Source organism: Halomonas sp. 7T (assembly GCF_025643255.1).
In the GTDB taxonomy this organism is placed as follows: Bacteria; Pseudomonadota; Gammaproteobacteria; order Pseudomonadales; family Halomonadaceae; genus Vreelandella.
On record NZ_CP087112.1, the window covers coordinates 1,894,253 to 1,951,923 of the forward strand.

General features: G+C 54.2%; 53 protein-coding genes and 3 tRNA genes (2 of these 56 running past the window's edge). 19 read left to right on the forward strand and 37 right to left on the reverse strand.

The features are described from left to right. From uvrC to nadB, 6 genes are all read left to right on the forward strand, one after another. Nucleotides 1-1,446 carry the 3' portion of an excinuclease ABC subunit UvrC gene (uvrC, locus tag LOS15_RS08805; protein ID WP_263065315.1) on the forward strand. Its footprint begins 369 nt before the window's first position, so the window shows 1,446 of its 1,815 coding nt (coding positions 370-1,815); its start codon lies off the left edge, out of view; the stop codon is at nt 1,444-1,446. Between the two features lie 100 nt (nt 1,447-1,546). Beyond that, nucleotides 1,547-2,095 carry a CDP-diacylglycerol--glycerol-3-phosphate 3-phosphatidyltransferase gene (gene pgsA, locus LOS15_RS08810; RefSeq protein WP_263065317.1) on the forward strand — a complete coding sequence of 183 codons (549 nt, stop codon included), beginning with the start codon at nt 1,547-1,549 and terminating at the stop codon, nt 2,093-2,095. An 85-nt stretch (nt 2,096-2,180) separates the two neighbouring features. After that, nucleotides 2,181-2,255: transfer RNA gene (locus LOS15_RS08815), tRNA-Gly, on the forward strand. Nucleotides 2,256-2,341: 86 nt separating this feature from the next. Next, nucleotides 2,342-2,415: transfer RNA gene (locus LOS15_RS08820), tRNA-Cys, on the forward strand. Nucleotides 2,416-2,452: 37 nt separating this feature from the next. Further along, a tRNA-Leu gene (locus tag LOS15_RS08825) sits at nt 2,453-2,539 on the forward strand. 185 nt (nt 2,540-2,724) lie between these two features. After that, complete coding sequence (nadB, locus tag LOS15_RS08830; RefSeq protein ID WP_263065319.1) at nt 2,725-4,344, forward strand: L-aspartate oxidase; 1,620 nt, start codon at nt 2,725-2,727, stop codon at nt 4,342-4,344. On the opposite strand, the gene LOS15_RS08835 is transcribed toward nadB, so the two are convergent. After that, entirely contained in the window at nt 4,321-4,632 is a 312-nt protein-coding gene (locus LOS15_RS08835) for a hypothetical protein (protein ID WP_263065321.1), read from the reverse strand. The two genes, nadB and LOS15_RS08835, sit on opposite strands and share 24 nt — an antisense overlap. A gap of 46 nt (nt 4,633-4,678) precedes the next feature. Further along, entirely contained in the window at nt 4,679-4,972 is a 294-nt protein-coding gene (locus LOS15_RS08840) for a succinate dehydrogenase assembly factor 2 (protein WP_263065322.1), read from the reverse strand. Nucleotides 4,973-5,198: 226 nt separating this feature from the next. Between LOS15_RS08840 and LOS15_RS08845 the strand changes: the two genes are divergently transcribed. From LOS15_RS08845 to lapB, 3 genes are all read left to right on the forward strand, one after another. Then, complete coding sequence (locus tag LOS15_RS08845; RefSeq protein ID WP_263065324.1) at nt 5,199-5,495, forward strand: integration host factor subunit beta; 297 nt, start codon at nt 5,199-5,201, stop codon at nt 5,493-5,495. Between the two features lie 109 nt (nt 5,496-5,604). Continuing rightward, nucleotides 5,605-5,910, forward strand: coding sequence for a LapA family protein (locus tag LOS15_RS08850; RefSeq protein ID WP_263065326.1), 306 nt, complete (start codon nt 5,605-5,607; stop codon nt 5,908-5,910). Then, complete coding sequence (lapB, locus tag LOS15_RS08855; RefSeq protein ID WP_263065328.1) at nt 5,911-7,110, forward strand: lipopolysaccharide assembly protein LapB; 1,200 nt, start codon at nt 5,911-5,913, stop codon at nt 7,108-7,110. It begins immediately after the preceding gene. 4 nt (nt 7,111-7,114) lie between these two features. Here lapB and pyrF read toward each other — a convergent pair whose 3' ends face one another. Further along, nucleotides 7,115-7,816: an orotidine-5'-phosphate decarboxylase gene (pyrF, locus tag LOS15_RS08860; protein WP_263065329.1), complete on the reverse strand. Its 702-nt coding sequence runs from the start codon at nt 7,814-7,816 to the stop codon at nt 7,115-7,117. A gap of 274 nt (nt 7,817-8,090) precedes the next feature. Here pyrF and LOS15_RS08865 point away from each other — a divergent pair, with 274 nt between their 5' ends. Next, complete coding sequence (locus LOS15_RS08865) at nt 8,091-8,378, forward strand: ComEA family DNA-binding protein (RefSeq protein WP_263065331.1); 288 nt, start codon at nt 8,091-8,093, stop codon at nt 8,376-8,378. A 79-nt stretch (nt 8,379-8,457) separates the two neighbouring features. Here LOS15_RS08865 and LOS15_RS08870 read toward each other — a convergent pair whose 3' ends face one another. The 6 genes from LOS15_RS08870 to LOS15_RS08895 form a co-directional block, all read right to left on the reverse strand. After that, nucleotides 8,458-9,942 (reverse strand): bifunctional 2-methylcitrate dehydratase/aconitate hydratase, encoded by a 1,485-nt coding sequence (locus LOS15_RS08870; protein ID WP_263065333.1) that lies wholly within the window; start codon nt 9,940-9,942, stop codon nt 8,458-8,460. Between the two features lie 91 nt (nt 9,943-10,033). Then, entirely contained in the window at nt 10,034-11,224 is a 1,191-nt protein-coding gene (gene prpF / locus LOS15_RS08875; RefSeq protein ID WP_263065334.1) for a 2-methylaconitate cis-trans isomerase PrpF, read from the reverse strand. Nucleotides 11,225-11,350: 126 nt separating this feature from the next. Next, on the reverse strand, nt 11,351-13,990 hold the full coding sequence (acnD, locus tag LOS15_RS08880; protein WP_263065336.1) for a Fe/S-dependent 2-methylisocitrate dehydratase AcnD: 2,640 nt from the start codon (nt 13,988-13,990) through the stop codon (nt 11,351-11,353). A gap of 33 nt (nt 13,991-14,023) precedes the next feature. Continuing rightward, the gene (gene prpC / locus LOS15_RS08885) at nt 14,024-15,151 is read right to left on the reverse strand and encodes a 2-methylcitrate synthase (protein WP_263065338.1); all 1,128 of its coding nucleotides are present in this window, start codon (nt 15,149-15,151) and stop codon (nt 14,024-14,026) included. A gap of 58 nt (nt 15,152-15,209) precedes the next feature. Next, nucleotides 15,210-16,106 (reverse strand): methylisocitrate lyase, encoded by an 897-nt coding sequence (prpB, locus tag LOS15_RS08890; protein ID WP_263065340.1) that lies wholly within the window; start codon nt 16,104-16,106, stop codon nt 15,210-15,212. A 42-nt stretch (nt 16,107-16,148) separates the two neighbouring features. Then, nucleotides 16,149-16,892 carry a GntR family transcriptional regulator gene (locus LOS15_RS08895; protein ID WP_263065341.1) on the reverse strand — a complete coding sequence of 248 codons (744 nt, stop codon included), beginning with the start codon at nt 16,890-16,892 and terminating at the stop codon, nt 16,149-16,151. 254 nt (nt 16,893-17,146) lie between these two features. Between LOS15_RS08895 and pabB the strand changes: the two genes are divergently transcribed. Both pabB and LOS15_RS08905 read left to right on the forward strand, forming a co-directional pair. Beyond that, complete coding sequence (gene pabB, locus LOS15_RS08900; RefSeq protein ID WP_263065343.1) at nt 17,147-18,526, forward strand: aminodeoxychorismate synthase component I; 1,380 nt, start codon at nt 17,147-17,149, stop codon at nt 18,524-18,526. A 141-nt stretch (nt 18,527-18,667) separates the two neighbouring features. Further along, nucleotides 18,668-19,288: a phosphoadenosine phosphosulfate reductase family protein gene (locus LOS15_RS08905; RefSeq protein WP_263065345.1), complete on the forward strand. Its 621-nt coding sequence runs from the start codon at nt 18,668-18,670 to the stop codon at nt 19,286-19,288. Between the two features lie 102 nt (nt 19,289-19,390). On the opposite strand, the gene cysB is transcribed toward LOS15_RS08905, so the two are convergent. Further along, nucleotides 19,391-20,365, reverse strand: coding sequence for an HTH-type transcriptional regulator CysB (gene cysB / locus LOS15_RS08910; RefSeq protein WP_263065347.1), 975 nt, complete (start codon nt 20,363-20,365; stop codon nt 19,391-19,393). A gap of 342 nt (nt 20,366-20,707) precedes the next feature. Between cysB and trxA the strand changes: the two genes are divergently transcribed. Continuing rightward, nucleotides 20,708-21,031 carry a thioredoxin gene (gene trxA / locus LOS15_RS08915; RefSeq protein ID WP_009098657.1) on the forward strand — a complete coding sequence of 108 codons (324 nt, stop codon included), beginning with the start codon at nt 20,708-20,710 and terminating at the stop codon, nt 21,029-21,031. 72 nt (nt 21,032-21,103) lie between these two features. Here trxA and LOS15_RS08920 read toward each other — a convergent pair whose 3' ends face one another. Next, a complete protein-coding gene (locus LOS15_RS08920; protein WP_263065349.1) occupies nt 21,104-22,201 on the reverse strand; it encodes an AI-2E family transporter in 1,098 nt (365 codons plus the stop codon). 207 nt (nt 22,202-22,408) lie between these two features. Between LOS15_RS08920 and LOS15_RS08925 the strand changes: the two genes are divergently transcribed. Then, nucleotides 22,409-23,239, forward strand: coding sequence for an SIMPL domain-containing protein (locus LOS15_RS08925; protein ID WP_263065350.1), 831 nt, complete (start codon nt 22,409-22,411; stop codon nt 23,237-23,239). Here LOS15_RS08925 and serS read toward each other — a convergent pair. Next, entirely contained in the window at nt 23,181-24,458 is a 1,278-nt protein-coding gene (gene serS / locus LOS15_RS08930) for a serine--tRNA ligase (RefSeq protein ID WP_263065352.1), read from the reverse strand. The two genes, LOS15_RS08925 and serS, sit on opposite strands and share 59 nt — an antisense overlap. Nucleotides 24,459-24,673: 215 nt before the next feature. On the opposite strand from serS, the gene LOS15_RS08935 reads away from it, so the two are divergent. Further along, nucleotides 24,674-27,778 (forward strand): FAD-binding and (Fe-S)-binding domain-containing protein, encoded by a 3,105-nt coding sequence (locus LOS15_RS08935; RefSeq protein ID WP_263065354.1) that lies wholly within the window; start codon nt 24,674-24,676, stop codon nt 27,776-27,778. A 43-nt stretch (nt 27,779-27,821) separates the two neighbouring features. Here the strand turns inward: LOS15_RS08935 and trpC are convergent, their stop codons facing one another. The 12 genes from trpC to yrfG form a co-directional block, all read right to left on the reverse strand. Beyond that, nucleotides 27,822-28,625, reverse strand: a complete 804-nt coding sequence (gene trpC, locus LOS15_RS08940) for an indole-3-glycerol phosphate synthase TrpC (RefSeq protein ID WP_263065355.1) — start codon at nt 28,623-28,625, stop codon at nt 27,822-27,824. An 8-nt stretch (nt 28,626-28,633) separates the two neighbouring features. Beyond that, nucleotides 28,634-29,653, reverse strand: a complete 1,020-nt coding sequence (trpD, locus tag LOS15_RS08945) for an anthranilate phosphoribosyltransferase (protein ID WP_263065356.1) — start codon at nt 29,651-29,653, stop codon at nt 28,634-28,636. A gap of 35 nt (nt 29,654-29,688) precedes the next feature. Beyond that, on the reverse strand, nt 29,689-30,261 hold the full coding sequence (locus LOS15_RS08950; RefSeq protein WP_263065358.1) for an anthranilate synthase component II: 573 nt from the start codon (nt 30,259-30,261) through the stop codon (nt 29,689-29,691). 270 nt (nt 30,262-30,531) lie between these two features. After that, nucleotides 30,532-31,020, reverse strand: a complete 489-nt coding sequence (rsd, locus tag LOS15_RS08955; protein WP_263065360.1) for a sigma D regulator — start codon at nt 31,018-31,020, stop codon at nt 30,532-30,534. A gap of 135 nt (nt 31,021-31,155) precedes the next feature. Continuing rightward, on the reverse strand, nt 31,156-31,656 hold the full coding sequence (locus LOS15_RS08960; RefSeq protein WP_263065362.1) for a disulfide bond formation protein B: 501 nt from the start codon (nt 31,654-31,656) through the stop codon (nt 31,156-31,158). Continuing rightward, the gene (gshA, locus tag LOS15_RS08965; RefSeq protein WP_263065363.1) at nt 31,653-33,293 is read right to left on the reverse strand and encodes a glutamate--cysteine ligase; all 1,641 of its coding nucleotides are present in this window, start codon (nt 33,291-33,293) and stop codon (nt 31,653-31,655) included. The genes LOS15_RS08960 and gshA overlap by 4 nt, the downstream gene beginning before the upstream one ends. Before the next feature lie 142 nt (nt 33,294-33,435). After that, nucleotides 33,436-35,790, reverse strand: coding sequence for a Tex family protein (locus LOS15_RS08970; protein WP_263065364.1), 2,355 nt, complete (start codon nt 35,788-35,790; stop codon nt 33,436-33,438). A 113-nt stretch (nt 35,791-35,903) separates the two neighbouring features. Beyond that, nucleotides 35,904-36,401 (reverse strand): peptide-methionine (R)-S-oxide reductase MsrB, encoded by a 498-nt coding sequence (gene msrB, locus LOS15_RS08975; protein ID WP_263065365.1) that lies wholly within the window; start codon nt 36,399-36,401, stop codon nt 35,904-35,906. 123 nt (nt 36,402-36,524) lie between these two features. Then, complete coding sequence (locus LOS15_RS08980; protein WP_263065366.1) at nt 36,525-38,081, reverse strand: phosphoenolpyruvate carboxykinase; 1,557 nt, start codon at nt 38,079-38,081, stop codon at nt 36,525-36,527. Between the two features lie 312 nt (nt 38,082-38,393). Next, on the reverse strand, nt 38,394-39,269 hold the full coding sequence (gene hslO / locus LOS15_RS08985) for an Hsp33 family molecular chaperone HslO (RefSeq protein WP_263065367.1): 876 nt from the start codon (nt 39,267-39,269) through the stop codon (nt 38,394-38,396). Between the two features lie 81 nt (nt 39,270-39,350). Next, the gene (locus LOS15_RS08990) at nt 39,351-39,740 is read right to left on the reverse strand and encodes an RNA-binding S4 domain-containing protein (protein ID WP_263065368.1); all 390 of its coding nucleotides are present in this window, start codon (nt 39,738-39,740) and stop codon (nt 39,351-39,353) included. 11 nt (nt 39,741-39,751) lie between these two features. After that, nucleotides 39,752-40,429: a GMP/IMP nucleotidase gene (gene yrfG / locus LOS15_RS08995; protein WP_263065369.1), complete on the reverse strand. Its 678-nt coding sequence runs from the start codon at nt 40,427-40,429 to the stop codon at nt 39,752-39,754. 70 nt (nt 40,430-40,499) lie between these two features. Between yrfG and nudE the strand changes: the two genes are divergently transcribed. After that, nucleotides 40,500-41,114: an ADP compounds hydrolase NudE gene (gene nudE / locus LOS15_RS09000; RefSeq protein ID WP_263065370.1), complete on the forward strand. Its 615-nt coding sequence runs from the start codon at nt 40,500-40,502 to the stop codon at nt 41,112-41,114. A gap of 26 nt (nt 41,115-41,140) precedes the next feature. On the opposite strand, the gene cysQ is transcribed toward nudE, so the two are convergent. The 10 genes from cysQ to LOS15_RS09050 form a co-directional block, all read right to left on the reverse strand. Further along, complete coding sequence (gene cysQ, locus LOS15_RS09005; protein WP_263065372.1) at nt 41,141-41,899, reverse strand: 3'(2'),5'-bisphosphate nucleotidase CysQ; 759 nt, start codon at nt 41,897-41,899, stop codon at nt 41,141-41,143. Nucleotides 41,900-41,984: 85 nt separating this feature from the next. Further along, nucleotides 41,985-42,839 carry a UTP--glucose-1-phosphate uridylyltransferase gene (locus tag LOS15_RS09010; RefSeq protein ID WP_263069668.1) on the reverse strand — a complete coding sequence of 285 codons (855 nt, stop codon included), beginning with the start codon at nt 42,837-42,839 and terminating at the stop codon, nt 41,985-41,987. A 167-nt stretch (nt 42,840-43,006) separates the two neighbouring features. Beyond that, nucleotides 43,007-44,605: a phosphoglucomutase (alpha-D-glucose-1,6-bisphosphate-dependent) gene (gene pgm, locus LOS15_RS09015; RefSeq protein ID WP_263065374.1), complete on the reverse strand. Its 1,599-nt coding sequence runs from the start codon at nt 44,603-44,605 to the stop codon at nt 43,007-43,009. Nucleotides 44,606-44,805: 200 nt separating this feature from the next. Continuing rightward, complete coding sequence (locus LOS15_RS09020; protein ID WP_263065375.1) at nt 44,806-45,939, reverse strand: porin; 1,134 nt, start codon at nt 45,937-45,939, stop codon at nt 44,806-44,808. A 262-nt stretch (nt 45,940-46,201) separates the two neighbouring features. Next, nucleotides 46,202-47,020 (reverse strand): ProQ/FinO family protein, encoded by an 819-nt coding sequence (locus LOS15_RS09025; RefSeq protein WP_263065376.1) that lies wholly within the window; start codon nt 47,018-47,020, stop codon nt 46,202-46,204. A gap of 20 nt (nt 47,021-47,040) precedes the next feature. Further along, nucleotides 47,041-47,580 (reverse strand): dihydrofolate reductase, encoded by a 540-nt coding sequence (locus LOS15_RS09030; RefSeq protein ID WP_263065378.1) that lies wholly within the window; start codon nt 47,578-47,580, stop codon nt 47,041-47,043. Then, nucleotides 47,577-48,407, reverse strand: coding sequence for a thymidylate synthase (locus tag LOS15_RS09035; RefSeq protein ID WP_317629605.1), 831 nt, complete (start codon nt 48,405-48,407; stop codon nt 47,577-47,579). The genes LOS15_RS09030 and LOS15_RS09035 overlap by 4 nt, the downstream gene beginning before the upstream one ends. Before the next feature lie 95 nt (nt 48,408-48,502). Further along, the gene (lgt, locus tag LOS15_RS09040) at nt 48,503-49,294 is read right to left on the reverse strand and encodes a prolipoprotein diacylglyceryl transferase (protein ID WP_263065380.1); all 792 of its coding nucleotides are present in this window, start codon (nt 49,292-49,294) and stop codon (nt 48,503-48,505) included. Nucleotides 49,295-49,349: 55 nt separating this feature from the next. Beyond that, a complete protein-coding gene (locus LOS15_RS09045) occupies nt 49,350-50,147 on the reverse strand; it encodes a sulfite exporter TauE/SafE family protein (protein WP_263065382.1) in 798 nt (265 codons plus the stop codon). Beyond that, entirely contained in the window at nt 50,147-51,319 is a 1,173-nt protein-coding gene (locus LOS15_RS09050) for a response regulator (protein WP_263065384.1), read from the reverse strand. Before LOS15_RS09050 ends, LOS15_RS09045 begins: the two co-directional genes overlap by 1 nt. Before the next feature lie 146 nt (nt 51,320-51,465). Between LOS15_RS09050 and LOS15_RS09055 the strand changes: the two genes are divergently transcribed. Beyond that, nucleotides 51,466-52,239: an NRDE family protein gene (locus tag LOS15_RS09055; protein WP_263065386.1), complete on the forward strand. Its 774-nt coding sequence runs from the start codon at nt 51,466-51,468 to the stop codon at nt 52,237-52,239. Here the strand turns inward: LOS15_RS09055 and ptsP are convergent. Beyond that, nucleotides 52,222-54,483, reverse strand: a complete 2,262-nt coding sequence (ptsP, locus tag LOS15_RS09060; protein ID WP_263069672.1) for a phosphoenolpyruvate--protein phosphotransferase — start codon at nt 54,481-54,483, stop codon at nt 52,222-52,224. The two genes, LOS15_RS09055 and ptsP, sit on opposite strands and share 18 nt — an antisense overlap. Before the next feature lie 82 nt (nt 54,484-54,565). Further along, nucleotides 54,566-55,060: an RNA pyrophosphohydrolase gene (locus tag LOS15_RS09065; RefSeq protein ID WP_253501893.1), complete on the reverse strand. Its 495-nt coding sequence runs from the start codon at nt 55,058-55,060 to the stop codon at nt 54,566-54,568. Nucleotides 55,061-55,234: 174 nt separating this feature from the next. On the opposite strand from LOS15_RS09065, the gene LOS15_RS09070 reads away from it, so the two are divergent. Continuing rightward, nucleotides 55,235-55,891: an HAD family hydrolase gene (locus tag LOS15_RS09070; RefSeq protein ID WP_263065390.1), complete on the forward strand. Its 657-nt coding sequence runs from the start codon at nt 55,235-55,237 to the stop codon at nt 55,889-55,891. A 103-nt stretch (nt 55,892-55,994) separates the two neighbouring features. Here LOS15_RS09070 and LOS15_RS09075 read toward each other — a convergent pair whose 3' ends face one another. After that, a complete protein-coding gene (locus LOS15_RS09075) occupies nt 55,995-56,969 on the reverse strand; it encodes a malate dehydrogenase (RefSeq protein ID WP_009096474.1) in 975 nt (324 codons plus the stop codon). A 261-nt stretch (nt 56,970-57,230) separates the two neighbouring features. Between LOS15_RS09075 and LOS15_RS09080 the strand changes: the two genes are divergently transcribed. Next, nucleotides 57,231-57,671: the beginning of an efflux RND transporter periplasmic adaptor subunit gene (locus tag LOS15_RS09080; RefSeq protein ID WP_263065391.1), read on the forward strand. 657 nt of this gene lie beyond the right edge of the window; only the first 441 of its 1,098 coding nucleotides appear in the window; its start codon is at nt 57,231-57,233; its stop codon lies off the right edge, out of view.

Here is a 57,671-nt window from a genome sequence, read left to right on the forward strand (position 1 = left end):
GATGGCCGCTACTTAGGCCCCTACCCCAGCAGCGGCGCGGTAAGAGAAAGCCTTGCACTTATGCAGAAAATTTTTCGCATTCGTAACTGCGAAGATAGCGTTTTTGCTCACCGTTCGCGCCCCTGCCTTCAGTTCCAAATCCAGCGCTGCAGCGCCCCCTGCGTAGACTACATCTCGCAGGAAGAGTACCGCCGCGACGTAGAGCATGCGGTTATGTGTCTTGAGGGCAAAAGCGAGCACGTCACGCAGGCACTGACTACTGATATGGAGGCCGCTAGCAACGCCTTAAATTTTGAAGAAGCTGCCCGCTTACGTGATCAAATACAGCAGCTTAGGCAACTGCAGCAGCGCCAGTTTGTCGATAATGAAAGCGGCGATGCCGATATTTTTGCGCTGGCCCAGCGACCGGGCGCACTCGGGGTATCAGTACTTAGCGTACGAGACGGGCGCTTGCTTGGCGCACGCCACCACATGCCTAAAAATGACTTAGACCTACCGCCGGAAATACTGCTTACCGAGGTTGTTAGCCAATACTATTTTGGCCAACCCCACAATGTGCCCAGCGAAGTGATCACTAGCCACCCGCTTGAAGACAGTGACCTACTCGCAAGCGCATTATCGCTACAAGCAGGTAAACGCGTCCGAGTCGCCAGCCAAGTACGTGGCCATCGGGCTCAGTGGCAACATTTAGCGATGACCAACGCCGAACAGCAGCTCGCCTCGCAACTGGCTAATAAAACGCAGCTCACCCAGCGCTTTGAAGCACTGCAAAAAGCGCTAGCACTCGACAAAATCCCCGAGCGCCTCGAATGCTTCGATATTAGCCACAGCCAGGGCGAAGCGACGGTCGCTTCCTGCGTCGTCTTTGATCACCAAGGCCCCCGCAAAAGCGATTACCGCCACTTCCGTATCGAAGGGGTTGCCGCAGGCGATGATTATGCCGCCATGCAACAAGCGCTTACCCGGCGACTGAAACGTGTAAAAAGCGGCGAAGCCACTGCACCCGATGTGCTGATTGTCGATGGCGGCAAGGGGCAGCTCAATATGGCGCGGGGCGTGCTAACCGACCTTGACGTAACGAATATTATTTTGCTGGGCGTTGCCAAGGGTACGACGCGTAAAGCAGGGCTGGAAACGCTGTTCCTAGAAACTACCGATAATCCGCTGCCTCTCGACCCCGCCTCGCCTGCTCTGCATTTGATCCAGCACATTCGAGACGAGTCTCATCGCTTTGCCATCGCCGGGCACCGCGCCCAACGAGATAAAGCACGACGCACCTCAACGCTACAAGACATTCCAGGTATTGGCCCTAAGCGCCGGCGTGAGCTGCTGAAATTTTTTGGCGGCTTACAGGGCGTCCAAAAGGCGAGCCGCGATGAACTGTTACGGGTGCCAGGCATTAACGCCGCCCTTGCAGAAACAATTTACACTGCGCTTAATGGATAAACCGACGCTTAACATGGATGCTGATCGCCAAGGGGGATAGAATACTCCCTCAGCAAGCACTCCATCTTTCATGACTCTCCGGCAAGGATCGCGCCCTGCGATGAATATACCCAACATACTGACTCTGGCAAGAATCGTCTTTATCCCGCTACTGGTAGTACTGTTTTATCTGCCGTTTAGCTGGAGCATGCCCCTTGCAGCGGGGCTGTTTGCCCTGGCAGCAGTGACCGACTGGCTAGATGGCTATCTGGCCCGGCGCTGGAACCAGTCAACACCGTTTGGCGCTTTTCTAGACCCTGTTGCCGATAAGCTCATGGTGGCAGTCGCGTTGGCACTGTTAATAGAACGCTTCGACACCTTGGTCTTAACCCTACCTGCGCTGGTTATTATTGGCCGCGAGATCGTCATATCAGCACTACGCGAATGGATGGCGGAAATGGGCAAACGCGGCATGGTGGCCGTTTCCTGGATCGGCAAGCTGAAAACCACGTTACAAATGGTGGCTATCCTTATTTTATTAGCCTTTCCACCTGGGCATGAGATTGCCTTATTTGGCGTTGTCGTGCTTTATGCGGCGGCTATCCTGACCCTATGGTCGATGATTCAGTACCTAAAATCTGCATGGCCACACCTCAGTCGCTCAATGTAAAAAAAGAGAGTATCTGATTGTGCTTGCTGATAAATTCATTGATTGACAAGCTCGCCCTGATGCGTATAATTCGCCCTCGAGTCGAGCGGGAATAGCTCAGTGGTAGAGCATCGCCTTGCCAAGGCGAGGGTCGGGAGTTCGAATCTCCTTTCCCGCTCCAACTTGGATAGCGTGGTAAAGCAAGTGAGGGTCGTGAGCTGGAACGCCAGTCCGATCGATCTCCTTTCCCGCTCCAATGACTTGTTAGGCTGGATGGCAGAGTGGTTATGCAGCGGACTGCAACTCCGTGTACGCCGGTTCGATTCCGACTCCAGCCTCCATTTTCAGTGTAACGGCAGACTTCGTCTACGATACACTGCCCGGATGGCGAAATTGGTAGACGCAAGAGACTTAAAATCTCTCGGAGGTAACTCCGTGCCGGTTCAAGTCCGGCTCCGGGCACCATTTATTAGTTAAATATTTAAGCTGCGAGATCACCTGATCTACGCAGCTTTTTTGTTTGCCTAATACTTCTATTGAGGCTAGCGAGCGATTTTTTCCCCGCACGCATCGCCAAGCGATTACGGTCACGCTATGATGCCTGCCTTATACCGCACAGCGCTTGATCGTGAGAAAAAGGAGCGGGGCCAATGAGCACGCCAACATCCGACGTACTTATTATCGGCGGCGGCGTCGCCGGTTTAACCCTTGCGCTTGAGGTTGCCGATCACCTCTCAGTGACGCTAGTCCGCCCAGCGATGGATGACCAAGGCGCCAGCCGGTGGGCTCAGGGAGGCATTGCTGCCGTTCTGTCCCCCGACGATGATCTTGAAGCCCATGTGCGCGATACGCTAATTGCGGGTGACGGACTGTGCGATGAAGCCGCGGTAAGATACACGGTGACCCATGGGCCAGCCGCTATTCAGTGGCTCATTGATAACGGCGTACCATTCACTCCTGACCCCGACCCCGCCGCTCGCTACCCTTTCCACCTCACCAGAGAAGGCGGACACAACGCCCGGCGTATTATTCATGCAGATGACGCCACCGGGCGCGCTGTTGTCGATACGCTGCTCAATAAAGTCAGCGCGCATCCGAACATTATCCAACGCAACGACCTAACGATTTTAAACCTCCTCAGCAATGACGCTGGCCAGTGCATTGGCGCCACGGGGGCAGACGCACAACAGCACTATCAAACCTTATTAGCACGTCACACTGTGTTAGCCACTGGCGGTTCCAGCGGGCTTTACCGCCACACAACCACGCCCTCTCCCAGCAGCGGTGAAGGCATGATAATGGCAGCCGAGCTCGGCGCCGTACTCATGAACCTTGAGTTCCAACAGTTTCACCCTACCTGTTTATTCGACCCAGAAGGCCCCGCTTTTTTAATTAGCGAAGCCGTGCGCGGTGAGGGCGGCTATCTGCTCAATGAAGCGGGTCATCGGTTTATGCCCGACATTGACCCACGCGCAGAGCTTGCCCCCCGCGATGTGGTCGCGCGAGCGATCGATGCGCAAATTCAGCAAGGTCGACATGGGCATGTTTGGCTGGATATTCGCCATCTTGGTAAAGAGGCTATTGCCCATCACTTTCCGACGATTTTGGCTCACTGCGCCACGCGTGGCCTAGACATTACCCAACAGCCGATCCCCGTGGTGCCTGCGGCGCACTACAGCTGCGGCGGCGTCGCAACCGATCACAAGGGTGCCACCCACGTCGCCAACCTGTATGCCATAGGCGAAACCGCCTGCACCGGCCTCCACGGCGCAAACCGCATGGCAAGCAATTCCCTACTGGAGTGTTTGGTATACGCACGGAGCTGTGCAAAGCACTTACTTGCCCAGCCAGCTGTTGGCCAACCCTGCGCTAGCGACATCGTTGTGCCACCTAACCATGCGGCGGGTAGTGTTGATATCAACACGCTTGATGCAATGCGTAATGAGATACGCGAAGTAATGAGTCACTACGTCTCCATTGTGCGCAGCACTCAAAGTCTGAATACCGCAGGCAAGAAACTTAACGACATTGATGTAAAACTAAAGACACTTCTTCATGCTACCAACGATAAACGTGTCGAGCAGCCCACCCAACCAGAGAGCCATCGCCTCAAACAGTGCCTGAAACTTGCTCAATTGACGGTATTAGCGGCACAAAATCGACATGAATCCCGAGGGCTGCACTACTCCACGGACTGGCCTAAGCAGCTGAGCAATGCCACAGCATCCAGGCTTACGCTTCAGCAGCTAACGACCAGCCCGGTGGCATAGCCGCCGCAGCGCCCGGTGGCTATGGGCTGGCAAACTATCAGGCCATAGCCAAACCCTTTGCGACCCCACGTAAAGACCAAGCAGCCACGGGCCGATATAGTCGCAGCGCACTGGCCGTTCATCGCTCAGCTCTCCGTTTGCCAGCAACCAACGTCCTAATAGCTGCGCGCCCGTTTTTACTAACTGCAGCTCACCACTGGGCTGCGCCTGATACTGGCGCCACACCACATAGGCAATGCAAAGCGCTAAAATAACCACCCACCACACCGGCACTAATCCACTCGACACAACACAAAGCCCTAACGCCAACGCTGCATGGCATGCGCTTTGACACTTAGAGCGTGCGATAGGCAGAGTTATCGGTGGTTTCGGCATGTTCAACGATCATCTGCACCAATCGACGTAATACAGGATCCTCCGGCCATTCACGATGCATCAGCCACACAAACAGATCTTGATCCTCTTCTTCGATTAACCGCTCATAGGCTAATTGATCGTCCTCACTGAGCGTATCAAAGCGTTGCTCAAGGAAAGGTATAAGCAACAAATCCAGCTCCCACATACCGCGGCGAGAGTGCCAGTAAAGTCGCTTGCGTAGTATTGCTGCTGGGGAAGTGTCGTCGCTCAACGTCAGCCTCTCGGGATAGATGAAATGAAATGCCAGTATACCTAAGCCACAGGGTCGCGCCAGCAGCAACCTTCGCCTATGCTGTAATTCAGTTTTGCACTAATTAACCTAGTACCTTGTTTTATCTGAATTGTTTTATATCGGCATGCGCAGTATGCTGGATTCGATGTTATCGAGGTCGCAAGCACCTATCTATGCGCCTTATCAGTTCGCAGGGAGCCAACCGATGACCAAATCTGAATTGATCGAACAAATCGCAATGCGGCAACCGGAGCTATCCGTCAAAGAAGTGGAAACGGCGGTGCGTATTATCCTGGATGATATGACCGACGCCTTAGCGAGCGGCGGCCGCGTGGAAATACGCGGTTTTGGCAGTTTTTCACTGCACTACCGAGAGCCACGCATAGGGCGTAACCCTAAAACCGGCGACCCTGTTGATTTAGAGGGAAAATATGTTCCCCACTTCAAGCCGGGTAAAGAGCTACGCGAACAGGTAGATGCTAGCCGTGCACTTGGCTACTAGCCAAACATCACGCGCTTTTCGATGGATATCAGACCTTCTGCGGGATGACGTCGCTTACAGACTCAGACACAATAGCACCACCGTGAACGTCACTGACTAGGAAACTCTCATGCGTTGGATAAAAGGGCTGATTCTAGCCATCATTTTGCTGGTTGTTCTACTGGTTGGCATTCTGTTTGCCGTCAACAATCAGCAAACCGTCGCCTTAAACCTCATTTGGTTAGAGCTGCCGCCCGTCTCTCTTTCTGTATGGCTGCTGGCCACGTTAGCCTGTGGTGTCATCCTAGGCATGCTCGCTATGCTGGGTGTTTACGTACGACTGAAGGCGCGGTTGGCGCGCAGCGAAAGGCACAGCAAGCAGCAGCGCAAAGAGCTAGACCGTTTACGCACTCAGGAGCTTAAGGAAGTGGCGTAAATGCATGATCTCGCGCTGCTGGGTGTACTATTGGCAGCCATCGCCATTGGTTTTGGCCTGGGATATCGACGCGCCTCTCTCCGCCACCGGCGACAAGAAGCTAGGGGCGCCCCAGAGCCATCCCGCGAGTATTTCGTCGGGCTGAATTATCTTCTCAATGAGCAGCCTGACGAAGCGATCAACACCTTTATCCATGCACTGGATGTCAACAGCGATACTATTGGCACTCACATCGCACTAGGTAAGCTTTTTCGGGCACGCGGTGAAGCGGACAAAGCCGTCAGCATTCACCAAAACTTACTTGCTCGCCCAGCACTCTCTACGTCTACCAACCAGCATATTCAGCTTGAGCTAGCGCGTGACTTTATGGCCTTAGGCGTCCACGACCGCGCACAACGTTTGCTGCACGAACTTTTAGCACATGCTGTTAACTCTCCGTACCACTCAGACGCCAAACGTTTATTAATCGATATCTTAGAGCGTGAAAAAGAGTGGCAGTCTGCTCTGGACATTGCCCAACCACTTATCAAACAGCAGCCGGGGATGCGCCGACCCGCCGCACACTGGCTATGCGAACTCGCCTTAGAAGAAATTCAACAGTCTAGCCGTGCGCTGGCTCGTAAACACTTAAAAAAGGCGCTACAGCTCGACGAGCACTGCGTTCGTGCGACTCTGCTTCTAGCCGAGCTAGATATGGAAAATGGACACTATCGCCGCGCTATTGACGGGCTTGAACGCATACCTCGCCAAGATATTGCCCATACCCCTACGATGCTGCCAGCTCTTCAGCGCGCCTATGAGCGTAACAACGATATACAGGGCTTTGAGACCCAGCTCTATCAACTGCTTGGCCAAGCACCTTACACCAGCGTGATTATTACGTTAGGGGAGCTAGTGCATCACCGCGACGGCGTTGATAATGCTATCGAGCGCACCGGTGAATGGCTTCGTGAGGCCCCGAGCTTGGGCGGGCTTGATTACCTAGTAGACCTCTATATGGAGAGCCAGCGTCTTAGCGGGAAAACCCCGCCTGACTCACGGCTACTGCTCTTGAAACACCATACAGGAGCACTTATGAAAGGCCGGCCTCGCCATCAATGCCGACGCTGTGGGTTTACCAGCGACAGTCTCGTATGGCAGTGCCCCAGCTGTCGTCGCTGGGGCACCATTAAGCCTATTACCGGCATTGAAGGCGAATAAATAACTAAACCACCGCAAGCTCGGCTTCAATGGCTGCCAATGCTGCCATGGGGTCTTCTGCCTGAGTCACCGGACGTCCCACTACCAAGTGAGTGCTTCCCGCACGCATCGCCTCAGAAGGCGTCATAATCCGCTGCTGATCATTAGCAGCCGCAAAGCTTGGTCGAATACCTGGGGTAACTTTCAAAAACTCAGCGCCGCACAAGGCTTTAATTTGCGCCGACTCTTGGGCAGAACACACTACCCCACTCAAACCGCTTTGCTGAGTTAGCGACGCTAAACGCATCACCTGCTCCTGCGGCGTGGCCGCTACTCCCGTCTCATTCAAATCCTCGGTCTGCATACTGGTTAGCACCGTCACGGCTATAAGGTGCGTTGATAGGTGGTGGTCCTGAAGACGCTTGGCTGCCGCCTCCATCATGCGACGCCCCCCAGAAGCGTGCACATTAACCATCCAAACACCTTGCTCAGCTGCCGCTTGAACAGCGCTTGCGACCGTATTAGGGATATCGTGGAATTTCAGGTCAAGAAACACTTCAAACCCACGTCCATGCAAAGCCTCCAACACAGCCGGGCCACTGCGCGTAAATAACTCTTTACCCACTTTTACACGACAGCGCGATGGCTCTAACTGGTCAGCCATGCACAAAGCAGCATCCAGGGAGGGGTAATCAAGGGCGATAATCAAAGGCGAATCGGTAGCCATGGGCGTACTCCACATGCATTTTTAGCGCATTGTAACAGCCCAGCCCGGCTTGCTGTGTAAGCGATTTGCTCATAACCCGTAGCAAAAGGCTTACAAAAACAGTCGCACATGGCTTACAGCATTTTCATGATGAAGCGCTTAAGTTTATTAAAGCGAGGGATTATTAAAACTTCGCTAATTTATACACCTGGCCAAACAGCGATTGCTCGACACATGAATGCGGTAGCAGAGCGTCGTTAGGCGGCCCAAACAACCACTCAAGGGATGTTAAACAATGCAAACAACATTAAAAAAATTGCTCATTGCACTGCTACTTAGCTTAGGTTTAGGCCTATCTAGTGTTGTCTTAGCGCAGGCGGTAGCCCCTATTAATGTCAATACCGCAGACGAAGAGCTACTCGCAGAGCTTCCCGGTATAGGGCCAAGCCGAGCGGCTGCCATTATTGAAGAGCGCGAAACTAACGGTGCTTTTGAGCAGGCAGATGATTTAACCCGCATTAGCGGTATCGGGCCAGCCACCGTTGACCGCATGCGCGATCAAGTCGTCTTCAGCGACGAATAAATAGGACACCTTAGCGCCCCGATGCTCACCTTAGCCTGGGGCGTTAAGGTACCAGAACAACCGTATTTTACGTGCACCGCTATATTACCCATGCCGCCATAAACCGATCTACGGGCAGCGCCTCAAATCCGGCCTGATCCGAACATAACTGTTCAATGTACTGACATTGACGAGGCGGAAAACGCGTTGATAAGTGACGCTTAAATTTTTCTATTAGTAGTGGAATACCATCATCACGACGTCGGCGGTGGCCAACTGGGTATTCAACGGCCACGTTATCAGTGCAGGTACCATCTTTAAAAAATACCTGAACGGCATTGGCAATAGAGCGCTTATCAGGGTCGTGATAGTCCTGAGAGTAGCGACGATCTTCAACCACCGTCATCTTCTCACGTAACCGATCAATCTCAGGATGCGCTCGATGAAAACTATCTTCGTAATGCTCAGCATTCAGAGCACCAAAAATTAAAGGTACTGCCGTCATATACTGTAAGCAGTGGTCACGATCCGCCGGATTGGCGAGATCTCCCGTCTTAGAAATAATGCGGATAGCAGAATCATGAGTCGTCAGCACTATTTTATCTATCTCATCCCATCGGTTTTTCACGTCAGGATATAGCGCCACGGCTGCCTCACAGGCCGTTTGCGCATGAAATTCAGCCGGAAAAGAAATCTTAAATAAGATATTTTCCATCACGTAACTGCCAAACGAACGCTGGAAACGCAGGCGGCGCTCGGCTTCAGGTTTAAGACGTAGGTCTTTATTTGAGTGGCTAAAGAGCACATCGTAGAACCCCCACTGCCGAGCGGACAACGCACTGGGTATGCCCATTTCACCACGCAGGGCAATATTTGCTAAGCAAACCCCTCGCGAGGTTGCATCCCCCGCTGCCCAGCTTTTGCGTGAACCGGCGTTAGGCGCGTGACGATAGGTGCGTAAACTTTGCCCATCGACCCAGGCGTGGGAAAGGGCCGACAGCAGCTGCTCACGGTCTGCCCCCCAAAGCTTTGCCGCTACCGCCGTAGAGGCCACCTTAACCAATACGACGTGATCAAGCCCAACGCGGTTGAAACTGTTGTCTAACGCGAGCACGCCTTGAATTTCATGCGCCATGACCATGGCTTCAAGCACATCAAGCATTAACAGTGGCGTATCACCCTGGGCAACGCGCTTTTGTGACAGATGGTCGGCCACTGCCAAAATAGCCCCAAGGTTGTCGGATGGATGCCCCCACTCGGCCGCCAGCCACGTATCGTTATAGTCTAACCACCGTATCACGCAGCCAATATCCCAAGCCGCCTTCACGGGATCAAGGCGTAGCGACGTACCTGGCACACGGGCGCCGCAGGGTACCGTCGTGCCCTCTACCCAAGGCCCAAGTAGCTTTGTGCATTCGGGGAAGCGCAGTGCCAACAGCCCACACCCAAGACTATCCATCAGGCAGTAACGGGCAGTCTCCAGCGCTTCTTTCGACTCAACGCGATAATTCAGCACGTAATCGGCTATACGCTGGAGCTCGAGATCATAATCAGGCCGCTGGTTCACTTCCGACGTGGCTGACATAGCGAGCTCCTTAATGCATATTCATGGTATGGGATCTCGGATGATCGAGTGGTAGCACTCTCACCCCGAGGAACACCTTTCAGTATGGACGCTACGCATTTGACAGCAAGGTGTCCCCAGGGATACGCACATTGCCCTCCATTAATACCCGCGCACTGCGGCTCATGACAGCTTGATCGATCTGCCAGCGCCCGCTTACTAGGCTGGCTTTTGCACCTACGCGCAGTGATCCCGATGGATGCCCAAAGGTAACCGCATCACGCTCTTCACCGCCTGCGGCTAAATTCACCAACGTCCCTTGAATAGCGGCGGCTGCACCAATCGCCACGGCTGCCGTGCCCATCATGGCGTGATGCAGCTTGCCCATTGAGAGCGCCCTTACCACTAAATCGATGTTTTCCGCACTCACCGGTTTGCCGCTGGAGGCTGTATAGCTGGCCGGCGGAGCCACAAACGCCACCTTCGGCGTATGCTGTCGGCTTGCTGCTTCATCTACATGCTGAATCAATCCCATCTTCACCGCACCATGGGCACGAATCGTTTCGAACATTGCCAACGCTTTGACATCGCTGTTGATCGCTTCCTGTAGTTCGCAGCCGGTGTAACCAATATCTTGGGCATTCACAAATACCGTGGGAATACCCGCATTAATCAGGGTCGCTTTTAGTACACCGACTCCCGGTACGTCTAAATCGTCGACTAAATTACCCGTTGGAAAAATGGCACCCTCACCATCTGCAGGGTCCATAAAGGCGACGGGGATCTCAGCGGCGGGAAAGGTCACACCATCAAGCTCGAAATCGCCGGTTTCCTGCACGTGGCCATTGACCATCGGCACGTGAGCCACGATGGTTTTGCTGATGTTAACCTGCCAAATCCGCACTTCTGCCATACCGTTTTCCGGCACGTTAGCAGGGTCGACTAAGCCGTTGGCAATCGCATAAGGGCCCACCGCCGCGGATAAGTTGCCACAGTTGCCGCTCCAATCCACAAAAGGCTTATCAATAGAGACTTGGCCAAATAGGTAATCCACATCGTGATCCGGTGACTCACTTTTAGAGAGAATCACGGTTTTACTGGTGCTGGATGTCGCCCCGCCCATCCCATCAATCTGTTTTTCATAAGGGTCAGGGCTGCCGATTACCCGCATGAGCAGCTTATCTCGGGCTTCGCCGGGAACCTGGGCGGCTTCAGGCAAATCGCGCAGTGTGAAAAAAACCCCTTTACTGGTACCGCCGCGCATGTACGTAGCAGGAATACTCATCTGTGCAACATGAGACATAACAACGCTCCCTAACCATATTCAAAACCACATGTTCAAAAACCACAGGCTCAAAAAAGAGCCCGACGCTTAGCGGCGGGCTCTTTCAGTTATCGCCTGAACGCTATACGTTCAACGCCTGCCTAACTATGCCGTGGTGGATTCAAGAAAATCCTGGGCGAAACGCTGCAACACCCCACCGGCTGAGTAAATGGTGACCTCTTCAGCGGTGTCAATCCGGCAGATCACCGGCACACGTTCAGTAGTACCACTCTGACGATGAATCACTAACGTCAGCTTGGCGCGAGGCTGAGGAGAACCTTCTACATCGAAGATTTCCGTACCGTCCAAGGCTAGCGTTTTGCGTGTAGTGCCTTCTTCAAACTGCAGCGGCATCACCCCCATCCCAATTAGATTGGTACGGTGAATACGCTCAAACCCCTCGGCCACAATGGCTTCAACACCGGCTAGTGCAACGCCTTTCGCCGCCCAGTCACGGGAAGAGCCCTGACCGTAGTCCGCACCGGCGATAATAATCAGCGGCTGCTTGCGCGCCATGTAGGTTTCAATGGCTTCCCACATCCGCGTTACCGTGCCTTCCGGCTCAACACGCGCCAACGACCCCTGCAGAACGTTGCCCTGCTCGTCATGCACCATTTCATTAAACAGTTTGGGATTGGCAAGTGTCGCGCGCTGAGCGGTTAAGTGGTCACCACGGTGGGTCGCGTAGGAGTTAAAGTCCTCCTCAGGCAGGCCCATTTTGTGCAAGTACTCACCTGCCGCACTGTCCATCATAATCGCGTTAGAAGGCGACAAGTGATCCGTGGTGATGTTGTCCGGCAAAATCGCCAAGGGGCGCATGCCTTTCAAACCACGCTCGGCAGCCATATTGCCTTCCCAGTACGGCGGGCGGCGAATATACGTGCTCTGGGGGCGCCATTCGTAGAGGGGGCTTACCTGGGTGCGCGCGCTCTTATCGAGGTCAAACATGGGGATATAGGTTTGACGGAACTGCTCCGGCTTCACCGAGGCCTTCACAATGGCATCGATTTCGCTATCGTCAGGCCAGATATCTTTCAGCGTAACGGGGTTGCCGTTTTGGTCGGTACCCAGCACGTCTTTTTCGATATCAAAACGAATCGTGCCCGCAATCGCGTAGGCCACCACTAAGGGCGGTGAAGCCAAAAACGCCTGCTTGGCGTAGGGGTGAATGCGCCCGTCAAAGTTCCGGTTACCCGAAAGCACCGCCGTGGCGTAAAGATCCCGGTCGATGATCTCTTCCTGAATCGTCGGGTCTAAAGCGCCCGACATGCCGTTACACGTCGTGCAGGCGTAAGCCACAACGCCAAAGCCAAGGTTTTCCAACTCATCCATTAGCTTGGCTTCTTCCAGATACATCTTGACGGTTTTCGAACCCGGCGCCAGCGACGACTTTACCCACGGTTTACGCGTTAAACCTAAGCGGTTGGCGTTGCGAGCAATTAGGCCTGCCGCCACCATGTTGCGAGGGTTAGAGGTATTCGTACAGCTGGTAATCGCCGCAATGATGACCGCGCCGTCCGGCATTTTGCCTGCTTGCTCATCGGCCCGTGCTTTGTCCAGATCAACGGCAATACCGCGCTGAGCAAGTTCTGAGGTGGGCAAGTGCGCGTGAGGGTTTGAAGGCCCAGCCAAGGTACGGGTAACGCTTGAAAGATCAAAGCGCAGTATCCGCCCGTACTCCGCCGTTTTGAGGCTATCTGCCCACAGCCCGGTGTGCTTGGCATAGGCTTCAACAAGCGCTACCTGCTCATCCTCACGCCCCGTAAGCTTGAGGTAATCAATGGTTTGATTGTCGATGTAGAACATCGCCGCCGTGGCGCCATACTCTGGCGTCATGTTGGAAATGGTCGCGCGATCGCCTACGGTTAGCGCATCGGCGCCCTCACCGTAAAACTCCAGGTACGCACCCACGACGCGCTCTTTTCGCAGGAATTCAGTAATCGCCAGCACCATATCGGTACCGGTGATACCTGGCTGCAGCTTGCCGGCCAGTTCGACACCGACGATGTCCGGCAGGCGCATCATCGAGGCACGGCCCAGCATGACACTTTCGGCTTCAAGGCCACCCACACCCACCGAAATAACGCCCAACGCATCCACCATGGGTGTATGGCTATCGGTGCCTACGCAGGTATCTGGATAAGCAACTTTCTGTCCATTTTCATCAGCGCGACACTGCACTACTGGCGACATTTTCTCCAGATTGATCTGGTGCATAATGCCGTTGCCAGGAGGGATTACATCAACGTTCTCGAAGGCCACTTTGGTCCAGTTGATAAAATGGAAGCGGTCATCGTTGCGGCGATCTTCCACCTGCCGGTTTTTCTCAAACGCGTCTTTCTCGAACCCTGCGTGCTCAACGGCCAATGAGTGATCGACAATCAGCTGCGTGGGTACCACAGGGTTTACTTTCGCCGGGTCGCCACCCTTCTCAGCAATGGCATCACGAAGGCCAGCTAGGTCGACTAAAGCGGTTTGCCCCAGAATGTCATGACACACAACGCGCGCTGGATACCAAGGAAAATCCAAATCTTGCTTGCGTTCGATAAGCTGCTTCAGCGCATCGGTTAACAGCGCTGGATCACAGCGCCGCACCAGCTGCTCGGCCAACACCCGAGAGGTGTAGGGCAGCGTCGCGTAGGCGCCGGGCTGGATATCTTCAACGGCTTGGTGCGCATCGAAGAAATCGACCGGGGCACCGTCTGCCGTTACGCCTGGCAGCGGCTTGCGATAATTCGTGTTCATAATGCCTCTCACTTAATCACGGCCCGTAATGGGTTAGTCACGCGCTTCGATGGGCACCCATTCGCTCTTCTCAGGGCCAGTGTAGTCGGCGCTGGGGCGAATAATGCGGTTATTGGCACGCTGCTCAAACACGTGGGCTGCCCATCCCGTTAAGCGGGACATGACGAAGATCGGCGTGAACAGTTTGGTCGGAATATCCATGAAGTGATAGGCGCTCGCGTGGAAGAAATCGGCGTTACAGAAAAGCTTCTTCTCGCGCCACATGACTTCTTCGCAACGTACCGACACAGGGTAAAGCACGCTGTCACCGACGTCTTCAGACAGCTTCTTCGACCACTCTTTGATGATTTCATTACGCGGGTCAGACTCGCGATAAATCGCATGGCCAAAGCCCATGATCTTCTCTTTACGCTCCAACATACCCAGCATTTCACGCTCGGCTTCTTCCGGCGATGCCCAGTTCTCAATCATCGCCATGGCCGCTTCGTTAGCGCCGCCGTGCAGCGGGCCACGCAGCGAACCAATCGCGCCGGTAACGCAGGAGTGCATATCGGAAAGCGTCGAGGCACACACGCGTGCGGTGAAGGTAGACGCATTGAACTCATGCTCAGCGTAAAGGATCAGCGAAACATTCATAACGCGAGCGTGTAGCTCAGAAGCAGGCTCGCCACGCAGCATATGCAGGAAGTGGCCGCCTACCGAGGCATCGTCGGTTTCAGTATCAATACGAACGCCGTCGTGGCTGAAACGGTACCAGTAGCAGATAATCGAGGGCAGCACTGCTAGCAGACGATCGGAAACATCTTGCTGCTGGTCAAAGCTCTCTTCCATTTCCAGGTTACCCAACATAGAGGTACCGGTGCGCATCACATCCATCGGATGCGCATCTTTAGGAATTTGCTCCAGCACGGTCTTCAAAGCATCGGGTAGACCGCGTAGCCCTTTCAGCTTGGTAATATAGCTATCGAGTTCGGCTTGATTAGGCAACTTGCCTTTCAACAGTAAATAAGCGACTTCTTCAAATTTAGCTTTCTCAGCTAACTCTTTAATATCAAAACCACGGTAAGTTAACCCGGAGCCTGTCTTACCCACCGTACACAGCGCGGTACTACCGGCACTTTGACCACGGAGTCCTGCACTGTTTTGCGGTTTATCAGCCATGTCGTGTCTCCTGTTCGTACTTTTATATTTTAATTTTAAATCGTTCTTTTAACGGCTATTACGCGTCTTTCTGCTCAGCGAACAGCGCGTCGAGCTTTTGCTCGAAATCGTGATAGTTCAAAAAGTCATACAGCTCATCGCGGGTCTGCATAATATCGACCACCTCTTTTTGATGGCCGTTATCCAGGATGCTCTGGTAAACCTGCAGAGCGGCGGCGTTCATAGCGCGGAAAGCGGAAAGCGGATAGAGCACCATACGACAGCCCACTTCCCCCAGCTCCTGCTGAGAGAACAGCGGTGTTGCGCCAAATTCGGTGATGTTGGCCAGAATCGGAGCGTTCACGCGCGAACAGAATGCACGGTAGTCATCCAGCGTGTGCACCGCTTCGGCAAAGATCGCGTCGGCTCCCGCTTCCACGCAGGCGTTAGCACGCTCGATGGCGGCGTCTAGGCCCTCTTTCTGGAAGGCATCAGTACGCGCAATGAGGTAAAAATCGGGGTCTAACTTGGCATCCGCCGCGGCTTTAATACGGTCGACCATTTCCTGCTGAGACACGATGGCCTTATTGGGGCGATGGCCGCAGCGCTTTTGGGCTACTTGGTCTTCCAGGTGAACGGCGGCAACGCCTGCACGCTGCATCTCTTTAACCGTGCGCGAAATATTAAAAGCACCGCCCCAACCCGTATCAATATCCACCAACAGCGGCAGGTCAGTCGCGCCACAAATACGATGCGCATCTTCCACTACGTCGTTCATGCTGGTCATACCCAAATCCGGCAAGCCAAAAGACGCATTCGCCACACCACCACCCGACAGATAAATCGCTTGGTGCCCCACTCGTTCAGCCATCATCGCGGTATACGCGTTAATCGTGCCGAGGATGGGCAGTGGACGGTTCGCTTCTAGCGCGGCCCGAAAGCGAGCACCTGGCGTAAGAGTAGATGAAGTAGTCATGGGCGTTGCTCCTTTAAAAGGCTTGACGGATAGGCGTATCGACTAATCCGCTGATGAGGTTGATTGTTGTTCAAGAATCGCGGCGTAACGGTCGGCGACGTTTGCCCTAGAAGCACTGACATGGCGCCGCATCAGCAGCTCAGCCAGCTCAGCATCTCCGGCTTCAATGGCATCTACAATGCGGTGATGCTCCACAAAGGCGAGCTGGGGCCGCTTACCGCTGGCGCTGAACTGGGTGCGATACAGACGCACTAAGTAATACAGGTCATCGCAAAGCAGGTTCATCAACATTTTATTGTGGCTGCCTTGAACGATGCAGTAATGAAAATCAAGGTCACCTTCGCGCTGGTAGTAAGCTTCGCCTCGCTTTAGGTCTGCCTGGCCTTCATGCAGGGCCAGCACTTCGCGTAGACCCTTAATTTCCTCAGCAGACATATGCTCAGCGGCCAAGCGTGCCGCCATGCTTTCTAAGGCTTCCCGCACATCAAACAGCTCTAGAAGCTCTTTCATAGAAAGCTTAACCACCCGCGCACCTACATGGGGCACACGCTCAATCAACCGGTGCGCTTCTAAACGACGCATGGCTTCACGTAGCGGCCCGCGTGAAATACCGTAGGTTTTAGACAATCCCGGCTCGGTGATTTTACTACCCGGCGCCAGCTCGCCACGCACAATAGCGTCTTGTAACTGATGGAAAACCCGCTCAGCCAATGTGCGCACTTCAGGCGACATGTGTTCAGAGGGTTTATCAGCACGCTGATGTGAAGGAGAAACGAATAGGGTCATGTTTAATTGTCGACAATCGATGGATGAAAGAACTTTAGCTTGTCATTTTTGTGCCGTCAACTAGGCAAAATGCCCGACGTTATTCGTCTTTCGTTGTAAACGACGAGCAAAACACACTCAAGCTGTCAACAATCATACAGCAAACCCGGCACCTTGAAATAACAGCGTGTGTAAGGCGTCAAAGCATTTCACTGGTGTGTATGGGTAACGACCTCTAAGATATGTCGCCCTTGTACCGGCCTGGCGTTTGCACCATGACAACGGCGTTAACCATTACAGCCCTGCCTTATTCCTCTGACCCACTCGCGCTATTTGCGCGTCTGCGAAAGCGCCCCGGCGCAGTGCTGCTCGATAGCGGGCGCCCGGTAGCCTCCGGACGCTATGACATACTGAGCAGTGACCCGCTGGCAACGCTTGAAATCACACCAACCGGGCACCCGGTGTTTAGCTCCGCTCAGCTCCAGCTGCCTGCCAAATTTAGTGACATAGATGGCAATACGGCAGCCAACAGTTTCGCCCTACAAGAGTGGCTGTTAGCGCAACTACCCAGCACCCAAGTAGACAGCGAGCTGCCTTTTTTAGGCGGGCTTATTGGCTACTGGAGCTACGATTTAGGCCGCAATAACTTAGCGGTTTCTAGCCAGCACCCCAGCGCCACAGCGCTACCTTTGGCGCGGCTTGGGCTATACGACTGGTGTATTACTATTGACCATGAGCAGCGCCAAGCGTGGCTAGTCGCCTCCCCTTTGCGGCAACAGCAGGTCACCGAGTGGCTCGCGCAACCCCTCGACGAGGGCAATGCCCCCTTCTCTTTAACCAGCGCCTTTCAAGCCGAGCTCAGCCAAGCGCACTACACCGAACGCTTTGATGCTGTTCAGCGCTATATACGCGCGGGAGATTGTTATCAAATCAACTTGGCCCAGCGCTTTTCAGCCCGCTACCAAGGAGATGAGTGGCAGGCGTATCTGCGGCTGAGAAACGCCACGCCAACGCCCTTCTCAGGATTTATGGCGTGGAAAAACCAAGCAGTGCTGTCACTTTCGCCAGAACGCTTTATCCGCTGTCGAGACGGGTTAGTCGAAACGCGCCCTATTAAAGGCACGCGTCCCCGGGGCAGTTCGCAAGAGGAGGATCGCACGCTGGCGGAGGAGCTACTCAGCAGCACCAAAGACCGCGCTGAAAATGTCATGATTGTGGATTTGTTGCGCAACGACCTGGGGCGCGTGTGCACCCCTGGCACGATTCGGGTGCCTCAACTTTGCCAGTTAGAGAGTTATCCTAATGTCCACCATCTTGTTAGCGTGGTGCAGGGCCAGTTGGCCGATAACCATTCACCCTTATCGCTGCTAACGGCAGCCTCTCCGGGCGGCTCCATCACCGGCGCCCCAAAGATACGCGCCATGCAGATTATCGACGAGCTGGAACCCTGCCAACGGAGCGTCTACTGCGGCAGCCTAGGTTATTTAGACACCCGTGGCAGTATGGATACCTCAATCGCGATACGCACGATGGTAGCCGACGCTGGCACGCTGCACGTATGGGGCGGCGGCGGCTTAGTGGCCGACTCAAAAGCCGAAGAAGAGTACATAGAAACGCTCGACAAAATCCGTCATCTAATAGGCGCCCTGGAATAAAAAGACATCCGCTTAAATCAAAAAGAAATATAAAAGCCTAACCAAACGGTATTGGGGAGAGAGGCCTACCCTTTGTTAGTCTAGCGCTAACATCCAAGGTTTAACGGCACGTTTTACAGCTTATTGATAAAGGGAGGCTGCATGTCCTCAGCACTTGACGACATTAACCGCGACTTTGCTAACAACCCCCAGGGCCTAATTGAGTGGGCGTTTCGCCAAGGCAGTCGACCCATTTGCACCACCAATTTTCGCCCGTTTGAAGCGGTCATTCTTCACATGGTGACCCAAGTGCGTCCCGATATCCCCATTGTATGGATGGACAGCGGCTATAACACCGACGCCACCTACCAGTTTGCCGATACGCTAATTCAGCGCCTTAACCTCAACATGGTGAGTTTTTTACCGAAACGTACCCGCGCCCACCGTGAAGCATTGGAAGGGCCAGCCCCTGGCATTGACGACCCACGCCATGCGGCCTTTACCCAAGAAGTGAAGATAGAACCGTTCGAGCGCGCCCTGCGAGACATGCAGCCAGACGTATGGTTTACTGCGCTGCGCGCCGAAGACACCCCAGAGCGCGCCCAAATGCAGGTAGCGAGTCGCAACAGCGATGGCCTGCTAAAAGTCGCCCCGCTGCTCCAATGGAGTGCGAAAGATATGTATGAATACTTACAAGCCCATGATTTACCTAATAACTTCGACTATTTCGACCCTACTAAAGTAGAAGAGAAGCGTGAGTGCGGCCTACATCTGCAGCACTAGCGCTAAAGCACATCGGGCATAGCGAGTAGCGAGTAGTGAAGAGAGTAGTGAAGAAATAAGTGCGCCCAGGCTTTTAGCCTGGGCGCACTTGGTTAGTTAGGGCTAATACTCTGGAAGTTCAACGCCTTCGAACAGCGCATGCTCGTAACGAGGGCCTGCCAATAATGCCTCATCCACTCGCTCGCGGGTTAAATGCGGTGCAAACCGGGCTAGAAAATCATACATATAGCCACGCATAAAGGTGCCGCGACGTATGCCGATTTTCGTCGTAGAACTGGCGAATAGATGGCTAGCGTCCAGAGCGACTAGATCGCTATCCAACGTTGGGTCTACTGCCATATGGGCGACGATACCCACGCCCATACCTAACCGTACATAAGTTTTAATCACATCGGCGTCTGCGGCCGTTAGCACCACATTGGGGGTAAGCCCCTGGGCCTTGAACGCATCATCCAACTGCGAACGGCCGGTAAAGCCAAACACATACGTAACCAGCGGATGTTCCGCCAGCGCTTCCAGAGTAAGCGGCCCTTTAAGCGAAGCAAGCGGATGCCCTTTCGGCACCAATACACAGCGGTTCCAACGGTAGCAAGGCAGCAGCACTAAATCGGTGAAAAGCTCCAGCGACTCGGTGGCTATCGCAAAATCCGCTAATCCTTCGCTTACCATCTGGGCAATCTGTTTAGGCGTGCCCTGCTGCATATGAAGGGCTACTTCCGGATACTTTTGGGTAAACTCACTAATGATCGGCGGCAGTGCATAGCGGGCTTGGGTATGGGTGGTGGCAATCGCTAAGCTTCCACGGCGCTCGTCACTATGCTCTTGCGCTACCTGCTTAATATTCTCGCTTAGCTTTAGCACTTGCCCGGCAAGCTCAATGATCGATTGCCCTGCAGGCGTTACGCGGGTTAAGTGTTTACCGCTGCGAGCAAAAATCTCAACGCCCAGCTCGTCCTCTAACAAACGTATTTGCTTGGAGATACCTGGCTGAGAGGTAAATAGACTCTGAGCAGTGGCCGACACGTTCAAATTGTGACGGTTGACTTCCCAGATATAGCGAAGTTGCTGTAGCTTCATATCCTCACCTGATTATCTTTGCAGGAAGCACGCCAAAGCGCATCCTCACGCTACTAGGGGTGTATGTTTTTCTCGAAATGCTTTTTATCTGCACCCATCAAGAGCACTAATACGAATAAAAAAAAACTCTATAATTCACTTATAGTATAAAAAATAGCGTCTATGAGCATCTTTTAATTTCTCTATCCTATAGCGCAGCATCGTAGTAAATTTGCCAGCACCCTCCGCGCCCGCTAACATCTGCCCACTTGGCGCGGTGTGATTGCGCTAATAAACCGCGTAAAGACCGTTGCTCCACTTGAGGCAACGTAACAGCAAGAGCAACGCAAACGGGAGAATCAAATGGCTACTAACATTGATGTCACCAACGCCAATTTCGAGCAAGAAGTCCTTAACGCCGAACAGCCTGTCCTGCTGAAATTCTGGGCCCCATGGTGCGGCCCCTGTAAAGTCATGGCGCCTGTGGTTGATGAAGTGGCCGCTGAGCGTGGCGACAATATTAAAGTCGTAAGCGTAAACGTAGACGACGCACCCGAAATCGCCGCTGAGCAAGGTGTACGCGGCGTACCAACGGTAATGTTGTTTAAGTCAGGTACGAAAGTAGCTTCACTGGTAGGTGCTCAATCTAAATCCCAGCTGACACAATTTATCGATCAAAACGCCTAATCCGCGCTAAAGTAACCGCTGGCTGCGCCAGCGGTTACTGTCTATAGCTCCCACCACACTCTCTTTACTCTTTTATTCTCGACGCTTCCAAGGTGGACGACGGGCATCGCCAAGACGCGTGCGACGCTGCCCTCCTGGCCCCAGCAAGTGAGCAATCCAGCGCGTCTGCGGATGGCTGTCCAAGGCAATTTTTAGCGTCATCGTCAAAACCACCGATAACAACATTCCCGCAGCACCAAAGATCCACCCCCACACGACTAACGAGAGAAAAGCCACAAAGGTGGAAAGCCCCAGCGCTTGACCCATCACGCGAGGCTCAACAAGATTTCCTAAAATAAAGTTAATCGCTAAATAAGCTGACGCGAGCAAAAATGCCTGTAATAGCCCGCCATCCTGGGAAACTAGCAGTAGCAGCACAGGAGGAATAGCCGCCAAAGCCGACCCAATATTGGGGATGAAGTTAAGCGCAAACGCCAGCACCCCCCATAACAGCGGAAACTCCACCCCCACTAACAAGCAAGAAAGCCAGACCAACACCCCGGTAGCCAAGCTAATAACGGTCTTCACCGCTAGGTAGCGCTTCAGCGTTAAACTAAACTCGCTAAAGCGTTTTAAACTTGGAGCTGGGTTCTCAAGCGCACGCGACACTTTATCTCGAAAGTTAAGCGTTTCGAACAGCATAAAAATGACCAGCAGCGCGATAATGCTGCCCTGCATAAAGAGGTTACCCAGTTCCCCCAATAGCGTTGCCACCCACGATCCATCGTCTTCCATGGCAAGCATATTACTAAGTTGGTCAGGATTAATCGCTAGCCCGCGACTGGAGAGTGCATTGAGCAAATCCCAGTAGTGTTCGTACAAACGCGACTCAATATCGGGCAGGGCCTCAATGAAGGTGCTAAAACTGTTCACCACCAGCAACCCCATCAAAGAAATAAATCCCAGCATCACCATCAATGTCAAAAATGCCGAGACACCGCGACTTAAGCCACTACGGTGCAGCCACTGAACGGGTGATGTGCATACAACTGCAATAAATACCGCTAATAAAAGAGGGACTAGAAGATCTGCCCCCGCCTTCATACCCGCAACAATCACTACGAGCGCGGCAAGCGCCAAGGTCGCATTCAAAGGGATACTGCGATAGTCCTCATCCGATAATTTCGACATTGCCCTTTCCTTAGCATGTTATCCATACATCATGGCTGCTCGTGCAATATTGCACAAACCATGACGCTATTAAGCAACTATTTGGCATCGACTCTTAGCCGATGAACTTTATGGTGTTTCGCCCTTCAAAGCAGCGTCACACTCTACGTTAGTAAACTCTACGTTAATAAAACCTAATTATTGGCTCTCTCAGTAAGGAAGTGACCTATGAGTTCAGCAACGCCACAACTAAAACGTTTGCGCGATGGCGTGCTTGGCAGCGCGCTTCTCGCTCTTCTAGCAGCAACTACGGCTCACGCAGCATCTCCCACCCCACCCAGCTTGCATGTCCAAGCCCAATCATGGGTGGAAGTAGAGCCCGATAAAGCGACTCTCTCAGCGCGGCTTTGGGAACATACCCCAGCGGTTTCTACGCTGGAAGAGACTGACAGTGCCGAGCTGAGTGGGGCACGAGAACGGCTTGAACATCGTGCTAGCGAGCTGATTAAGGCGATGGAAGCGGTCGGCATTGAACAGCGCGCTATCCAGGCAGGGTCACTCAATGTCTACCCTCAACATGTCGCAGGCCCGCGTAACGATGACGGTGAGCAGGATACTCTGATGCGCACCCGTTTGGAGCGCCCCTTCAGTGTTGAGCTAACTAATATAGACCAATTAGGCGAGGTGTTTGATGCCATGATCAGTGCCGGCGTCAACACCCTCGACGGCGTTCAGTTCGACCTGCAAGATCGCGACGCCGCCACCGATGAAGCACTGACCAAGGCATTGGAGAAAGCTCGCCATAAAGCCGATCTCATGGCCAGCACGCTGGGCGTAAGGCTGGGCCAAGTACAGCGCATCGAAGAGACCCAGGCGCCGACGTTTCAGCCCCGCATGATGGCCATGCGCGCTGAAAGCGACGCCATGGGCAGCGGCTCAGCCAATGACTATCGCCCCGGCACCCTTCGTATCGATGCCGGGGTGAATGTTGAATGGACGCTTAGAGGGCAAGACGCTCGAGGCCGCCCAGGTAGGGTCGCAGGGGAACCGGAACAGTAACCGTCCCATCCGCCTGCTGGTGGTTTTCAAGCACCGCCAGCAGGCAGCGCCCTACCGCTAAGCCTGAGCCGTTCAACGTGTGCAGCAGTTGCGGCTTTTTAGAATCCGGATGGCGGTAACGCGCCTGCATGCGACGTGCTTGGAAATCTTCGCAGTTAGAGACCGACGAAATCTCCCGATATGTCTCCTGGCTGGGTAACCATACTTCTAAATCGTAGGTTTTCGCGGCCCCAAAGCCCATATCGCCGGTACACAGCGTGACTACACGGTAAGGCAACTCAAGCGCCTGCAGAATGGCTTCAGCATGACCCCGCATCTCTTCCAGCGCTTCGTAGCTCTTCTCCGGCTCGACAATCTGCACCATCTCGACTTTGTCGAACTGGTGCTGACGGATCATGCCACGGGTATCACGACCGTAAGCACCCGCCTCCGAACGGAAGCACGGCGTATGTGCAGTCAATTTCATCGGCAGCGCCGTCAACTCGACAATTTCATCTCGCACAAAGTTCGTTAGCGGCACTTCAGAGGTGGGAATCAAGTGGTATTCCCGCTCATCATTGAGCTTAAACAGATCTTCGCCAAATTTTGGCAGTTGGCCGGTGCCCATCAGCGAATCGCGATTCACCATGTAAGGCACATAGCACTCTTCGTAGCCGTGCTGCTGGGTTTGCGTGTCCAGCATAAACTGTGCCAGCGCACGATGCAGACGCGCAATAGGCCCGCGCATCACCGCAAAACGTGCGCCGGTCAGCTTAGCCGCCAGCTCGAAATCGAGATAACCGGACTTTTTGCCCAAGTCCACATGGTCCAACACCTCGAAGTCGAACTCACGCGGCGTTCCCCAGCGGTGCAGCTCGACGTTATCATCTTCGCTTTTACCTTCCGGCACGCTCTCATGGGGCAGGTTCGGAATTCCGCTAATCGCGTCGTCCCACTCCTCCTGTACCTCGGCCAGTTCTTTCTTGGCTTTATCCAGGCGCTCGCCTAAATCACTCACTTCATCTAACAGCGGCTGAATATCTTCGCCACTGGCCTTGGCCTTACCAATCGCTTTTGAGCGCATATTACGCTCGTTCTGCAGCTGCTCGGTCTGGGTTTGCAACTCACGGCGGCGCGACTCCAGCGCCTGCAGTGCTGCTTTATCGAGTTCGAAGCCCCGCCGGGCCAGTTGTTGCGCAGTCGCATCAAGATCACCGCGCAGCAGTTTCGGATCGAGCATGAGTTATCCCTTGGCCAGAATTCTGTGAAACACGGCACTCAAACGCCGTGGCAAAGGGGCCTATTGTAGGCAAAAGCAGACCAAGGGGCTATGGGGTTTCAAACCAAGGAAGCGTTAGGCACTACTAAGACACTTCATCAAGATGCACCGTCGCAGTAGCTGCGGTAAAATAGCTTTATCCCCATCCGCTTCCAGCAGTGACGGCTTAATCTCCTATGATTGCATCCTTGGACTCTCGCACGGCCCCTTTTGAACGCCTTAGCAGCCGCTACAAGCGTTTTCTCGAAGCCCTGCGCGCACGCGGCTTTGAAGGCGAAATAGCGCCGGATTACGCCAACCGCACCGTGCTGGCAACGGATAACTCGATTTACCAGCGGCTGCCCCAAGCGGCGGTGTTTCCCAAGCATGCCGAAGATCTTGAGCGCCTTGCCAAGTTGGCCGCCGAGCTGCCTCACCGCGATATCGTGCTGACACCGCGAGGGGGCGGCACCGGCACTAACGGCCAGTCGTTGACCGACGGTATTGTGGTGGACGTTTCCCGCCATATGAACCAGATTCTAGAAATTGACGTGGCAGCACGCCGAGTGCGCGTACAGGCGGGCGTGGTGAAGGATCAACTCAATGCCGCGCTGAAGCCTCATGGGCTATTTTTCGCGCCGGAACTCTCCACCTCTAACCGCGCCACCATCGGCGGCATGATCTCCACCGACGCCAGCGGCCAGGGCAGCTGCGAGTACGGCAAAACCCGCCACCACGTGCTGGAGTTGGATACCGTTCTGCTCGGCGGCCAACACTTGCACAGCCGCCCGCTTAGCGCTGACGAAGAGCAACAGGCCGTTGCCCAATCCGGCATTCTCGGTCGTGTACATACCACCGCCGCAGGAATTATTGACCAACAGCGTGCGCTGATTGAGGCGAAGTTTCCGCCACTCAACCGCTGCCTCACCGGCTACGATTTGGCGCACCTCCGGGAGACAGAGGGCCAGCTCAATCTGAACAGCCTGCTGTGTGGCTCGGAAGGCTCGCTGGGCTTTTTAAACGAAGCCGTGCTCAACGTCTTGCCGATTCCCAAGCACTCCACCCTCGTCAACGTGCGCTACCCAAGCTTTATGGATGCGCTGCGGGATGCCAAGGCGCTGATGGCCAGCAGCGCGAAGCCTACGTCGATTGAGACCGTGGACGACACGGTACTGCAGCTGGCGATGGAAGACTTCGTATGGGATAGCGTCGCTGAGTTTTTCCCAGCAGGCAGCGTACCCATTCAGGGCATTAACCTGATCGAGTTTAACGACGATGACCCTGAGAGTTTGGCCGAGCGGGTGCAGGCGTTTACTGACCATTTAAGCCAAGACCCTACCGTAGAGCGGTTGGGCTATACCCTGGCCGAAGGCCGCCCGCAGATCCAAAAAGTCTACGCGATGCGTAAGCGTTCGGTGGGCCTGCTCGGCAACGTACAGGGCGAAAAACGTCCGCTAGCCTTCGTGGAAGACACGGCTGTCCCACCGGAGCACTTGGCCGACTTTATTACCGAGTTCCGTGCCGCGCTGGATGCGCGACAGCTCTCCTACGGCATGTTCGGCCATGTGGATGCGGGCGTGCTGCACGTGCGGCCGGCGCTGGATATGAAAGACCCAGCACAAGAAGCGCTGATTCGTGAGATCTCCGATGAAGTCGCCGCGCTCACTCAGAAGTACGGCGGGCTGCTATGGGGCGAACATGGCAAAGGCGTACGTTCGGAGTATGGCCCTAAGTTCTTTGGTGAGCTCTACCCCTGCCTGCAGCAGGTCAAGGCGGCATTCGACCCGCACAACCAGCTCAACCCCGGCAAGATCGCGTCACCTTCTGAAAGTACCACGCTGATTGCGAAAGAGAGCGACCCGGAGCTGCTCACCGTTGACGGCGTGCCCATGCGCGGCCAACTAGACCGCACGATTGATGAGCGGGCCTGGCAGGCCTATGACGCAGCGGTGTACTGCAACGGCAACGGCGCTTGCTACAACTACGATGTGGACGACCCCATGTGCCCATCGTGGAAGGCCACCCGCGACCGCCGCCACTCTCCCAAAGGCCGCGCTAGCCTGATTCGCGAGTGGCTGCGCCTGCAGTCCGAAGCGGGCATTGATGTCGTAGAAGAGTCGCGTAAAAAGAAAGCCGAGCGCACTTGGGGCTTTATCAAAAGTTTCCCCAAGCGGCTGATGAATACCCTGAGCCGCCAGCAGCACCACGACTACTCCCATGAAGTCTATGACGCCATGGCGGGATGTTTGGCGTGTAAATCCTGCGCGGGCCAGTGCCCTATCAAGGTCAATGTGCCGCAGTTTCGCTCGCAGTTTTTAGAGGTGTATCACGGCCGCTACCTGCGCCCGCTGCGCGACTACGTGATTGGCGGCACCGAGTTTATGCTGCCCACGCTTGCCAAAGTTGCTCCCCTGTACAACGCCGCCCTTGGGCAGCGCTGGGTAGAAAAGCTGATGAGCAAAGGCGTGGGAATAAGTGACTCACCGCAACTGTCCCGCGCCAGTGTGAAAAAACAGCTGCGTGCCTGGGGCATCGCGAAAGCCACCCCGACGTCGCTTGCGCTACTCACCAATCAGCAGCGGGCCAACAGCGTGATCATTGTGCAGGACGCCTTCACCAGCCACTTTGAAGCCAAGCTGGTGATGGATGTGGTGGAGCTGCTGTCGCGGCTGAACCTGCGCGTGTTTGTGATGCCGTTTGCCGCCAACGGCAAGCCGCTGCACGTACAGGGCTTTTTAGGCGCCTTTGAACGCACGGCAGAAAAGCAGGCCAAACGCCTCCGCGCCCTCAGCGAATTTGATGTCCCCATGGTAGGCATCGACCCCGCCATGACGCTCACTTACCGCCAGGAGTACGTCAAAGCGCTGGGCCAAGAGCAGGTGCCCAATGTACTGATGCTGCAAGAGTGGTTAGCGACGCGCGTGAACACGCTCGCCCCTAGCCACCTCACGCCCAAAGATCCGGGCTTTACGCTGCTTTCCCACTGCACCGAAAAAACCAATGCGCCGGGTAGCCCGAAAGCATGGCAGCAGGTATTTGCCGCGTTTGGTTTACAGTTGGAGCTGGCCACCACGGGCTGCTGCGGGATGTCTGGCACCTACGGGCATGAAACCCGTAATGTCGAAACATCTAAGACGATTTACGCCCAATCCTGGCAGCCCCAGGTGGAAGCTGAGAAGAACAGCGGCAAGCTGCTCGCCACGGGCTACTCATGCCGCAGCCAGGTAAAGCGCTATTCGGCGCAAACGCTAGCGCATCCGCTGCAGGCACTGCTGACCCACATGAAACAGGCCAGCCGCTAACGCGGCTGGCCTGTTGAGGCTTGCTTGTATCCGTGTGGAGCGTTTAAAAAAACAGCCGCTTAAGGGCCAAACCAGGGTCCTCTTCGCGCATAAACGCTTCACCCACCAAGAAGCCGTTGACCTCGTGATCACGCATCAGCTCCACATCGTCACGGGTATGAATGCCGGATTCGGTGATCACGGTGACGCCTTCAGGGATACGCGGCAGCAAATCCAGCGTGGTATTTAGGCTGGTATCAAACGTATGCAAATTGCGATTATTGATGCCTACCAGCTTCAAATCCAGTGCCAGGGCGCGCTCTAGCTCATCCGCATCGTGAACTTCTACCAGAACATCCATCCCCAGTGCGTTAGCCTGCTGGTGCAGGTCGCGCAACTGAGCGTCGCTTAGTGCCGCCACAATCAGCAGAATACAGTCCGCACCAATGGCACGCGCTTCAGTGACCTGATAGCCGTGGGTAATAAAGTCTTTACGAATCACCGGCAGATCGCAGGCATCGCGAGCAGCTATCAGAAAATCCTCATGGCCTTGAAAAAAGTCGGCATCGGTCAGCACCGAAAGGCACGCTGCGCCGCCCTCCGCATAGCTTTTGGCAATATCCGCCGGATGAAACTCTTCACGCATCACACCTTTTGAGGGCGAGGCTTTTTTCACCTCAGCAATCACCGCCGCGTCGCCTGATGCTATACGCTGATTGAGCGCATTAATAAAGCCACGGGGGGGGCTCTGTTTCTCTGCCAGCGCTAACAGATCCGCTTCGGATACTGCCTGCTGGCGCTCAGCGACTTCCTGGTCTTTACGGGCCAAAATGCGCGTTAAAATAGTCGGCGTTGCTTGGTCACTCATTGGAAGTTTTACCCTTTAAAGACGCTAGTAAAGTGCGAAAGCTCTCTGAGCTTCTCAAGCGGTAGTTTGGAGGCCTGGGCATCCTGGGCCACCATCACACCCTCTTTCAAACTATCGGCCACGCCTGCGCAGTAGAGGGCCGCGCCCGCATTGAGCGCCACCATATCCGCTGCAGCACCCTCGCCGCTCAGCGCCGCTTTCACCAGGCGCAGGCTATCCTCCGCACTGGCGGCTTTAAGCGTCGCTAGGCTTTGGCGTTCAATACCCAGCGACTCAGGCGTGATGGTGTACTGCGTAATCTCGCCCTCTTTTAGCTCGGCCACCAGGGTGGGCGCCGCGAGCGAGATTTCATCCAGTCCATCTTCAGAATGCACGACAAGCACATGGCGGCTGCCCAGTTTGCGCAACACTTCGGCCATGAGCGGCACCAGCTCAGCGGAATACACGCCCAGCACTTGATTGGGCGCACCAGCAGGGTTGGTTAACGGGCCAAGAATATTAAACAACGTACGTACGCCCATTTCTCGACGTGGGCCAATGGCATAGCGCATGGCTGGATGGTGGTTGGGGGCAAACATAAAGCCAACCCCCACCTGCTCAATACAGCGCGCCACTTGTTCAGGCTTCAGATCGAGATAGATGCCGGCAATGTCGAATAGGTCGGCGCTGCCAGAGGAGGAAGAGACGCTACGGTTGCCGTGTTTCGCAACATGGGCACCAGCGGCAGCGGCTACAAAACTGGACGCGGTAGACACATTAAATAGGTTCGCGCCGTCACCGCCGGTACCGACAATATCCACCACGTTGTCGGTGTGCAGTTCAACACGTTTCATCAAGTCGCGCATGACCTGCGCAGCGGCACTGATTTCTTCAGCGCTTTCCCCTTTCATGGCCAGCCCCACCAACAGGCCGCCAATTTGCGCATCGGTGGCTTCGCCGGTCATGATCTGGCGCATCAGCGCGTGCATCGCATCAAAAGAGAGGTCTTCGCGGCGCATCACCGCGTTAATTGCGTCTCGCATTTGCATGAGCAGGAAGCCCCCAAAACGTATGAATTTGGCGATCAGCCGCGTTGTAAAAAATTGGCCAATAACGCATGGCCCTGGCGCGTGAGTATCGACTCAGGATGAAACTGCACGCCTTCTATATCCAAGGTTCGGTGCCTAAACCCCATAATGAGCCCGGGGGTAACATCATCATCAGCCGTCCAGGCGGTCGCTTCCAGGCAGTCTGGCAAACTGGTTTTATCCACGACTAGCGAATGGTATCGCGTCACTTCTAGCGGATTTTCCAAGCCGCTAAACACCCCCTGGCCCCGGTGCAACACGGCCGACGTTTTACCATGCATCACTTGGGGTGCCCGCACTACCTTACCACCATATACCTGTCCAATCGCCTGGTGCCCTAGGCACACGCCTAAAATCGGCAGTCTGCCTGCAAAGTGTTTAATTGCCGCCAGCGAAATGCCAGCTTCATTGGGTGTGCAGGGGCCTGGTGAAATCACTAGATGCGTAGGTGCGATAGCTTCTAGTTGTTCAACGGTGAGCTCATCGTTTCGGTAGGTCACTACCTCGGCACCCAGCTCACTCAGGTACTGAACAATATTGAAGGTAAAACTATCATAATTATCAATCATTATTACAATAGGCTTTATAACCAATTGCTTACCTTCAATATCGTGCATATTTTTTCTCAATGTTACCCAGCTTGTTACCCAGGTTCGCTATCGGTTGAGCGTTAGCTGCTCGGCATAGGGATTGTAACGCCGTGACCACGTATCTGCCATGCGCTAAGCCATGCCGACTAACAGGCTGTTACCCTTTTAGGCGGCGATCCGTAACAGATGTTATGGCGAGGGAGCGGCAAAAAGCATCGCACATAGATTGTGCGATGCTTTTTAATCAACTTAGGCGGGAGACTTCACTTGCTTAGGGCTATGAGCGGCATGCAGACGAGCAATCAGCTGATCTTCCAGCGCAAAGCGTTCGGTGAGGCCTTTGGCCAAACGATCAATCCAGGCAGGCAGACGCACCAGATTCTGTTGGCAACGCACTGGCGAGGCAAAGTCCTCATCAAATTCCAGCACCATGGCGGTAGACATTTCCAGCCGCTCAAGCAGCTGCGAAGCAATGAGCAAAGCGCTCTCATCGTTAAACGCTTTGGCTTCTTCCGCAAGCTGAGGATAAATTTCAAAATGTCCGGCGCTGATATAGTCCATCAACAGCTCACTGAACGTATCAACCCGCGCTTTGCTCACTGCTTCTAACTCAGCATCACAGGCTTCTTTCAATTCGATAAAACTCACCAAAAGAGAGCGACGTTGATCCAGCCAACGGTCTATCAAACTGTGCACGCCCCCCCAGCGCTCCAGGGCATTTTTGCAATCTTCGAGCATGGGGCTTTCTCCTTGCAGGTAACCGCCTTTGTTAAGGTTAGACTCGCCTTTCCATCTAGCGCTGTCAATCCCGGCGGGTACGGTTTCCATGATACTAAAGGCCAGCCGTTTGGCTAACCGTGCGTGAACGTAGGGTTAATGTTTGATGGCCAGCCACAAAATACGCAGGGGAATAATCGCTAGTATTAAAAACCCCACCAACGTCCACGCCGGTAGCGATAAGCCTAACAGCATAAAGTCGATTTCAGCGCACTCGCCTGACCCCGTAAGCACCATCGCCACGACTTCTTGCATGGGAAGAATATCCATCATGTACTCAAGGCCAGGACCGCAGGTTGGCACTTCATCGGCGGGCAAGCTTTGCAGCCAAACGTGACGACCGGCAATGAAAGCACCGGTGCCGACAGCGGCTAATCCCAGAACGCCATAAACACTTTTACCGATACCGCCACGTGGGTTGTGCCATGCAGCCAGGGCTAATACCAGCCCTGCAGCAATGACCGCAACACGTTGGAAAATACAGAGCGGACAGGGAGCAAGCCCAGCAATATGTTCAAGCGACAGCGCAACCGCCATCATCATGACACAAAATGCAACGCCCGCTAGCGCAACAGGGCGCACCGTAGTGAAGCTCATTGGCCATCCTCTGGCGAAATAGTCGATAGCGCACGGGACTCACGTGCTTTAGCAAAGTAGCTTTCTAGAAACGCGCTAAAGCTCACTTGGTCAGCGGCTTCAATATCACGCTGTTGCTGGTGCGAAGTATCAATAAGCTGTGCCAATAGCGCTTCACGTGAGCGCAGCATTGGCGTGGCTTTCAGCTTATCGGCCTGCTCTTTCGCAAGGCCTAATAGCATATCGCTAAGCGACCCGTTGCCCTCTTGTAGCCGTGCGAGCACCTGCGCTGAGGGCGTAAGCGACGGATCACTTAAGCGAGGCGCTAACTCAGCAAGCGCAGCCGCATGGGGGGTAGTTTCCTCTACCGCATCCAACAGGCGGGCAACTTCCGCTAATTCTGCAAAGATCTGCTCGCCCCAGGCTTCTACCGTGGTGCTTTCACCATCATTTATCAGCGTCAGCGCCGGATCGCGGCCCCGCTCAACCACTAAGCGACGGTTATCGTCAAGACGGTCGCACTCCTCGTCAGAGATCCAAGGACTATCGCTAAGCAAGCACCACATCAAAAAGGTATCTACAAAGCGCATCTGGGTTTCGGTAACGCCTAGCGGGTCGAAGGGGTTTAAGTCCAGACAGCGTACTTCGATGTACTCAACCCCACGCGCTTCAAGCGCCTGGCTGGGCGTTTCATTGTGTTTAGCCACCCGCTTGGGACGAATATCGCTGTAATATTCGTTCTCAATTTGCAGAATATTGGCGTTTAGCTGATGCCACTCTTCACCGGTTTTTACGCCTAGTTTTTCATAATCAGGCCAGGGGGAAGAGATCGCATGACGCAAGGTATTGACGTAGTTAGACAGCGAGTTAAAGCAGATTTTTAGCTGCGACTGCACTTTGTTTTGATAACCAAGGTCCGACATACGCAAGGTCGTTGCATACGGCGCAAAGTAGGTGTCATCGCTGAGTTCTTGTAGCTTTTCGGGCACCTTACCTTCGGGTAAAAAGCTCTTATCAATGGCGGGTGAAGCGCCAAACAGATAGAGCAAAAGCCAGCTATGGCGGCGGAAGTGGCGGATCATCCCGAAGTAGCGGGTTGAGCGGTAGTCGTTGAAGGGAATATTGGTGGCTTTTTCCATTTCCCGCAGAGCGTGCCACATGTCATCCGGCAGCGACACGTTATAGTGCACGCCCGCAATGGCCTGCATAATGCGGCCGTAGCGCACGTCTAAGCCCTTACGATAGACATGCTTCATGGTGCCCACATTGGAGCTGCCGTAATCCGCAATGGGCACGCTATCGTTACCTGACAGCCGTGACGGCATACTGCCCGGCCAGATCCACTCGTTTTCCAAATGGTGGTAGGTAAAGGTGTGCAGATCGGATAAAAACGCCAGCGCTTCACGTGGCTCTGAGTAAACCGGTGTGATGTACTCAAGCAACGCTTCAGAGTAATCGGTCGTGATATGCGGGTGGGTTAATTTAGAACCTAACGCATGGGGATGCGGCGTTTGGGCAATATGACCATTAGCATCAACCCGCAGCCCTTCTTTTTCCAATCCGCGACGCAGGCGGCCCAACCGTCCAAGTCGAGCGCTCGGTAATAAGCGCTCAATCTGGGCAGTTAACGAGGATGGCACAGTGAGTGGTTCAGGCAAGGTGAACACTCCTTGTCAGTAAGGCCTGCCAAGCGCAGGCCTTGGTGAAATCAGCTGGCATCGCCATGGTCGTTTTTCATGTCTTCTAGTGAGAACAGAAAGCAGGATATGGCGGCAACCGTTAAATATTCAAGACACGCGACTATTTGCCCCGCTTAGCTTTCAATAGCGCAGCCCCAAGCGCGCCCATTGCAGCAGGGGCTTCGCTCTGTTGGCTGCCCTGACGCTGACCGCCTTGGCGCTGGCTGCGAGCAGGTTTGTGCGGTGCTTGTGCGTCGCGGCTAGCCGGCGCATCGGGCTGCTCTGGCTCATCGTCTAAACGCATGGAAAGACCCACCCGCTTACGCGGGATATCAACGCTCATCACTTTGACGCTGACAATATCGCCCGCCTTCACGACGCTACGAGGGTCATCAATAAAGCGATCAGAGAGTGCAGAAATGTGCACCAGTCCATCTTGGTGAACGCCCACATCCACAAAGGCACCGAAGTGGGTCACGTTGGTAACAGTGCCTTCTAGCACCATCCCCAACTTTAAATCTTTCAGGGTTTCCACGCCTTCGCGGAACTCGGCGGCTTTAAACTCGGGGCGTGGATCTCGGCCTGGCTTATCCAGCTCTTTGAGAATATCGCTAACGGTCGGCACACCGAAACGCTCATCAGCGAAGTCGGCAGGTTTTAGCGCTTTTAACGTGGCGCTATCGCCAATCAGACCTTTTACATCCCGGCGATTCTGTTTGGCAATACGCTCGACAAGGGTGTAAGCCTCTGGGTGAACGGCGCTGGCATCCAGCGGGTTCTCGGCACTACTGATGCGTAAAAAGCCTGCGCACTGCTCGAAAGTTTTCGGGCCGAGGCGGCTCACTTCAAGTAACTCTTTGCGGCTTTTGAAGGCACCTTGAACATTGCGCTGCGCCACAATATTTTCAGCAATTGCGGCACTAAGCCCTGCTACACGTGAAAGCAGCGCGCTAGATGCGGTATTCAGGTCAACCCCTACCGCGTTGACGCAATCCTCAATAACGACTTCCAGGCTGCGCGATAGCTGCACCTGGGAAACATCGTGCTGATACTGGCCAACACCAATAGATTTAGGTTCGATCTTCACCAGCTCAGCAAGAGGGTCTTGCAGGCGCCGGGCAATAGAGACGGCGCCGCGCACGGTTACGTCTAAATCGGGTAGCTCGCGAGAGGCATACTCTGACGCTGAGTAGACTGACGCACCCGCTTCGGAGACCATTACCTTGCTCAAACGCTGCGCGGGCGCTAACGCCTTTACAAGTTCACCGGCCAGCTTATCGGTTTCACGGCTAGCGGTGCCGTTGCCTACCGCAATCAGCTCCACGCCATGCTGTTTCACCAGCTTGGCAAGCGCATTCAGCGATTCATCCCAGCGATTTTGCGGTGCATGGGGGTAAATCGTTGCTTGATCAACGAACTGCCCCGTCGCATCAACGACCGCTACCTTGCAGCCAGTTCTTAAGCCTGGGTCAATGGCAAGCGTGACTTTCTGGCCTGCCGGTGCGGCCAGTAATAAATCTTTTAAGTTAGCGGCAAATACCTCAATCGCCGTTAGCTCAGCTTGCTCACGCAGACGGCCCAGCAGCTCGGTTTCCAGTGCGGTGTACAGCTTTACGCGCCACGTCCAGCGCACTACCTCGCCTAGCCATTTATCTGCTGGGCGGCCTTCATCGCTAATGCCCACCTGCCTGGCAATCGCTACCTGGGCAGGATGAACAGGCGCTTCACCTTCACCCGGCAGACGGATCGCTAGACTTAAGACACCTTCGTTGCGTCCACGGAACATAGCCAGCGCCCGATGCGAAGGTACTTTGGCGAGCTTTTCGTCATGCTCAAAGTAGTCCGAAAACTTGGCACCTTCCTGCTCTTTGCCGTCTAGCAGGCGGGCACTCAGCTCCCCCTCTTGCCAGAGGCGTTCGCGCAGTTGGCCAATCAGCTCGGGATCTTCTGCAAAGCGCTCCATCAAAATCTGCTTGGCACCATCAAGCGCGGCTTTGGCGCCCTCTATAGCCGGAATATCACCTTCCGCTTCACGCAGGTACTGGGCGGCTTCGTTTTCGGGATCAAGCGACGGGTTGTCTAGCAGCGTATTGGCCAGCGGCTCAAGACCGGCTTCGCGAGCAATTTGCGCTTTCGTGCGGCGTTTTTTCTTAAAGGGTAAGTATAAGTCTTCAAGGCGCTGCTTGGTCTCAGCGGCGTCAATGCTGGCCTTCAGCGGGCCATCCAACTTGCCCTGCTCATCAATGGCCGCGATGACGGCTGCACGGCGCTCTTCAAGCTCACGCAGGTAGCGAAGGCGCTCATCCAGTTGGCGAAGCTGGATGTCGTCCAGTGCGCCGGTCACCTCTTTACGGTAGCGGGCGATAAAAGGCACGGTGGCACCGCCATCCAGCAATTCTACCGTGGCAGAGACCTGTTCGGGACGTACGCTTAGCTCAGACGCTAGGCGGGAAATAATACGCTGATTGACATCCATAAATTGCAACTAACTCATGCAGCATTTTTAAGTGACCACAAGGTATCACAAACGCACCAATGCTGGCATGAGTTGGCCTTTCGAGACGCTGCCTCAAAGCAGCTATAACGTCTTTAGGCAGGTACAAATCGAAGCGCAACTCCGTTATTACACCAGCGTAGCCCGGTGGGTTCTGGGCCATCATTAAACACGTGCCCCTGATGTCCTTCGCAGCGCGCACAGTGGTATTCGGTTCTCGGCCAGATCATTTTGAAGTCTAATTTAGACAGCAGATGCCCTTCGATATGCGTATAAAAGCTCGGCCAACCTGTGCCAGAGTCGTACTTCATCGCGCTGGTAAAAAGCGGCAAATCACACCCAGCGCAGCGATACTCGCCCTCCTGCACTTCGCTATCCAAAGGACTGGAAAAAGATGGCTCGGTTCCCTCTTGGCGCAGCACATAAAAAGCGTCGCTTGAAAGCCTCTCTCGCCACGCCTCTTCGCTTAACACCAGCTTTTCAATATCGGGTGCAGCTTCCAAGCTCAAACGCGGAAAGCCAAACGATACGCCGGGTAACGAACCGACTATTCCCGTCAGGCCAGCTAACCCTAAAAATTGACGCCGCTTCATTCGCCCACCTCTTGTCTCAGACGTAAAACAGTAGCCCATAAAAAAGGGGCAGTGCCTGTGCACTGCCCCTCTACGACCGTTTAGTTATTCAAACGTTCGACAAGACCGATATGAATACAAACCTTAGGTTAGCTGGGGGCCTGCTTTCAAAATCGCATCGTTAACGCCTTCAAACTTCTTGAAGTTGTCGACGAACTTGGTTGCCAAATCACGCAGATGGCGGTCGTACGCGTCGCGGTCTGCCCACGTTTCGCGGGGGTCAAGCAGACTAGAGTCTACGCCCGGCACGGCGACCGGTACCTGTAGGTTCAATCCTTCGATGTGCTTGGTGTCTACATCCCGCAGAATGCCCGACTGGATAGCGCTGATAATGGCGCGAGTCGTCGGAATCGAGAAGCGTGAGCCACCCTCACCGTAGGCACCGCCGGTCCAACCGGTGTTAACCAGATACACCTGGGCATCTTTTTTCTCTACGCGCTTGATCAAAAGGTCGGCGTACTCACGCGCCGGACGCGGGAAGAACGGCGCGCCAAAGCAGGTAGAGAACGTGGCAGCCAAGCCTTCAGAGGAGCCCATTTCCGTGGAGCCCACCTTAGCGGTGTAGCCAGATAGGAAGTGGTACGCGGCCGCTTCTTTAGAGAGGATAGAGACAGGCGGGAGCACGCCCGACATATCGCAGGTCAGGAAGACAATCGCGTTAGGTTCGCCGGCTAAATTTTCGGGCACACGCTTTTCAACGTGCTCTAACGGGTAGGCGGCGCGGGAGTTCTGGGTCAGGCTGTCGTCGGCGTAAGCTGGCTCACGGCGGTCGTTTAGCACCACGTTTTCCAGCACGGTACCGAACTTGATAGCGTTCCAGATAACCGGCTCATTCTTCTCGGAAAGATCGATACATTTAGCATAGCAACCGCCTTCCATGTTGAAGACGATACCATCGCCCCACGCGTGCTCGTCGTCGCCAATCAGGAAACGCGCTTGGTCGGCGGACAGCGTGGTTTTACCCGTACCGGAGAGGCCAAAGAACAGGCAGGTTTCACCGTCTTCGCCAACGTTAGCCGAGCAGTGCATAGGCAGCACGTCAGCCGCCGGTAGCAGGAAGTTCTGTACCGAGAACATCGCTTTTTTCATTTCCCCGGCATAACGCATACCGGCAATCAACACTTTACGTTCAGCAAAATTAATGATGACGCAGCCATCGGAATTAGTGCCATCACGGCTGGGGTCACACTCAAAGCCCGCGGCGTTAAGAATCGTCCACTCCTCTTTGGCGGCTTGGTTGTAGGCTTGAGGGCGTACAAACATGGTGCGGCCAAACAGGTTTTGCCATGCGGTTTCTGTAGAAACGCGCACCGGCAGATAATGCGTGGCATCGCTGCCCACGTGCAGTTCAGCAACAAAGTGCTCACGGCTACCCAGGTAATCTTCAACTCGCGCCCACAGCGCAGAGAATTTGCTAGCGTCAAACGGGCGGTTAACACTACCCCAATCGATGCTGTCGCGGGTGGAAGGCTCATCGACGATAAAGCGATCCTTCGGTGAACGCCCAGTGCGTAAGCCAGTGTTAACCACCAGGGCACCGTTAGCCGACAGGCGGCCTTCACCACGGGCCACGGCGCGCTCGATCAGTTCGGCGCTGCTGAGATTGACGTGGGCTTGGGGAGCGGCTTGAGTCGTGGTCATGTCGATTCCTGGGCCTTAAGGCCGTTTCTCTCGTTTACCGGGCGTCACCGACGCCTTAAATGGTCAGCCCAGCCATAATAAAAGGGGCTGGGCGCGCTTAAGTCCGGCGCATTATGGCAAAAAGAAAGCCCCCGGGAAACGGGGGCTTTAAGCAAATATCTTGTAGTTAAACTACTACATTTGCACCATATTTTGTGTTGCGGCGCAATATTTATTCAAACAATCGTTTAGCAGGCTTGCTATATCCATTGCTGCGCCTAGCACGGCTGTTAAACAGCCTTTCTGCATTTACATCCCATGGCGACTACATAACTAGTGAATCACCGGTGGTGGCGCACCTGGGTCTTCTAACAAAATTTCAATATCGGCTGCTGTGTAGTGATATTTCGTGTGACAAAAATGGCACTGCGTATCGATAGCGCCCTGTTCTTGCAAAATATCCTGCAGCTCATCTTTGCCCAAGGTGTAAAGCGCATGGCTCATACGCTCCCGCGAGCAGGTGCAGCCAAAGCGAAGTGCCTTAGGCTCAAACACACGCACGGTCTCTTCATGGTAAAGCCGATACAGTACCTCGCGCTGTTCAAGGCCAAGCAGTTCTTCAGGCTTAATCGTATCGGCCAGCACTACGCTGCGCTCCCAAGCGTCCACGTCCTGATTCTGCGAGGCATCCGGCAAGCGCTGAAGCAACAACCCACCCGCTCGCTTGCCATCGGCGACGAGCCATAGGCGTGTAGGCAACTGCTCCGATTGACCAAAATAGGCCTCTAAACAGCCGCCTAAGGTGTCGTGGTCTAACGCGACAATGCCTTGATAGCGATGCCCTTCTCGTGGGTCGAGGGTAATCACAATTTGCCCCTCCCCCACCAGTTCGCGAAAGCTTGCATACTCACTCGGCAGCGCTGCATCTTCAGCAATACGGGCAATGGCACGCAGCTCACCGCCTGGGTTTGACTCTGCCATTAACAGTGCTAGCGCCCCCTGGCCGCGCACTTCGATACTGAGCGTACCGTCTAGCTTCACGGTATCGGTTAACAGCGCAACGGCTGCCAGTAACTCACCCAGCAACGCATTGACGGCAGGCGGGTAGGCGTGGCGATCGAGCACCTCTTGATAGGCACTGGCGAGCGTGACGATTTCACCGCGCACGTTGGTTTGATCGAACAGGAAACGCTGGATTTGATCAGACATAAAAACCTGTATAAAGATGTAAGAAAGTGGCAGAAGTAAGGGACAGAGTGCCTGAGGAAATCAGCGTTTGCGCTGAACATCTCAGTCACTGCGCTGACGTTGAAAACGCTGAATATCACGCCGCTGCTTTTTATCAGGGCGCTTAAGCGGATGCTGCATAACTTCGTTAGTGAGGCGGCGCGCTTCGGCTTCTTTAGCACGACGCTGAGCACTCTCTGGCGTTTCGGCATAGAGCTTACGCGCCTCAGGGGCGCCACGGCGCTGGTCGGATAAAGAGATCACTTCGACTTCATAAATATCCCACCCTTGAGGCACCTGTATTAACGCGCCTAGCTCTACGGTTTTACTGGTTTTCACCCGCGCGCCATCATAATTCACTTTACCGCCTTCAATCGCTTTTTTGGCGAGTGCACGGGTTTTGAAAAACCGAGCGGCCCACAGCCACTTATCCAAACGAACGCTATCGCTCATTCGCGCTCTCCTTAATTTTCTGAGCGCTGCCCTGGCAAGTTGCTTGGCAGCAGTTGAGCAAACCGATCCAAAGCGATAAATTCCTGCAGTTCTTTTTCTGGACGTCGGCTATCCGGTTGCTTGATACCCAATAAATGCTTAATGCCAAACTCACGAGCACTTTCCAGCACGTTCGCGTTATCATCAATGAACAGCGTGCGCGCGGGATCGAAGGGTTCGCGCTCTTGCAGGGCAAACCAAAACGCCTGCTCTTCTTTGGCGGCACCGACATCTTCTGAAGAGATGATGGCATCTAAATAACTTTCCAACCCCGTGAGCGGCAGCTTTAACGCTAAGCTGGCACGGTCAGCATTGGTTGCTAGCACAACGCGGGGATGGGCTTGTTTAAGCCACTTAAGGAAATCTAACGCGTCGCTGCGTAGGCCAATCAGGTGCTGCACTTCCTGTTTTAATGCGACAATATCCACCCCTAGCTCACGACTCCAGTACGCTAGGCTGTACCAGTTCAGCGTGCCCTGCTCACCAATAATGCGCGCACGCAGCTCTTCTTGGCTAGCGATATCAAGCTGATGAAGCTCTACATAACGCCGGGGCAAATGCTCTAGCCAGAAATGGCTGTCAAAGTGCAGATCCAGCAGCGTACCGTCCATATCCAGCAGGACGGTATCAATCCCGCGCCAATCAATCATTGCCGCTCCAGTCTTAAAGAGTAAGCATGCTATTGTAGCGTAACCCGTTTTTTGCAGCCACGGAGACACGATGTCTATCAACGATCAATCGTCAGGCGACACCCTAACCGGCTATCCGCGCAAGCCACAGATACTCGCTCGCCAGAGCGTCGCAAAAAGCCGTTTGTTTGAAATTGAGTCCCTCGACTTGCGTTTTTCAAATGGCGAAGAGCGCCAGTTTGAACGCTTAACCGGCGCTGACCGTGGTGCCGTCATGATTATTGCCATGCCGGACCCAGAGCACGTGTTGCTTATCCGTGAATATGCAGCAGGCTTTGAAGACTATGTCCTGACGCTACCCAAAGGGTTAGTGGATCCCGGCGAAGATATCATCACCGCCGCCAATCGCGAGCTAATGGAAGAGTGTGGCTTCGGTGCACACCGCCTTGAGCCGTTAGTGGAGCTTTCATTAGCACCTAACTACATGCGCCATCGTATGCAGGTACTGCTCGCCACCGACCTCTACCCAAAGCGGCTACCCGGGGATGAACCCGAGCCGCTGATTGTGGAGACGCATGCGATTGAAGAGCTGCCATCGCTACTGCTGCGAGAGGATTTCCACGAGGCTCGTGCCATCGCCGCGCTTTATATTGCTAGGGACAAACTACGCGAAGAGAAGCGCGACACTGGAATGGATTTATTGTGACAAAGCGTTTGAGGGGCATAAGCAGTTTAATGCCCCCAAACAACAAAGTCAGGGTTTAGCGTTTCAGCAGGGTCAGCATAGCTGAGCGGATCGCCCTGCAGGTTTTCTACCCGACCGCCCGCCTGCAAGATAATGGCATGCGCAGCCGCCGTATCCCATAAGCAGGTGGGCCCGAGGCGCGGGTAAACATCGGCATCCCCTTCCGCAATCACGCAAAATTTGAGCGAGCTCCCCATAGGCTGAAGCGTATGGCGGCCTAAGGTAGCTAGCCACGCTGTTAAGTCAGGGCTTGCGTGAGAACGGCTGGCCATTACCTTCCACTCGCTGCCGGCATGTGGCTTACCGGCCACATGTATTGCCCGGCGCTGACCCTGGTCTATCTTGAACGCACCGACCCCTGCAGCGGCTAGATATGCAACGCCCAACGCGGGGGCGGTCACCACACCCAACACCGGCTGGCCGTTCTGGATTAATGCAATATTTACCGTAAACTCATCATTTCGCTTGATAAATTCTTTAGTACCGTCCAACGGGTCGACCAACCAGTAGCAGCCTTCGCTATCAATGCCCGCAAACCCATCAACATCCTCTTCGGAAAGAACGGGCAGCGGCTGAGGCAATGCTTGCAAACCACGTATGATGACGCGGTGAGCCGCCTGGTCAGCTTCGGTGAGCGGGCTGTTGTCGTCTTTTAGCTCAACCCTAAACTCACGCCCATACACCGTCATGATCGCTTCACCGGCCTCGTAGGCAATGGCTAATACGCGCTCCAGCAGGTCATGCATACGCGTCCCCTCTGGTTTTACATTGAAAAAGCCGCTTTAGCATTCACTCAAGCGGCTTGAAGAGAAACTGTTTTGGCATCTGCGATTAGATATCGTAACCCGCTTCACGAGCCAGGGTGGTATTAGCGTTCAACCAACCTTGAATGTGCCCACAGTCAAACGTGCGGCCATGCATGCGGAAAGCTTGAACGGTTTTACCTTCTTGCATTAAGCGGTCAATGGCATCGGTCAGCTGGATTTCATTGCCAGCCCCCGGCGGTTGGTCGCGCAAAAGCTCCATAATACGATATGGCAGCACATAGCGGCCAATAACGGAAAGTCGCGAAGGTGCATCTTCAGGTGCTGGTTTTTCAACCACACCGCGCATCGTGGCACTTTCACCTGCGTTAGGTTCGTCACAGTCAACAATGCCGTAACGGTAAACGTCTGCCTGGGGCACGGCTTCTACCATGATTTGAGAGGCATCATGCGCACTCCAGCGCTCTACCATCCTCCCTAAGTCACAGACGGTGCTTCCTACCTGGGGCTTTACCAAGACATCAGGCAGGATAACGGCAAACGGTTCATCTTTATCCAGCAAATGAGCGGCACAAAAAATCGCGTGGCCTAAACCTTTGGCATTGGGCTGGCGTACACTGGTCACCTTCAGCTGTTTGGGCGAAATGGCCGACAGGGTTTCAAGCAGTGCATTCTTACCTTTACTTGCCAAGGAGTGCTCAAGCTCAAAATGGGCATCAAAATGGTCTTCAATCGCCGATTTTCCCGCTCGGGTCACCAAAATAATTTCATTAATACCCGCCGCCAGGGCTTCTTCTACCACATGCTGAATCAGCGGACGATCGACCACAGGCACCATCTCTTTAGGAATCGCCTTGCTGATTGGCAACAGCCGTGTGCCGAAACCGGCTACTGGAATAATCGCCTTGCGCACTTGAGTCATCATTAACGTCCTTTTAAGCGTTTATTGCCCACACTTTAAATCTAATAATTAAGCTACGCTCTACACTATGCAATTTGTATGCCGGGCATCGTTTTCAAGCACTTGAAGAAGCACCTTGTTAATCACGTAACCACAGGCGCAAGCCGGGCGATCAGCAGGGTCACAACTCACGCGCCACTCAATATCTTTGAAAGCAGTGCGTTAGCATTTGCAATCAGTTCATCTAGATGCTCCGGACCCTTGAAGCTTTCTGCATATACTTTGTAGAGCGATTCTGTCCCGCTGGGGCGTGCCGCAAACCAACCGTTTTGCGTCGTTACTTTTAGCCCACCTATCGCAGCGCCGTTACCCGGCGCATTCACAATAACGGCCGTGATGGGATCACCAGCTAAGACGCTATCGGTAACGCTTTGCGCACTTAACTGCTTAAAGGCAGTTTTTTCCTCAACCGTACAGGCAGTATCTACTCGCTTGTAGAACGGTTCGCCAAAGCGATCGGTTAGCGTGCGGTAATACTCACTTGGGGTTTTGCCGGTCACCGCGCGTATCTCGGCGGCCAGTAAGCACAGCGCAATCCCGTCTTTATCGGTCGACCATGCCTTGCCATCACGGGTAAGTAGGCTAGCGCCTGCGCTCTCCTCTCCTCCAAAGGCAAGCCAGCCCTCGTGAAGGCCTGCGACAAACCATTTAAACCCAACCGGCACTTCGTATAGCGCTCGCCCATGAGAGGCGACGACTCGATCAATCAGCGAAGACGACACCAGCGTCTTACCGATTTTAAGCGTCTCTTTCCACTCAGGCCGATGGCTGAGGAGATAATCCACGCACACGGCTAAGAAGTGGTTTGGGTTCATCAGGCCGTTAATGTCTACAATACCATGGCGATCAGCATCCGGGTCGTTTCCAAACGCGATATCAAAACGGTCTTTAATGTTTAACAGGTTCGCCATAGCAGCAGCACTAGAGCAATCCATACGAATCTTGCCGTCATGGTCTGGCGGCATAAAACGAAAGCTTTCATCAACGGTAGTATTGACCACCTCAAGGTTCAGCCCGTAATGCTCGGCGACCGCTTGCCAGACTGGCAGTGCGGTGCCGCCCATAGGGTCCGCCCCTAGCGTAAGGTGGGCATTTTGGATGGCCACCATATCCACCACGCGACCCAGCTGCGCCACGTAGTGGGCCGTGTAGTCATACTCCTGGGCATGGTTTAGCGCGTCTGACACCGAAGCCAAGGCGATATCGCCTAACTCTCCTAGCAGATACGCATTGGCACGCTGTTCAATCCATTGCGTCGCGTCCGTATCTGCAGGCCCACCGTGGGCAGGGTTGTACTTGATTCCGCCATCTTCAGGAGGATTATGGGACGGGGTGATAATCAGGCCATCGGCTTTCCCGGCACCCTCAATAGTCTGATGCTGAGGGCTGTTGTGCTGCAAAATAGCGCGGCTGATCAGCGGCGTTGCCGTATAGCCCTGAGACTTTTCCACAAACACCGGCACTTTATTCGCCGCCAAAACACGCAGGACCATCTCCCAGGCAGGACGGGAGAGCGCGTGGGTATCAAAACCTAAAAACAGCGGCCCTTGGTAGCCTTGCGCTTTACGGTAATCTACCACCGCCTGAGTAATCGCCGTAATGTGCGCTGCGTTAAAGGTGCGCTCTGACGCCCGCCCCCGATGGCCAGAGGTGCCAAAGGCAACACGCTCCTTCGCCACGCTGGCATTTGGGCTGTGTGCATAAAACGCCTGAGTGATGGCATCCATCCCCACGTCTCCTTTCAACTCTACGAATAGTCTATTTTGCTGTTATGAACAGTTTACTGACATAGACACAGCAGATGCGAGCTGGCATAGCGGATATCAGCAACAGGTTAAGCAGCCATACATAAAAAAACCGGCCCCTAAAGGGACCGGTTCTATACTGTTTTGCAGGGGTTACACCCTTAAGCGTGGTTAAACCAAGCTTAGAAGTGGTAACGCGCGCCTGTCAGCCAGTAAACATCGTCACCATCAGCACGATCAACACTGATAGCATCACTGCCACCTACAGTAATATCAACTGACTGCTGGTCAGCCTGATGAAGCTCGGTAAACACGTCAAAGTTGCTGGAAACTTTGTAGTAAGCGCCCAACGCCCATGCAGTACGGCTGTCGTCATTATCACGATCTACATTGTAGATGTCAGCATTGAATGCCCAAGGACCAGTGGCGAAAGTACCACCAAGGCCTACTGTGTCAAAACCGCCACCAAAAGTATCGTTGTCACTACGGGTTTCATAACCCAGACGTGCAGAGAACTGGTCAGTAATAGCGTAAGAACCGATCAAGCCATAACGCATTTCATCGTTACCGCCGTCGCCACGAGCTACGTCATCAACAAAACCTAAACCAATAGTGACCGGGCCTTGTGCATAGCGAACACCACCTTGCGATGCCACTTCAGAACCATCGTCAGTAGTCTGACGAGCAGCACCACCAGATAAGCTGCCATCATTACGCAGACCACGCTCACTGAAGTGCTTCAGTTGCAAGAATGCGGTGAAGCCACTCAGGTCAGGCGTGTAATAACCGATAGAGTCGCCACGTGACTGGGTCGGGTGACCAGCGAACTCTAAACCACGATCGATGTAAACATCGAAAGGAAGAGATACGAACTGGTTGTACATGGAGTCAAAGTTACCAGCTTGGAAAGTACCAAACTGATCGCTTTGCAAGCCTAAGTAAGCTTGACGAGTTTCAGAAAAGGCTGAGAAGCTGTTTCCGTTACGGTTGCCAGATTCGTCAGCACGGAAACGCCACTCAAGACGGCCGAAAGCGGTCAGATCACGAGTAACTTCATGGCTCATGCGCAGGCCAAGACGAGAATACACATCTACGAATTCAGCGCCATTGTTGACAGAAACATTTTCACCAGCACCCGCAGCTTGCTCTGCACCAGTTGCGGAGCGGTAGTCAGGGCCGCCACCAGCGATACCCACTGCGATACGACCATAGACGTCAAGCTTGGTGCCGTCTTGGTCATATACAGTTGCTGCTTGTGCTGCTGCAGAGGCACCCAGGGCGCCGATAATAGCAGTCGCTAAAAGTGTCTTTTTCATGATGTAGGTTCCTTAACTAGCTTACTGTTTCGATCGTTATTGCCAACTTATAGGTAAGTTGGCAGTTGGCTTGCGGGCCATGCTCTTGTTCCATCCTCCGGTTTTTCCCGGTGGTATGTGGCATGTCCTCAACTAAGCCTTGTTATATTCCAATGCTCGCAGGTCAAACTCTATACCGGGTTTCCAGTGAACGCAATAGAAAAAAACAGTGTTTTTTTACGATTTGCATATTTTTAGGGAACCCTAGCAGGCTGACTAGGTCTCAGTGACCTTTAAATTTTTGCTGAAGTCCTTTTAGCTTTTCTTCTAAGCTAAGTGGCTTCGCTTGATGGCTTTTTTCTAACCCGCTTTCTAACCCGCTGGTTTCGGGCTGTGCAGGGTGTTTGCTTTTATCGTCAGCTTTAACGACGGGCCGAGAAACGTGGCTGCCAGTTTCCGCCTTTTTCTTAGGTGTGTGGGTGGGTGCGTGATCGGCGGCATTAGCGGTGTTTTTCTGCGGCAGCTTGCTTTTCTTAGTAGCAACGGATGCGCCAGACGATGGCCGCTCTTTTCGCCGCTGGCTGGCGTGTAGCGAGGCCTCTTTATCCACCTTGCCTGCGGGGTTGCCGTCTAAATCGAACCGTTCTGCGCCTTCACGCATTGATTTTACATAGCGTGGCAGATTGACGTAGTTTGCGAGCGCTCGCCGAATCAACTTACCCGACCAAGGCTCCCGCTGGGCAAGATCATGATGAATCCCAATCTTGAGTGGCTTAGTGTGCCCCTTGAAAAAGGCGTTTGGGTAGCGCTGATACCACTGATTTAACAGCGCTTGGGGTGAGGGAGCTTCTGTTTCTTTTGCATCGTCACGCCCATCTTCCACCATTTCCACCTCTGCTTCTGTTTTCTCATTTTTCTGAGGGGCGTTTCCTAGCATTTCCAACGACTCTTCAGGAGCAGGAGCAACGTCATGTGGTTTATTTTGAGCAGCCAGCTGCTGCTTGAGCCAAGTATTCTCTTCACGCAGAGCTTTTAGCTCGGTTTCCGTGCGTTCAAGGTGCGCTTCCAGTGTTTCGATTAAATGCAGTACGTTGGCGGCCATGCTCCCCTCCTTTGATTTAATCAGTCGTTGACACGCTCGTATACGACAAAATCATAGTGGGGCTGCCCTTCCGCTGGACTCCCTGCAACCCGTTGCACTTCGCGCCACTCATCCAGAGAAAACGCTGGGAAAGCCGCATCACCCTCTATATCAATGTCTACTTCGGTAATATAGAGACGTTGCGCATAAGGAAGTGCTTGGCGATAAATCTCACCGCCCCCCATCACCATAATTTCTTCAGCCGCTTCAATAGTTGCCTGTTGATCGGCTAGCGCAAGTGCCGCCGCTAGGTCATGGCAAACCCGCGTCCCAGCGGCCTGAAAATTTTCATCTCGGGTTACCACGATATTTAGTCGGTTAGGTAGCGGCTTACCAATGGATGCATATGTTTTACGCCCCATCACCAGCGGCTTGGCTTGGGTCATCCGTTTGAAGAATTTTAAATCTTCAGGCAAATACCAGGGCAGCTTGCCCTCTACACCAATAATGCGGTTTTTCGCCATGGCAACAATCATGGCAACGGGCACTAAGGGGTCAACCATGCGCTCGTGCGAATTCATACGGCCACCTGAGCTTTAATATGGGGGTGTGATTCATACTCCGATATCTGTATGTCATCGAAAGTGAAGTCAAACAAGCTAGTGGCCTGGTTATTGAGCGCCAGCTTGGGCGCGGCAAAAGGCGTTCGCGTTAGCTGCTCTTGGGCTTGCTCTAAATGGTTGCTATATAAGTGGGCATCGCCAAGCGTATGAATAAATTCACCGGGCTGTAAGCCGGTTACGTGGGCCACCATGCTAAGCAGCAGTGCGTAGCTTGCGATATTAAACGGCACGCCTAGGAAAATATCCGCGCTGCGCTGATAAAGCTGACAAGAGAGGCGCCCATTCGCCACGTAAAACTGAAAGAGGCAGTGGCACGGCGGTAGTTTCATTTCATCTACCTGGGCGGGGTTCCAGGCAGACACGATCAAACGCCGTGACTGCGGGTTATTACGAATTTGCTCGAGGACATGGGTGATTTGATCAACACTACCGCCCTTGGGGCTTGGCCAGCTGCGCCACTGGTAACCGTAAACAGGCCCTAAGTCGCCGTTCTCATCTGCCCATTCGTCCCATATTCGCACACCATTTTCTTGCAGATACCTAATATTGGTATCGCCTTTTAAAAACCACAGCAGCTCATGAATAATAGAGCGTAGGTGGAGCTTTTTGGTGGTTAATAGTGGAAAGCCACGGGAGAGGTCGAAACGCATTTGATGACCAAACACCGAGCGCGTGCCGGTACCCGTACGGTCGTTACGGTCAACGCCCTGCTCCAATACAGTGCGCATTAAGTCAAGATACGGCTGTTCAAGCGCTTCTTTAAGCGTGGGCGTTGTTGCAGTCACAGAATTTCCAGATTGTCAGGCAATGAGAGTATATATTCTAAACCACCTGCCGCCAGAGCGTCACAGGCAGCACTCGCCGATAAGAATTTAATTATTTAAGAAGCCTTGGCGTCGATAGGATTATTACGCGACCACGCCATTAAAAACAGGCCAAACACAATCATGGGTAGTGTTAGCAACATTCCCATGGTGAACCAGCCGAAAGCAAGGTAGCCAATATGCGCATCGGGCATGCGGACAAACTCCACCATAAAGCGGAATATGCCATACCCCAGCAGGAACAGGCCTGACATGAAACCACGCGCCCGTGGCGTAGCCGACACCCACCAAAGAATCGCGAACAGTACCACGCCTTCTAATAGCGCCTCATAGAGAGCCGAGGGGTGACGTGGTTCGGGCCCCATGCCTGGAAAAGGCATCCCCCACGGTAGTGACGTTACTCGCCCCGGCAACTCATGATTGATGAAGTTGCCAATTCGCCCAGCACCTAACCCAACCGGCACTAACGGCGCGATAAAGTCGGTGAGGGTAAAAAACGCTAGCTGCTTGCGGCGTGCAAACAGCCAAGCAGCAAGCAGCACGCCCAACAGGCCGCCATGAAAGCTCATACCACCATCCCAAACGCGGAAGACCCATAGGGGGTCAGCCGACCACTGCTCCAGGCCATAAAATAGCGCGTAGCCTAGCCGTCCTCCGACCACCACCCCAATGGCACAGTAGAAGAGTAAATCGCCAATATCGTCTTTGGTCAGCCCTATGCGTGGCGCGCGTTTACAGCCTAACCACCATGCGGCTACAAACCCCACCACGTACATCAGACCATACCAATGCACTTGTAGCGGACCGAGTGAAATTGCAACCGGGTCAATCGTTGGGTAGTTGATCATCAAGACTCTCTAAACGGTAAGAAATAAAACGGCTTAAAAATATGCCAGAAAGCGGTCATGCCAAGATAAAACGAAGCCCCACGACTCCAAGAAGCGCTGCAAAAGAGTAGCGAAGAACCTGGGCTGGCAGCACATGGGCTAGCTTCACCCCTACTCTGGCAAAAGGCACGCTGGTCAGCACGATCCCTAAAAACGCTGGCCACATCACAAACCCCGTAGCCCATGGGGGCAGTAACGGGTGACCCCAACCAACGACTATAAACGTAACCGCACCGACCACTGCGATGGGCAACCCACAGGCGGCTGACGTACCAACGGCCTGGGTCATAGACGCCCCACAGCGCGATAACCAGGGAACCGTCATCGCTCCACCACCAATCCCAAATAGCGCTGAAATAGCGCCTACCACGCCCCCAGCAACCGTCATTGCAGCCTTGCCAGGTAACCCTACCCCCGGTTTAGGATTAAGGCCCAGCACCATTTTGGCCGCTAGCAGCAGCACGAAAATACCAAATAACGTACCTAAAACGGTGCCCGATAGATTATCGGCAATGAATACGCCGCCAATCGCTCCCAGCATTAACCCTGGCAATAACGCCATGAACCAGGGGCGGTGCACGCTCCCCTTGCGAAAATGCCCCAGTGCTGAAGAGGCACCGGTGACGACAATGGTCGCCAGCGAGGTGCCTACCGCCAAGTGCATCGTGATTTCAGGGGCAATGTTTTGCAGGCCAAACGCAAATACCAGCGCAGGTACGATAATAAGGCCCCCACCAACGCCGAATAGCCCTGCCATGGTGCCCGCTGCTGCGCCTAGTACTAAATAGCCCACGATAATAGTGACTGCTGTCATTAGGTAGGTGTCTCATGGTTTTTACTAGGCACCCATTTGGTAATCATGCCTACGAGTGTGTCAGGCTGGTAAGGCTTAGCGAGTACGTCGTCTAACCCAGCAGCCTCACAGGTATCGCGCCTGGCGTTATCGACATTTGCGGTTAACGCTACAAGCACACTGCGTGGGCTATCATTACTGCGCTCATAGCTGCGCCAGCGCTGTGCGGTTTCAAATCCGTCTAAGGTAGGCATAAAAATATCCATAAACACTAGATCGTAAAACGTGGTCTGTTGTCGCTCTAATGCTTGTTCGCCGCTGCTAACACCTTCTACATAAAGCCCTTGGGCCTCTAGCATTTGCCGTGCGAGCATTAAGTTGACGGGGCCATCGTCCACTACCAGCACTTTAAGCTGGCGCTTCGCGGTGGATGGCAACACCTCATTACTCTCTTCATCGCTTGCATTTTCTTGGGCAAAATTAGCCAGCAAAGCGCGAATATCAGCCAGCCGATCTTGCACGTGGCTAATGTCGTGATGGCACGTTTTGCACCTATCTTTCTGGATTAGCTCCCCAAGATAAGCAAACAAATTATCAGCTTCACGCTGTAAAAGCGTTAGGTAGCCGGATTTTAAGCGTGACTCTTCACGAGCGCGGTCTCGCCCCGCCATCAGGTGCTTAAGCTGTTTTTGTTGGTGATGCAGATCCTCTAGCAGCGCTTGATCCTGCTTGGGCTGCTCCGATAGAGGCGCTATCAATGGCGCTTGCTGGCGGATGTTCAGCCACTCGGCAAGTGCCTCATTCACTTGCACCAACCGCTGGAGGGGCAAAAGCGACTCTGCGTCTGCTGATGCGATGCGCTGTTCTTCAACAGGCACTTTCGCTACTGTCTGGCTCAGCCTTTTTGCGTTTCGTTCAAGGGTTTTTAATTCATGCCTCAATAGCACATCTGACCGCTTAGCACGGTGTTTGAGCAGCATAAGAAAGGCAGCCACATTCATACAGCTACCCAATAAAAGGGCGAGAGTGAGCCAAAGCGTTGTGCTCCAGGAGGTTTGGTTTGGCGATATTCCCCAGATAACGAATCCTACCAACACACACAGCGTGACCAGTGCGCTTTGAACCAGCAGCAAAGGCCAGAGAATCGGCCATATAACGGCGTTCCAGAAGTGCTCTCGCTGATTGGGTTGCATGGTTTAAGTCCTGGGTTGCAATCAAGCATTGGTGGTCAAACGTCCTGTTCTAAGGTTAGTGTACGTCTACACATCAACGCTGTCATTCCACTCTTGTAGAGGTTGACGCTATTGCTCATTGAGTCTGAAGGATTACCGAATTCGTCATGTGCTTAATTACGTTTGCTTGGCACCCAGGCAGCACTCAGCCTCTGCGCCTCGCGGCGAACCGAGATGAGTTTCACGCCCGCCCAACGGCGCCATTAGCTGTTTGGGATACCCCCCACGGACTCATGGGTGGTCGAGATTTAGAGGCGGGAGGAACGTGGTTAGCGGCCAATCAGCAAGGCCGAGTGGCCGCGCTCACCAATGTGCGCGACCCGCGTCTTAGCACGCCAGCACACGCACCTAGCCGAGGGGAGCTGGTGGCGAGCGCTCTACAGTGTCGCGATATTGACGCTTGGCTGATCCAACTGGCTAACACCCAGGCCCAGCGCTACGCCGGGTTTAACCTGCTCGTTGCGACAGCAGAGCGTTTGTGGCATCTACACAGGGGTTACGATGGCACCACCTTGACTGAAGTCGCTGAGGGTGTGCATGGCCTCTCCAACGCAACGCTCAACACACCTTGGCCGAAGTTAACCGCCGTCACGCAAGCCTTAGCTCATAGCCGCCCTGATAACTGGCGACACGCTACTCAAGAAGCGTTGCACAGTCCACAGATAGCACCTGATGCTCGTTTGCCCAATACAGGCGTTGGCGTAACCCTTGAGCGCCAGCTTTCTGCCGCGTTTATTATCGGTGAGCAGTATGGCACCCGAGCGACGACGTGGTTGACCCTCAGCCAGCAGGGAGAAGTAGCAATGACCGAGCAGCGCTTTGGGCCGCTCGGTCGTTTTGAAGGTGAAACGAAGCTCTCAAACTCAGTCCCGCGGGGGTAGCAAATGCGAAAGCTGCCATTCATCCATACGCGTATTTAAATGCGCGTGCACTTGAGAGGGGGTATCTAGCTGCATAATCTCCTCAAGCAAGCCTTTTGCATCCGTAAAGCTTACCCGGCGAATCGCCGCGCGTACTTTAGGCAAGCTGGGAGCGTTCATTGAGAGACTCGTGAAGCCCATGGCCATTAACAGCAGCGCACCGGCGGGATCGCCTGCCAACTCGCCACATAGTGAAATCGGCTTACCAAGCCGTTTAGCATCCAAGGAAAGCTCTTGCAGTGCACCGAGAAGCGCGGGGTGCAGCGCATCGTAAAGGCTTGAGACGCGAGGGTTGTTGCGATCGACCGCCAGCAGATATTGCGTTAAATCGTTGCTGCCCACCGAGAAAAAATCAACCCGCTTAGCTAACGCATCCATTTGATAAATGGTTGCAGGGACTTCGATCATCACGCCAACTTTGGGCCGTATAACGGTGGTGCCCTCCTCGCCTAGCTCGACAATCGCACGATCCAGCAGGCGCAGCGCTTCATCAACCTCTTCCACATTGGTAATCATCGGGAACAGCACATAAAGATTACCCAAATCATGCGAAGCTTTAAGCATGGCGCGCAGCTGAACCATTAACACCTCGGGGTGATCAAGCGTTACCCGCATACCTCGCCAGCCCAAAAATGGATTAGCCTCTTCAATAGGGAAATACGGCAGATCCTTGTCACCACCAATATCCAAGGTGCGCATGACCACCGGCAGCGGCGCAAAGCCTTCGAGCTGCTCGCGATACATCCGCATTTGCTCTTTTTCACCGGGAAAGCGCTCGGTAATCATAAACGGCACTTCGGTACGGTATAGCCCGACGCCACCAATACGACTTTTAAGCAGCGAGCTGGCATCAACCGCCAAGCCGGTATTGACCATCAGAGGCATTGCATAGCCATCCGGCGTTTCGCTGGGCAAATCCTGCTCATGCTCTAGCACTTCGCTGAGTGCTGCCTCTTCGGCAATTAAACTGGCGTAGCGCGTTTTCAGTTCATCGGCTGGACGCACAAACAGACGGCCACGGTGGCCATCCAGTACCACGGGCGCACCATTTAAGCGCGGTAGAGGTAAGTCCACCATGCCTAATACGGTAGGAATTCCCATGGCGCGGGCGACAATCGCCACATGAGAAGTGCTGGAGCCCCGCACCGACACAAGTCCCTTTAACTTACCCCTGGGCACTTCACCCAGCATCGCCACGCTGATTTCATCGCCAACTAAAATGGCGTTATCAGGGTACGTTTCTGGCGTTGATGGCGTGTCTTCCTGCAAATGCGACAGCACACGGCGCCCCAAGTCACGAATATCCGCCGCCCGCTCGCGAAGGTAGTCGTCATCAACGCGCTCTAAGTATTGCACATGGCGGCGCACCACATCGGCTAATGCTCCAGGTGCCCACTGCCCTTCACGAATGCGCTTTTCAACCTCTTCAGAAAGTGCCGCCTCCCCCAGCATCTGTTGGTACACGTCAAAAAGAGCAAGCTCCTGGGCAGAAATCCGGCTCGCCAAGCGCTCGGCGGCAGCGCGAATCTCGCTGCGCGTTTTGCCAATCGCCTCTTTCAAACGAGCGACTTCATAATCTTGATCATTAGGGATGAGATCAGGAACGCTGTTGAGATCAGCAGGTGGCGAAATGACCACCGCCTCTCCCATAGCCATGCCGGGAGACGCTGCTACGCCCTTAAACATGGCTTGGCCACCGGGCAGCGCCGGACGGGAAAGATTGCCCGTCGCTAACGCATGGGCCAGCACCCCCGCCAGCTGCGCGGCCATGGTTACCAGAAACGCTTCATCTTCGTCGTCGTACTGACGTTTTTCAGCTTGCTGAACCACCAATACACCAAGCATCAGGCGCTGGTGAATAATCGGCACACCTAAGAAACTTGAATAGCGCTCTTCGCCTGTGGCCTCAAAATAGCGAAAATGCGAGTGCGCCTGGGCATCTTCTAGGTTAAGTGGCTCACTGCGCTTGGCCACCAAGCCAACCAAGCCTTCCCCCAAAGGCAGCACCACGCGGCCCACTGCCTGGGTACGCAAACCAATGGTTTCCATTAGCACTAACGACTCAAGCTCTTTATCGTAAAGATAAAAAGAGCACACGTCCGTTTGCATGGCCTTGCGTATGCGACGAACCATGGTTGACAGCGCGGCATCGAGGTTTCGAGCGCCATTCACTTCCTGAATAACGCGACGTAGCACCTCAAGCATGGAGGTTTTACTTTTCACTATTATTTGCCTCGCTGAGGGATTCTAGGCTGGCTTTACTGCCCATCCTGGGCAGTAAAGCGCATTATCCTTCGTTATCTTGTGCTAGGCGCTGTACACGCGGAGAGAGCTCTCGTAACGCGCGTCGATATACCTCTCGTTTAAACGGCACTACCTGCCCCAATGGGTACCAATAACTTACCCAGCGCCAGCCATCAAATTCGGGCTTGGGCGTGGCCGTCATGCAGATCCGGTTCTCTTGACAGCGAATCCTAAGTAAAAACCACTTCTGCTTCTGACCAATACAGACCGGTCGCGAGTGGGTACGAATCATGCGTCGTGGAAGACGGTAACGCAGCCAGCCCCGGGTGCAGGCGACAATATCAACATCGTCGGCGGTTAAGCCGATCTCTTCGTGAAGCTCACGAAAAAGCGCTTGTTGTGGAGTCTCGCTTGCTTTAATGCCTCCCTGGGGGAATTGCCACGCATTTTGTCCTACACGACGCGCCCAGAGCAGTTGCCCCTGGCTATTGGCAATAATAATGCCAACATTGGGGCGAAAGCCGTCAGCGTCGATCACGGACATCACCTTAATAAATTTTCAGTTATGCCCATTTTTCCACAAGGGAGACAAGCGTATCAATACAATATAACGCTAAGTGGTTAAACCAAGACGACTCTGCGATAATCCGCCGCTTTGTGCCTCGCTATTAACTAGCAATCAACTACCAACATTAACCATGAGGGGAGCGCCGTGAGTCTGGCCATTTTCGATTTGGATAATACGCTGCTATCCATCGACAGCGATCACGCCTGGGGTGAGTTTCTACTCGAACAGGGTGCCGTTGACCCTGTGGCTTACCGAGAAGCCAATGAACGCTTTATGGCCGACTACAATGCGGGCACCCTGGATATGGCAGCGTTTCTGGAGATGGCACTGAAGCCACTCGCGGAAAACACGCCGGAGCAGCTGGCCGCCTGGCATCAGCAGTTTATGGCCAGCAAAATTGAGCCACATATTCTCCCCAAGGCCGAAGAGCTTCTGGCCCGCCATCGCACTAAAGGCGATACGCTGCTAATCATCACCGCCACCAACCGCTTTATTACCGGCCCGATTGCCGAGCGCTTGGGCGTTGATGATTTAATCGCTGTTGACCCTGAGATGATTGATGGACGCTACACCGGCCGCGTATCTGGGGTGCCCAGCTACCGCGAAGGTAAAGTCACCCGCTTAAAGCAGTGGCTTGAAGACCAGGACCTCACCATGGATGGCGCTTGGTTTTACAGCGATTCCCACAACGACCTGCCGCTGCTTGAGCAGGTAGAGCATCCGGTGGCAGTCGATCCCGATGACACCCTGCGCCAGCATGCTAAAACGCACCACTGGCGAATCATGAGCTTACGGGACTAAAGCGGTGAAGGGTGAGCAGTAAATCGCCATAAAAAACCCCACAAGCATGCTTGTGGGGCTTTGCGTTTGCTAGGCGCTCATGTAGGAGCGCCAGCGAGGCTACTTAGCCGAGCAGGTGCTCAACGGCCGCACGCTCTTCGCGCAGCTCTTTCTCGGTAGCTTGCATCTTCTCTTTACTGAAAGCGTCCAGTTCGAAACCTTGAACGATTTCGTACTTACCACCCTGGCAGCGCACCGGGTAAGAGTAGATGATGCCTGCGTCGATGCCGTAGCTGCCGTCAGACGGAATCGCCATGCTGACGATGCCGTCACAACCCAGCGCCCAATCGCGCATGTGGTCGATAGCGGAAGAAGCGGCAGACGCTGCAGATGACGCACCGCGTGCCTTAATGATCGCCGCGCCGCGCTGCTGAACGGTGGGGATGAAGTCGTTTTCGTACCAGTCGCGCTCAACCAGGTCGAAAGCCGCTTTGCCATCGACTTTGCACTGGGCCAGATCCGGGTACTGGGTGGCACTGTGGTTGCCCCAGATGATCATGTTTTCAACGTCGGTGACGTGCTTGCCGGTTTTCTGAGCCAGCTGGGTCAACGCGCGGTTGTGATCCAGACGCGTCATGGCGGTGAACTGACCCGCGTCCAGGTCCGGCGCGTTGCAAGAAGCAATCAGCGCGTTGGTGTTAGCCGGGTTACCGACAACTAGCACGCGCACGTCGCGGCTGGCGTGATCGTTTAGCGCTTTGCCCTGCACGGAGAAGATAGCAGCGTTGGCTTCCAGCAGGTCTTTACGCTCCATACCGGGGCCACGAGGACGGGCACCTACCAGCAGGGCGAAATCCGCATCTTTGAACGCGACGTTGGGGTCATCGGTTGCGACAACGTCTTTGACCAGCGGGAAGGCACAGTCGTTGACTTCCATCACCACGCCGTTCAGGGCGTCCATCGCCTGAGGGATTTCCAGAAGCTGAAGAATGACAGGCTGATCCGGCCCCAACATGTCGCCAGCGGCGATGCGGAAAATAAGAGAGTAGCTGATTTGGCCTGCGCCGCCGGTAATCGCAATACGTACTGGATCTTTCATCATTGCTCCTTGATGGTTTGCCGAGTGTAAGGGCTCGCCTGAGGGTGGTTCGACAGAAATTAAGACGACAAGATGGTATGCCCAGCCGGGCAAAAACTCAATCAGACATGAGGCTAGTACCCTTCCCGCCACTGCTTGGTACTCGCTGGGAAGCTCGGGTTACGCTATGGTGTGACAGGCTGCGCACCCCGCCTTCAGCACGGTCTTTAACGTACAGCTTAAATATACGGTTTTCTGGGCTTATACGGATATAGCAACCCCATGCGACGACTCCCCTACTCTTACGCCCTTGCCAGCTTGCTGGTTCTAGCGCTGGTAATATGGCTTGCCTTTGGCGATTTTCAGCGCTTTCAAACCGACCCACCCGAGAGCAGCAGCGCTGAAAGCGAGGCGCTTCCACGGGTAGAGGTGATGGTTCAGCAAAGCACCCCTTTTGTTCCTCAGCAGGTTATTCAAGGCCAATTAACCGCCCAGCGCGAAACCATTTTACGCGCTAGCGTGGCTGGCTTCGTAGCGGAAAAGCCCATTACCCAGGGGGCGACAGTGGCCCAAGGCGATACCCTGCTGGTGCTGGATAATGAAGCCCTACCCGAGCGCTTGCAGCAAGCAAGGGATGAGCTTGCCGTGGCAGAAGCTGAGTTTTCTGGTGCGCAAAACCTACGCCGCCGGGAGCTTATTTCACAGCCAGAACTGCTGCGCCTA

What these genes read in the sequence shown, in the direction of transcription:
- LOS15_RS08845 (WP_263065324.1), top strand. Translation starts at nt 5,199, where the DNA reads ATGACCAAATCTGAATTGATCGAACAAATCGCAATGCGGCAACCGGAG.
- pyrF (WP_263065329.1), bottom strand. Translation starts at nt 7,816, where the DNA reads ATGGCTACCGATTCGCCTTTGATTATCGCCCTTGATTACCCCTCCCTG.
- LOS15_RS08925 (WP_263065350.1), top strand. Translation starts at nt 22,409, where the DNA reads ATGAGTTCAGCAACGCCACAACTAAAACGTTTGCGCGATGGCGTGCTT.
- trpC (WP_263065355.1), bottom strand. Translation starts at nt 28,625, where the DNA reads ATGAGTGACCAAGCAACGCCGACTATTTTAACGCGCATTTTGGCCCGT.
- LOS15_RS09055 (WP_263065386.1), top strand. Translation starts at nt 51,466, where the DNA reads ATGTGCTTAATTACGTTTGCTTGGCACCCAGGCAGCACTCAGCCTCTG.
- lgt (WP_263065380.1), bottom strand. Translation starts at nt 49,294, where the DNA reads ATGATCAACTACCCAACGATTGACCCGGTTGCAATTTCACTCGGTCCG.
- LOS15_RS08865 (WP_263065331.1), top strand. Translation starts at nt 8,091, where the DNA reads ATGCAAACAACATTAAAAAAATTGCTCATTGCACTGCTACTTAGCTTA.
- yrfG (WP_263065369.1), bottom strand. Translation starts at nt 40,429, where the DNA reads ATGATTGATTGGCGCGGGATTGATACCGTCCTGCTGGATATGGACGGT.
- hslO (WP_263065367.1), bottom strand. Translation starts at nt 39,269, where the DNA reads ATGTCTGATCAAATCCAGCGTTTCCTGTTCGATCAAACCAACGTGCGC.
- lapB (WP_263065328.1), top strand. Translation starts at nt 5,911, where the DNA reads ATGCATGATCTCGCGCTGCTGGGTGTACTATTGGCAGCCATCGCCATT.
- acnD (WP_263065336.1), bottom strand. Translation starts at nt 13,990, where the DNA reads ATGAACACGAATTATCGCAAGCCGCTGCCAGGCGTAACGGCAGACGGT.
- LOS15_RS09050 (WP_263065384.1), bottom strand. Translation starts at nt 51,319, where the DNA reads ATGCAACCCAATCAGCGAGAGCACTTCTGGAACGCCGTTATATGGCCG.
- LOS15_RS08905 (WP_263065345.1), top strand. Translation starts at nt 18,668, where the DNA reads ATGTCCTCAGCACTTGACGACATTAACCGCGACTTTGCTAACAACCCC.
- LOS15_RS08970 (WP_263065364.1), bottom strand. Translation starts at nt 35,790, where the DNA reads ATGGATGTCAATCAGCGTATTATTTCCCGCCTAGCGTCTGAGCTAAGC.
- cysB (WP_263065347.1), bottom strand. Translation starts at nt 20,365, where the DNA reads ATGAAGCTACAGCAACTTCGCTATATCTGGGAAGTCAACCGTCACAAT.
- LOS15_RS08990 (WP_263065368.1), bottom strand. Translation starts at nt 39,740, where the DNA reads ATGAGCGATAGCGTTCGTTTGGATAAGTGGCTGTGGGCCGCTCGGTTT.
- pgm (WP_263065374.1), bottom strand. Translation starts at nt 44,605, where the DNA reads ATGGATGCCATCACTCAGGCGTTTTATGCACACAGCCCAAATGCCAGC.
- pgsA (WP_263065317.1), top strand. Translation starts at nt 1,547, where the DNA reads ATGAATATACCCAACATACTGACTCTGGCAAGAATCGTCTTTATCCCG.
- prpC (WP_263065338.1), bottom strand. Translation starts at nt 15,151, where the DNA reads ATGGCTGATAAACCGCAAAACAGTGCAGGACTCCGTGGTCAAAGTGCC.
- nudE (WP_263065370.1), top strand. Translation starts at nt 40,500, where the DNA reads ATGTCTATCAACGATCAATCGTCAGGCGACACCCTAACCGGCTATCCG.
- LOS15_RS09030 (WP_263065378.1), bottom strand. Translation starts at nt 47,580, where the DNA reads ATGAATTCGCACGAGCGCATGGTTGACCCCTTAGTGCCCGTTGCCATG.
- LOS15_RS08950 (WP_263065358.1), bottom strand. Translation starts at nt 30,261, where the DNA reads ATGATTGATAATTATGATAGTTTTACCTTCAATATTGTTCAGTACCTG.
- pabB (WP_263065343.1), top strand. Translation starts at nt 17,147, where the DNA reads ATGACAACGGCGTTAACCATTACAGCCCTGCCTTATTCCTCTGACCCA.
- LOS15_RS08960 (WP_263065362.1), bottom strand. Translation starts at nt 31,656, where the DNA reads ATGAGCTTCACTACGGTGCGCCCTGTTGCGCTAGCGGGCGTTGCATTT.
- nadB (WP_263065319.1), top strand. Translation starts at nt 2,725, where the DNA reads ATGAGCACGCCAACATCCGACGTACTTATTATCGGCGGCGGCGTCGCC.
- rsd (WP_263065360.1), bottom strand. Translation starts at nt 31,020, where the DNA reads ATGCTCGAAGATTGCAAAAATGCCCTGGAGCGCTGGGGGGGCGTGCAC.
- serS (WP_263065352.1), bottom strand. Translation starts at nt 24,458, where the DNA reads ATGCTCGATCCGAAACTGCTGCGCGGTGATCTTGATGCGACTGCGCAA.
- prpB (WP_263065340.1), bottom strand. Translation starts at nt 16,106, where the DNA reads ATGACTACTTCATCTACTCTTACGCCAGGTGCTCGCTTTCGGGCCGCG.
- LOS15_RS09045 (WP_263065382.1), bottom strand. Translation starts at nt 50,147, where the DNA reads ATGACAGCAGTCACTATTATCGTGGGCTATTTAGTACTAGGCGCAGCA.
- msrB (WP_263065365.1), bottom strand. Translation starts at nt 36,401, where the DNA reads ATGAAGCGGCGTCAATTTTTAGGGTTAGCTGGCCTGACGGGAATAGTC.
- trxA (WP_009098657.1), top strand. Translation starts at nt 20,708, where the DNA reads ATGGCTACTAACATTGATGTCACCAACGCCAATTTCGAGCAAGAAGTC.
- LOS15_RS09025 (WP_263065376.1), bottom strand. Translation starts at nt 47,020, where the DNA reads ATGGCCGCCAACGTACTGCATTTAATCGAAACACTGGAAGCGCACCTT.
- LOS15_RS08850 (WP_263065326.1), top strand. Translation starts at nt 5,605, where the DNA reads ATGCGTTGGATAAAAGGGCTGATTCTAGCCATCATTTTGCTGGTTGTT.
- LOS15_RS08870 (WP_263065333.1), bottom strand. Translation starts at nt 9,942, where the DNA reads ATGTCAGCCACGTCGGAAGTGAACCAGCGGCCTGATTATGATCTCGAG.
- LOS15_RS09010 (WP_263069668.1), bottom strand. Translation starts at nt 42,839, where the DNA reads ATGACTCAAGTGCGCAAGGCGATTATTCCAGTAGCCGGTTTCGGCACA.
- ptsP (WP_263069672.1), bottom strand. Translation starts at nt 54,483, where the DNA reads ATGCTTGAGGTGCTACGTCGCGTTATTCAGGAAGTGAATGGCGCTCGA.
- LOS15_RS08920 (WP_263065349.1), bottom strand. Translation starts at nt 22,201, where the DNA reads ATGTCGAAATTATCGGATGAGGACTATCGCAGTATCCCTTTGAATGCG.
- LOS15_RS08895 (WP_263065341.1), bottom strand. Translation starts at nt 16,892, where the DNA reads ATGACCCTATTCGTTTCTCCTTCACATCAGCGTGCTGATAAACCCTCT.
- cysQ (WP_263065372.1), bottom strand. Translation starts at nt 41,899, where the DNA reads ATGCATGACCTGCTGGAGCGCGTATTAGCCATTGCCTACGAGGCCGGT.
- LOS15_RS08935 (WP_263065354.1), top strand. Translation starts at nt 24,674, where the DNA reads ATGATTGCATCCTTGGACTCTCGCACGGCCCCTTTTGAACGCCTTAGC.
- LOS15_RS08980 (WP_263065366.1), bottom strand. Translation starts at nt 38,081, where the DNA reads ATGACCACGACTCAAGCCGCTCCCCAAGCCCACGTCAATCTCAGCAGC.
- prpF (WP_263065334.1), bottom strand. Translation starts at nt 11,224, where the DNA reads ATGTCTCATGTTGCACAGATGAGTATTCCTGCTACGTACATGCGCGGC.
- LOS15_RS09020 (WP_263065375.1), bottom strand. Translation starts at nt 45,939, where the DNA reads ATGAAAAAGACACTTTTAGCGACTGCTATTATCGGCGCCCTGGGTGCC.
- trpD (WP_263065356.1), bottom strand. Translation starts at nt 29,653, where the DNA reads ATGCAAATGCGAGACGCAATTAACGCGGTGATGCGCCGCGAAGACCTC.
- LOS15_RS09075 (WP_009096474.1), bottom strand. Translation starts at nt 56,969, where the DNA reads ATGAAAGATCCAGTACGTATTGCGATTACCGGCGGCGCAGGCCAAATC.